Raw genomic sequence first — 45,497 nt, forward strand, 5'->3', positions numbered from 1 at the left:
GGTGGGCGCGGCGGAGGTTTCGAGCCAGGGCAGATCGTGCCCCATCCGGTCGCGCTTGGTCCGCAGGTAGCGGAGGTTGTGCTCGCCCGCGTGGACGGGCATCGTTTCCCGGCCGTGCACGATCAGACCGTGCCCGATCAGGGCGGCGATCTTGTCGGGGTTGTTGGTCATCAGCCGGAGGCTGTGGACGCCGAGGTCGACCAGGATCTGGGCGCCTGCGGCGTAGTCGCGGGCGTCGGCGGGGAGCCCGAGTTCCAGGTTGGCGTCGAGGGTGTCGCGTCCGCGCTCCTGGAGTTCGTACGCCTGGAGCTTGGACATCAGGCCGATGCCGCGGCCCTCATGGCCACGGAGATAGACGACGACCCCGCGGCCGGCGCGGGTGATGTGCTCCATGGATGCCTGGAGCTGGGGGCCGCAGTCGCAGCGCAGCGAGTGGAAGACATCGCCGGTCAGGCATTCGGAGTGGACCCGCACCAGCAGGTCCTCACCGTCGCCGACCTCGCCGTGGACGAGGGCGACGTGTTCGACACCGTCGGCGAGGGAGCGATAGCCGTAGGCGGTGAACCGGCCGAAGGCGGTGGGGAGGTCCACCTCGGCCTCGCGCCTGACGGCGGGTTCGGCGGCGCGGCGGTAGGCGATCAGATCCTCGATGGAGATGATCGTCAGACCGTGCTTACGGGCGAAGGGAACCAGTTCGGGCAGTCGGAGCATCGCCCCGTCCTCGCCGGCGATCTCCACGATGGCTCCGGCCGGGCGGAGTCCGGCGAGCCGGGCGAGATCGACGGCTGCTTCGGTGTGGCCGTTGCGGACCAGGACTCCCCCGGGCCGGGCGCGCAGCGGGAAGACATGGCCGGGGCGGACGAAGTCATCCGGCTCGGCGGTGCCGCTCGCCAGCAGTTGGAGGGTGGTGGCACGGTCGGCGGCGGAGATTCCGGTGCTGATGCCATAGGTGGGGGCGGCGTCGACGGAGACGGTGAAGGCGGTCTGGAGGGACTCGGTGTTCCGCTCGACCATCTGGGGAAGTTCGAGTCGGTCCAGTTCGTCGCTCTCCATGGGTGCGCAGATCAGCCCGCGGCACTCGCTCATCATAAAGGCGATGATCTCGGGGGTGGCCTTCTCCGCGGCGATGACGAGATCGCCTTCGTTCTCCCGGTCCTCGTCGTCGACGACGACGATGGGCCGGCCGGCCGCGATATCGCGGATGGCCTGTTCGACGGAGTCGAGGGCGAGGTCGTCCCCGGCGTCGAGGGGGTACCAGCTGGGGGTTGTCGGCAGCGGACCGGCGGCACCATCGGCCACCTCGGGCGCGTCCCGCGGGGTCCCTCGTGGAGTGGGTTGGGGAGATGGGACGGGGAGCGGATGGGAGGTCATGCCGGGGCTCCTTCCAGAACCGGGGTACGAGAGCGCAGCCACCACTCGCGCAGCCCCCACAGGACCAGCGCGAAGTAGACGACGTAGACCAGGCCGGAGAAGGCGAGGCCGCTGCTGAAGGCGAGCGGCACACCGACCAGGTCGACAAGCAGCCAGGCGAACCAGAACTCGATCAGACCGCGGGCTTGCGCGATCATCGCGATCAGGGTGCCGACGAAGATGTAGGCGTCGGCCCAGGGGCTCCAGGACAGTGCGGGGTAGAGGGTGAAGAGCCCGCCCACCGCGAGCGTCCCGACGACGGCGCCCCCGGCGAGGAAGCCGCGCTCCTTCCAGGTGGCGAAGCGAACGGCGATGGAGCCGTCCGGTGCGCCGTGTCGACCCCGGGTCCACTGCTGCCAGCCCCAGAGCGCGACCAGGATGACCAGGAACTGCTTTCCCACTCCCCCGGCCAGCTGGGCGGAGGCGTAGGCGGTGACCAGAATGGCACCGGACAGGAGTTGGGTGGGCCACGTCCAGATCGAGCGCCGCCAGCCGAGGGCGAGAGCGAGAAGACCCATGAGGTTGCCGATCATGTCGGACCAGATGATGGTCTGTCCGAAGGCGGTGAAGGCCTCGGCGTTCAACCAGGACAGTGCGTTCATCGGGCCGTGTCTCCGGTGTGCGCGCCCAGGAGCCGCTCGACGTACTTGGCGATGACGTCGACCTCGAGGTTGACCGGGTCACCGGGCTGTTTCACACCGAGTGTGGTCAGGGCGAGGGTGGTCGGAATCAGACTGACCGTGAAGTAGTCGGGGCCGGCGTCCACCACGGTGAGGCTGACACCGTCGACGGTGATGGAGCCCTTCTCCACGACATAGCGGGCCAAGCCCGCGGGGAGGGAGACCTTCACGACCTCCCAGTGCTCCGACGGGGTGCGTTCGACGACCGTGCCGACTCCGTCGACATGGCCCTGCACGATGTGCCCGCCGAGGCGTCCGCCGAGGGCCATGGGGCGCTCCAGGTTGATGCGGGAGCCCTCGGTCAGGGCGCCGAGGCTGGAGCGTTTGAGGGTTTCGGCCATGACGTCGGCGGTGAACTCGCCGTCCTGTGTCTCCACCACGGTGAGGCAGACGCCGTTGACGGCGATGGAGTCGCCGTGTCGTGCGCCGTCGGTGACCAGGGGTCCGCGCAGTCGGAAGCGGGAGGAGTCGCCGAGGTTCTCGACGGCGGTGACCTCACCCAGTTCTTCAACGATTCCGGTGAACACTTCAGCGCTCCTTGGGGGCGGTCGAGGGGATGGCGGTGATCCGGAGATCGGGTCCGATGCGTACGGTCTCGGTCATGTCGAGCCGCAACGCTTCGCCGATCGTGGAGATTCCTGCGTCGGCGAGGGCCGTGGGCCCCGCGCCGAGGAGTACGGGGGCGAGGTAGCCGATGACCTTGTCGATCGCGCCGAGCGCGGCGAAGGCTCCGGCCAGGGTGGGGCCGCCTTCGAGCAGTACGGAGCGGACCCCGCGCTGCTGGAGGGCGTCCAGGAGCGCCGGTAGGGATACGCCTCGTTCGCCCCTCGGGAGCCGGATGGCCTCGGGAAGGACCGGGTGGACATCGTCGGCGACCGCGATCAGGGTGGGGGCCGCATCGTCCAGGACCCGGGCGCCGGGCCGCACGGCGGTGCCTTCGGTGTCGATGACGACGCGCAGCGGCTGTACCGCGCCCGGAATCCCGCGCACGGCGAGATGGGGGTCGTCGGCGCGGGCCGTACCTGATCCGACGACCACCGCGTCGCACTCGGCGCGCAGCCGGTGGACATCAGCGCGGGACTCGGGCGAGGTGATCCAGCGGCTGCTGCGGTCCAGGGCCGCGATCCGGCCGTCGAGGGTGGCGGCGTACTTCCAGCTCACATGCGGGCGGCCGAGGCGTACGGAGGTGAGCCAGGCGGTGTTGCCGGCTTCGGCCTCGGCGCCGAGGAGGCCGTGCTCCACCCGCACGCCGGCGGCCCGCAGGGTGTCGGCGCCCCCGGTGGCCTGTGGGGTGGGGTCGCTGACCGCATGGACAACGCGCTGGACGCCGGCCTCGATCAACGCCTGGGCACAGGGGCCGGTGCGGCCGGTGTGGTTACAGGGTTCGAGTGTGACGTACGCGGTGGCACCGCGGGCCCGGCCAGCCGCCGCCCGTAGGGCGTTGACCTCGGCGTGCGGGCCGCCCGCTCGCTGGTGATGGCCTTCGCCAACGGTCCTGCCCGAGGCGTCCGTGATGACGCATCCGACGACCGGGTTGGGGCTGGTGGAGCCGAGCCCGCGGGCGGCGAGGGCGATCGCGCGCCGCATGGCGGTGATGTCGGCCGTGGTGGCCACCGGGTCCTCCTGCCTTTCGGGCATGGACTCCGGGGCCTGTCGATGACGACAGAGAACGGGACGCCGGGCTCTGGACCGCGCCGAACCGCCAGTTACACCGACCGCCCACGCGGGCGATCAGCTGATGACGGCCTGCGGACCGGAATGGGCCACCCGCCGCGCACTGCCTCCCATCCGGACTTTAACCGTCGGTCCAGGAATTTCACCTGGTCAACCGGCCACTGGCAGTGGACGGGTCGCGGACTATAACCGCCGGTTCGGAATTTCACCGACCCCGGAGTGCGCTTGCTGCTGATACAAGGCCAGTGTGCCATGAGGCCCCATGGGCCAGACAAGTGAGGGAATGTGGAGTGACTCACAGCGACCTCTTGACAACCCGATAGCGGTAGCCAATCCTCCGCTTAACCCGGGTTGCCACAGCTTGCCCCGGCCTATTGACCCCTCTGGTCTAGTCCATTTAATGTCTGCGGCATCTCCGCGCGCGCGGGGTGTGGACGCCCGGCGGCGGAGTCCCGGCCCTTGCCGCCGTCGGGCTTCCATGACTTCCGGCCTCCCACCCTCGCCCGGACGCGGGAAACCACCTCGACCGTCGGACCACGGGTACGGGCACGATCTTGGTGACGGGGGCAGGAGCACGGACACACAGGGCGGCTTCGGAGCGGCCATACAGCGGAGAACACGCCACGCGCCACCGGACGACAGCCCGCTGTTGACTCCGTCGCCCCCGGGGCCGGACCGCGCGGTTTCCGCGGTGGGCGCCGTCGAGCACGGTGACCCCAGCCCGCGCGGCCGGGAATGAGCGGGAACCGCGAAGCCCCTGGGAGCCACCACCCGGAGCCCCCGTCCGCACCACCCCTCCTGGACCGGGAGGCTCAACCACCGAGGTGTCGGCTACCGATGGCGAACCCATCGGCCAGCTGGCGAAGCCGGACGCCCAGCATCTCCACTTTGGCGAGTATTCGATGCCCCTACCGGGTGCGCCGAGATCGGCTTCGCGGTCGACCAGGCGTGACCGGGCCCCCTCGGCGGCAGTTCGCCCAGGCGGTCGGTGTGCGGTACAGCAACGCTGGGGGCCGGCCAACTGGGGCGGAGGCACCCTGCGGGGCGTGCGACGCGGAACAGCCGGCGTAGGAGCCGGAACGGCAGGCCGAACCGGTCAGGAATCGAGAAGCACGGTCCCGGAGCGGCCCCTAGCCTGGCTCCCGGAGACAGCGGACCGTTGCGGCGACCGGACCGACGAACCAGACGTATCGCGGGAACCAGACGTACTACTCAAAGCTGGTTAGATCGAACTGGGCGACGCCGACGGAGACCGCACAGGTGACCCCGCCTCACAGATGGAGACACGATCAGCATGGCCAAGAGGACGGAGCGGCAGTCGCCTGCGCCGCACATCGCCGACAACCACGACCTGATCCGCGTGCACGGCGCCCGGGTGAACAACCTCAAGGACGTCAGCATCGAGATCCCGAAGCGCCGGCTGACCGTCTTCACCGGTGTCTCCGGCTCGGGCAAGAGCTCGCTGGTGTTCAACACGATCGCCGCCGAGTCACAGCGGCTGATCAACGAGACCTACAGCAGCTTCGTACAGGGCTTCATGCCGACGCTGGCGCGGCCGGAGGTCGATGTACTCGACGGGCTGACCACCGCGATCATCGTCGACCAGCAGCGGATGGGCGCCGACCCCCGCTCCACGGTCGGCACCGCCACCGACGCCAACGCGATGCTGCGCATCCTCTTCAGCCGACTCGGTAAGCCGCACATCGGCTCGCCCAGCGCCTACGCCTTCAATGTCGCCTCGGTGCGGGCGAGCGGTGCGATCACCGTCGAGCGAGGCGCCAAGAGGACGGTGAAGGCCACTTTCAACCGCACCGGCGGCATGTGTCCGCGGTGCGAGGGCCGGGGCGCGGTCTCCGATATCGACCTCACCCAGCTCTACGACGATTCCAAGTCGATCGCCGAGGGCGCGTTCACCATCCCCGGCTGGAAGTCGGACAGCTGGTGGACCGTGCGGACCTATGCCGAGTCCGGCTTCCTCGACCCGAACAAGCCGATCGCCCAGTTCACCAGGAAGGAGATGCGGGACTTCCTCCACCACGAGCCGATCAAGGTGAAGGTCGAGGGCGTGAACCTCACCTATGAGGGGCTGATCCCCAAGATCCAGAAGTCGTTCCTCTCCAAGGACCGGGAGGCGATGCAGCCGCACATCAGGGAGTTCGTGGACCGGGCGGTCACCTTCACCACCTGCCCCGACTGCGCAGGAACCCGACTCAGCGAGGCCGCCCGATCGTCGAAGATCAAGAGGAAGTCCATCGCCGACGCCTGCGCCATGGAGATCAGGGACCTGGCCGAATGGGTCCGTGGCCTGCGCGAACCCCCGGTGGCACCGCTGCTCACCGCGCTCCAGGACACCCTCGACTCCTTTGTGGAGATCGGCCTCGGCTACCTCTCGCTCGACCGGTCATCGGGCACCCTGTCGGGCGGCGAGGCGCAGCGCGTCAAGATGATCCGCCATCTCGGCTCCTCGCTCACCGATGTCACCTATGTCTTCGACGAACCCACCGTCGGTCTGCACCCCCATGACATCCAGCGGATGAACGACCTGCTGCTGCGGCTGCGGAACAAGGGCAACACCGTGCTCGTCGTGGAGCACAAACCGGAGACGATCGCCATCGCCGACCATGTCGTCGACCTCGGTCCCGGCGCCGGTACGGCGGGCGGCACCGTCTGCTTCGAGGGCACCGTGGAGGGACTGCGGGTGGCCGGCACCATCACCGGCCGGCATTTCGATGACCGGGCCACCCTCAAGGAGACGGTGCGCAAACCCACCGGCGCCCTGGAGATCCGCGGTGCGACCACGCACAACCTGCGCGATGTCGACGTCGATGTCCCCCTCGGGGTGCTCACCGTGGTCACCGGTGTCGCGGGCTCCGGCAAGAGCTCGCTCGTACACGGGTCCATCCCCGCCGGCGAGGATGTGGTGTCGATCGACCAGGGCGCGATCCGCGGCTCCAGGCGGAGCAACCCGGCGACCTACACCGGGCTGCTCGATCCGATCCGCAAGGCATTCGCCAAGGCCAACGGTGTGAAGCCGGCGTTGTTCAGCGCCAACTCGGAGGGTGCCTGCCCCAACTGCAACGGCGCCGGCGTCATTTACACCGACCTGGCGATGATGGCCGGCGTCGCCACCGTCTGCGAGGAGTGCGAGGGGAAACGGTTCCAGGCGTCGGTACTGGAGTACCACCTCGGTGGCCGCGACATCAGCGAGGTGCTCGCGATGTCGGTGACGGAGGCGGAGGAGTTCTTCGGTGCCGGTGAGGCCCACACACCCGCCGCGCACCGCGTTCTCGACCGACTCGCCGACGTCGGACTCGGCTACCTCAGCCTCGGCCAGCCGCTCACCACGCTGTCCGGAGGCGAGCGCCAGCGCCTCAAACTGGCCACCCATATGGCCGGCAAGGGCGGTGTCTACGTCCTCGACGAGCCGACCACCGGCCTCCATCTCGCTGATGTGGAGCAGTTGCTCGGTCTGCTCGACCGGCTTGTTGACTCCGGCAAATCGGTCATCGTCGTCGAACACCACCAGGCGGTCATGGCGCACGCGGACTGGATCATCGATCTCGGCCCCGGCGCCGGTCATGACGGTGGTCAGATCGTCTTCGAGGGCACACCCGCCGACCTCGTCGCCGCCCGCTCCACCCTCACCGGTGAGCATCTCGCGGAGTACGTCGGCACCTGACCGATGCGCTCTCGTCTCTCGTCAGACCTTCCCACCCGCTGTTCTCACTCATCCCACTCGGCTGGTAGCGGTACCTGTTCGAGGAGGGCGGGCAGGCAGCGCTCTCCCCCCTGGGGAAAGTGCCCATGCGTTGCGGCCGTGATCGCGGCGCATACGCACCTCGCGGTCGTTCGTCGTTGCCCGGGGCGCCGCTCAAAGCTGCGAGCAGTGCGTCTTGGCTCGTCCTCGGTCGGCTCCGGTTCCGGGGTGCCGCCGACGGTCCCGTCGCCGGCATCGGACGCGGCGGGAACGCTGTGGGAAACTGACCCGGTGAAACGGCAGGATCTCGATGACCTCGTCCGGCTGCGGCGAGCCCGCGACCGGATGGACCGCGACTACGCCGAGCCGCTCGACGTCCCGGCGCTGGCGCGGGACGCCCTGATGTCGTCCGGCCATTTCTCCCGGAGCTTCCGCGCCGCCTACGGCGAGAGTCCGTACAGCTATCTGATGACCCGCCGCATCGAGCGCGCCAAGGCCCTACTGCGTCGCGGGGACCTGACGGTCACCGAGGTCTGCTTCGCGGTCGGCTGTATGTCGCTGGGGTCGTTCAGTTCGCGCTTCACCCAGTTGGTAGGCGAGACCCCGAGCGCCTACCGGGCCCGCAGCCATGAGGATGGCGCCGCCATCCCGGCCTGCATCGCCAAGATCCACACCCGGCCGGTCAGAAACGCAGAACAGCCGGTCAGAAACGGAGAAGCGCAGCACACGGCTCACCAGTAGCGTGAACGGCATGAATATCAAGCTTTCCCAATGCTTCATCGCCGTCGACGATCACGACAAGGCGATTGCCTTCTACCGCGATGTGCTCGGCCTCGAAGTACGCAATGACGTCGGCTTCGAGGGGATGCGCTGGGTGACCGTCGGCGCGCCGTCGCAGCCCGATGTGAACATCGTCCTGGAACCGCCCCTCGCCGATCCGAACGCCTCACCGGCGGACAAGCAGGCCATGGCGGAACTGATGGCCAAGGGCCTGTTGCGGGGCGTGATCTTCGCGACGGACGACTGTGACGCGACCTTCGAGCGCATCAGCGCCGCGGGCGGCGAGGTGCTCCAGGAGCCGACAGACCAGCCCTACGGTGTCCGCGACTGCGGGTTCCGCGACCCCGCTGGCAATTTTCTGCGTTTCACCCAGCCCCTGGGGAAGTAAGTCATCGGCGGGCCTCGTCCTCGCCCTGCTGGCTGGTTGGTTGGCGTATGTGGGCCACACCCCAGGTCCGCGGTGTCCATGCCCCCTCGGCGGATGGCGGTCGGTCGGTGCCTCGGAAGGGTACGGGGCTGGGGCCCGGGTCCGGCCGCCCCGGAAGGCGTACGAGGCTCAGGGCCAGGTCCGGCTGGATCGGCTCCGAAGAGGCATGGCAGCGGAGCTCAGCCGCCCGGGCCGAAGAGATCCTCCTGAGCCACATCGCGGGCCGTGAGCAGCGCGCCCCGCAGGACCGCTGTCCCACCGAGTTCCCCGGGGCGCACCTGCGTGGGTAGCGGGATCAGTCCGGCGAGCTGGGACTCCACGCGCAGGGCGAGTTCCATGCCCCCGGCCAGCCCCATCTCCCCACCGAGCACCAGCTGCCCCGGGTCCACGATGGACACGACCGCCGCCGCGGCCAGTGCCAGCCGCAGGGCAAGGGCGTCGAGGAACCCGTCCCGCCCTGCGGCGATGGCCTCGGTGACCAGGGCGGCGGCGGCCGCGCCCCGGGCCTCGGACGCCGTGATCCCCAGGATGCCGCGGGCATCGATCCCCTGCTCCTCGGCGAGGGCGAAGACCGCTGTGGCGCCGCCCAGGGAGTGGAATCCGCCGCCGCAGTCCGTCGCCGACGGTAGCCCGCCCGTACCGGGCACGGGCAGAAAGCCGATCTCGCCGGCCCCGCCTGAGAGCCCCCTGCGCAGCCTGCCGTCGAGGAAGAGCGCGGCGCCCACTCCATCGCCGAGCCAGAGGAAGACAAAGGTGTCGTGCCCACGCCCGGCGCCGGCGCGCTGTTCGGCGACTCCGGCCAGGTTGGTCTCGTTCTCCAGGACGATCCGGGCCGGAAGCCGCTCCTGGAGGGCGGCCACCAACTGCCGGTGCCAGCGAGGCAGCCCCGTGGTGTTGCGCAGTTCGCCGGTGCTGGGATCGATCAGTCCCGGCATTCCCACGCAGACGCTGTGCAGCCGGTGGGCGCCCCCCTCCCGCACCGTGCGTTCGAGCAGTGCGGCGACCCGCTCGACGGTGGGCTCGGTGCCGACGTCGCCGTCGATGGGCATGGATGCCTCAGCGAGTGTGGTGCCCAGGAGATCGGCGACGATGAGGGAGACGCTCTGGGTTCGGATATCAAGCGCTGCGAGATGGGCGCGGTCGGCGACGATCCCGTAGAGGCGGGCATTGGGGCCCCGGCGCTCCGCGCCGGACTCGCCCACGATCTGGATCAGCCCCGATCGCTGGAGGCGTTCGACGAGGTCGGCGACGGAGGGGCGGGAGAGCCCGGTCCTGGTCTTGAGCTGACCTGCCGTCAACGGGCCTTCTTGCTGGAGCAGTTGAAGCGCCACCCGGTCGTTGATGGCCCGGGCGGTGCTCGGAGATGCGGGCATGGGCCCAATCTTTTCAGATTGACGAGCCCACTATTTAACAGGCAGGCTTCCTGATAGTTTCTTTTCACGCCACCAACGGGGAGGGGTATCGCCATGACCTTGGCAGCAGCCCGGGAACGACAGCGGCTGAAGCGGGCGCGGTTGGCCATCGCCGTCGTCTTCTGCGCACACGGCGCCGTGACCGGCAGCTTTGCTACACGTATCCCATGGATTCAGGACCACACAGCCATCAGCGCCGGCCAACTCGGCCTCGCCCTGGCCTTTCCCGCCCTCGGTGCGTCGCTGACGATGCCGCTCGCGGGGCGAATCATGCACCGCTTCGGCGCCCGCAGCGCACTCAGCGGACTGCTCAGTCTGTGGACACTGGCACTGATCCTGCCGTCCCTGGCCTCCAACATGCTGACCCTCTGCGGAGCGCTCTTCCTGATGGGCAACGCGGCCGGCATGTCCGATGTGGCGATGAACGCGCTCGGGGTGGAAACCGAGAACAAGTGGGGCCGCTCCATCATGTCCAGCCTGCACGGCATGTGGAGCACGGGTGCGTTGATCGGCTCAGCGGGCGGCACGCTCGCCGCTCATCTGGACGTCAGCGCACCACTCCATCACACCATCGCCGCCCTGCTCCTCACCGCTGTCGGACTGGCCGCCTGCAAACGCGTACTCGACATCCACAGCGCACCCGAAGAGGACCCACCGCCACGGTTTGCCCTACCGCCGAAATCAGCGCTGGTCTACGGCTTGATCGGGTTCTGCGCGGTGTTCGCCGAGGGGGCGAGCCTTGACTGGTCGGCCGTCTACCTCCGGGACGAGTACGACTCTTCGGCGGGGCTCGCCGCGGCCTCCACCACGGCCTTCGCCCTGACGATGGCCGTGGCACGGCTCGCCGGCGATCGGATCGTCGACCGGTTCGGACCGGTACGCACGGTTCGCGGGGGCGGAGTGTTCGCGACGCTGGGCGGACTGCTGGTGGTCGCGGCCCCACATCCCCTGCTGGCGCTGGTGGGCTTTGGGCTCATCGGACTCGGCATCGCCGTGGTCGTACCGCTGGCGTTCGCGGCGGCGGGACGCAGCGGCCCCAACCCCAGCCAGGCCATCGCGGGTGTTGCCACCATCACCTACACCTCGGGACTGATCGCCCCCTCGGCCATCGGAGCGGTGGCCGACGCGACCAGCCTGGTGTTCTCCTTCACCCTGGTGACGGCGCTCGCGCTGGGGCTGGTGCTGGGCGCGGGGGTACTGAAATCGGCTCGGGAGAACCCGCCCGGAGAACTGGCCCCTCCAGCCGAGGGCGCGGAGGGCACTCGCCAGCGGGCGCACTCACAGCACGGCCCCTGACCCGCGCCGATCGGTGGGCGGCGGAGCGGCCGAGAGCCGGTGCTCGTGGGCCCGACTCCCGATGGCGGCTGCCCCTTCCCCCACCGCCCATCGGAACCCGCGACCGACTCCACCGCGTCCGCCATGCCCCCGTATCGCGTGATCAGGCCCTTGCCACCGGGGACCCACCAGGGGCGTTCAGACATCCGTCGCCCGCCCGAGCCTCCACGGTGTGAACTCAATCCATGAGTCGGACCGATCGCCGCCGAATCAGCGGCCGCCCCAGAAGAGATCCATAACAGAGTTACCGGAGGGGACTCCGCCCCAAAAGTCCTACTACGATTGCGCCGGTCACCAGAGCACCGGACACATGCGCCAGTTGCTCACGATCATCGATCGTGCGCCGGTCTGGAACGACCTTCGCCATCGACTGCGGAAGTGGAGCGGACCGTGAATCTCGGCGTGCGCTGGACCCTGCACGGCGACGGGCGGACCCCCGCTCCGGGCGCCGTCGTACGCCCCGAGGAACGGCTCACCTGGCCCCGCACGATGGGACTCGGTGCCCAGCACGTGGTGGCGATGTTCGGCGCGTCCTTCGTCGCCCCGGTTCTGATGGGCCTCGACCCCAACCTCGCGATCATGATGTCCGGGGTGGCGACGGTGATCTTCCTCCTCGCCACCCGCGGTCGCGTCCCCAGCTATCTGGGGTGCTCGCTCTCCTTCGTCGGTGTCGCCGCCGCCATCCGGGCGGGCGGCGGCGACAGCGCCACCGTCACGGGCGCGGTCTTCGTCGTGGGTGTCGCGCTCTTCCTCGCGGGGCTCGCGGTGCAGCGCTTCGGGGCACGGATCATCCACGCGGCGATGCCGCCGATCGTGACCGGCGCGGTGGTGATGCTGATCGGCTTCAACCTGGCCCCCGTGACCGCCAGCACCTACTGGCCACAGGACCAGTGGACGGCCCTGCTGGTGATGCTGTTCACCGGGCTCGCCGTGGTCTGCCTCCGCGGCTTCCTCTCCCGTATCGCGATCTTCCTCGGCCTGGTCTTCGGCTATGTGCTCTCCTGGGTACTGGACCGCGTCTTCGGTAAGATCCACTCCCCCGCCGGCGGGGCCGAGGCCGTCGACCACTGGCGACTGGACCTCTCCGGGGTGGGCAGCGCCGACTGGATCGGGCTGCCGTCGTTCCACGCCCCCAGCTTCGAGTGGTCGGCGATCTTGGTGGCGCTCCCCGTGGTGATCGCCCTCATCGCGGAGAACGCCGGGCACGTCAAAGCCGTGGGTGAGATGACCGGCGACTCGCTCGATGACAAACTCGGCACCGCGATCGCGGCCGACGGAGCGGCATCCATGCTCTCCACCGCCGTGGGCGGCCCCCCGAACACCACCTACTCCGAGAACATCGGGGTGATGGCGGCGACCCGGGTCTACTCCACCGCGGCCTACTGGGCGGCGGCCGGCTTCGCCCTGCTCTTCGGCCTCTGCCCCAAGTTCGGTGCGGTGGTGGCCGCGATCCCCGGTGGAGTGCTCGGGGGAATCACCGTGATCCTCTACGGCATGATCGGACTGCTCGGCGCACAGATCTGGATCAACGCCAAGGTCGATCTGAGCAATCCCCTGAATCTGGTGCCGGCCGCCGCGGGCATCATCATCGGGGTCGGCGGGGTCAGTCTGAAGATCAGCGACACCTTTGAACTGGGTGGGATCGCGCTGGGAACGCTCGTGGTCATCACCGGCTACCACGTGCTGCGGGCCTTCGCCCCGGCCCATATGAAGCAGCAGAGGCCCTTGCTCGACTCGGGCACATCGGCCTACGACTCCACCACGCCCAACCCGGCGGCTGACCCCGGCTCCCCCACGGACGGACCCCCACCAGCCACTGGCCCTGGCAAGCCGTAGCGCCGTATCCCTCTTTGTGGGGAAGTCCCCGCCGCCAACCGCAACCTCGCCCCCACTGCTGGGACCCTGCCTCCATGGCGCAGAGGGAACAGTTCGCGGCGACCGAAGTCACGCCCCGCCACCCGCGGGAGGAAACCGCCCCATCGGGCCCGGACTGCTCCGCCCTGGCAGAGGTGGTCCAGCGCATGCGAGCGCTGAGCTCACAGTGGCCGGCCCGGGACGGGGTGGCGGTCTTCAACCGCGTCTACCTCCAGGTGACCGAGGAGATCGCGCGGCATATCGCGGCGGGCGGGTTCCCCGATCGGCGGACGGCCATCACCCTCGATGTGCTCTTCGCCCGGCGCTATCTCCAGGCCGTGGACGCGACGGGAGCGAGCGCCCGGCCGCCTGCCTGCTGGCGCCCGCTGCTCCAGTACCGGGGCCATCCGGGCGTACGCCCGATCCAGTTCGCCTTAGCCGGTATCAACGCCCATATCGGGCACGATCTAGCACTCGCGGTCATCGACACCTGCCGACTGCTTGAGTGCGAACCGGATGACGTGGAGGACGAGTTCGATCGCGTCGGCGACCTCCTCACCCTGATGGAGGAGCGCATCCGCGAGGATCTGATGCCGGGGCCCGATCTGCTGGAGATCGCCGACCCGCTCACCCATCTGGTGGGTGCCTGGAGCCTTGACCGGGCCCGGGACGGGGCGTGGTCGGCAGCCCGGCTGCTCTGGGGGGTCCGGGAGCTGCCGGGACTGTCCAGGGAGTTCAGCGGGCGACTGGACTCCAGCGTAGGACTCGTCGGGCGCTGTCTGCTCACCCCCTGGTCCTGATCCTTCGTCCAACCCTCGCCGAGCGAGGGTGCGCATCACCACGGCCCCGGCATCGGTCGAGCAGGTTCCTGACCGACGCCGACGCCACCCCTAAGGGCGATCACCAGGACGCCGGCAGCGGGCCGTCAGCGCCCCGGGAGCAGGCCGGGCATCAGTCCTCCGGCAGTTCGACGGGAGCGAGTCCGTCATAGAGATCGCCCGGTCCCGGGTTGCTCGGGTCCGTCGTCCCGCCAAGGTGGTGCATCACGCCCCAGACCGCGTTCAGCGCGGTCTGCACCGCGCCTTCGGCCCAGCCCGCGGTCCAGGAGATATCGTCACCCGCCAGGAAGATGCCCCGCTTGTCCTCGGGCAGCGAATCCTGCATGAAGTGGGTGAAGAGCCGTCGCTGATAGCGGTAGTGGCCGGGCAGGTTCGCCTTGAAGGCGCCCATGAAGTAGGGCTCGTTCTCCCAGGACACCGTCACCGGGTTGCCGATGATGTGACGTCGGATGTCGACCCTCGGGTAGATCTCACCCAGCGAGGTGAGCATGACCTCCATCCGCTCCTTCGCCGAGAGCGGCAGCCACTTGAGGCTGTCATCACACCAGGTGTACGAGAGACAGATGACGGCTGGCTTGTCGGGGCCGTTGTCCAGTAGATACGTGCCACGTGTCATACGGTCCGTCAGCGTCATCGACATGGTGTCCCGGCCGGTGGTCTCGTCCTTGTCCAGCCAGAACGGCCGGTCCACCGGAACGAAGAGCTTGGACGACTCCATGTAGTGGGTGCGCTCGATCGCGGTCCAGTGGTCGATGGGGAAGAGCGAGTCATCGCAAGCGATCTTGGAGAGCAGCATCCAGGACTGCGCGGTGAAGACGGCGGCCTGGTAGGTACGAATGTCACCGGACGCGTCCGTCACGGTGATCCGATTGCCCGCCGTGCGGTGGAGACGGGTGACGGCGGGCTTCGGCGCACCCTCGTGGAGCGAGGAGAGCGAAGTGCCCGGCGCCCAGTAGGTGATCTTGGCAGGCGCGCGCTCCCACAGCCGCAACGGCAGTTGCTGACTGCCTTCGGCAATCCCGCGGTGGTGGTCGTCGGCCTCCGAGTAGACCACGCGGAGGATCTCCAGAATGGAGTTGGGGAAGTCCGTGTCCCAACCGCCCGTACCGAAGCCCACCTGGCCGAAGATCTCCCGGTGCCGGAAGGACTTGAAGGAATCGGAGTCGCACAGAAAGCCGTAGAAGGTCTGGTTGTCGAGCCTCTCCACCAACCGGGCCCAGATCTCCCGGATGCGCGGCACATCCCGCTCGCGCATGGCGCGATTCATCTCGGAGAAGTCGGCCCCCTCCTCCAGACAGGCGTTCCAGGCGTCCATCACATCGCGGTAGACCTGGGGGAGGTCGTCGATGGTCTCGGCGTAGTGGGATTCGCCCTTGAGGTCGACGACCGTCGAGGGGGTGCTGGGGGCCAGTGGATTGGGGAAGGGCGTGGTGGTCAGCCCCACCAGATCGATGTAGTGCTGAAGCGCGGTCGAGGACGGCGGGAATCGCATCGCCCCCATCTCGGCACTCAACTCGGGGTCGCAACCCTCAAAACCGACCGTCCGCAGCCGGCCGCCGATCTGGTCCGCCTCGTAGACGACGGGTCGCAGCCCCATCTTCATCAGTTCGTACGCGGCGACCAGGCCGGAGAGACCACCGCCGATCACCGCCACCTCGGTGCCGTGCTCCGTGGCGGGAATCTGCCCAAGACCGGCGGGGTGGGCGAGGAAATCGTCGTACGCATAGGGAAAGTCCGGCCCGAACATGGTGATCGGCGGCTGCGCGTCGGTGTGCTGGACAGCGGTGGGCACCGTGGACGTCATGGGGTACGGACTCCTTGCACATGCGGTACGGGCGGGGCCTGGGCAGCGGGGTCGAACGGCTGCCCGGTGTCATGGGGTGAGGCGTCGGTTCGGGGACGGTCCCCCGAGGTACGGGACGGTCTCCGGCCAGGGGTCGGGCAGTGGTCCGGCAGTGGTCCGTCAGTGATCAGGAAGCGGTCCGGCAGTGGTCAGGCAGTGGTCAGGAAGCGGTCCGGCAATGGTTCGTCAGTGGTTCGTCAGCCGGCTGACTGACTGCCTTGCGGGGCGCCGCTTGGGGCAGCCGGGTTTCCCCGGCCAGCGGACCGGTTCAGCCCTCCGGTCGTCCGTCCGGTCGTACGCGTCCCAGGCGACAGCACCGGTGGTCCAGCGGCCGCGCCACCCGGGCTGAGGCTGTGTCGCGCGGGTGCCGGTTCCGGGCCCGGGGAACCGACCGGCCGAAGCCGTGCGGCCGGTAGGTACGCGATGTGGACATGGCTGACCTCGGACGAAGTGGGTGAGCGGTGGTGCAGCGGACGGACCGGTTCAGGATGAGAAGGACGTTTATGACGGTACGGTCCGACTCATACGGGGACAAGGCGCGACCGTTGCGCGCCAATGAGCGATCCATTGCGTAGATCGCTCCCCATCCGACGATTCATTGCGCCATACAGCGGATCCCCGTTCCGATGGAGCGGGAACCCGCTCTCCAGCGCGGCCCCGGCCGGGCCCGCCGACGGGTGGATGGCAGGCGGCAGGCCCCGCGATGGCCCCCGATGCGGCTGGAGTAGCGGCCCTTCGACCGGGCTCGGCTGTTTTCGGGGAAGCCAAGAACAGCGACCCCGCGTCAGAGCAACCCCGGCTCCCCGTCAGCCGGGCGCTTCTCCTCAGGCCGGGGAGCCTGAGGAGAAGCGCCGAAGCAGTGGCGAGAGCACCAGCACCGACTTGGTCCGCTCGACGAAGGGCTCGCCGGCGATCCGTTCGAGGACCCGCTCGAAGTGGCGCATGTCCGAGGCGAAGACCTGGACGATCGCGTCCGCCTCCCCGGTCACCGTCGAGGCGGAGGCGACTTCCGGGTAGCGCTCAAGACCTCGTTCAATGGCCTCGGGCGAAGTGTTGCTGCGGCAGTACAGCTCGATGTATCCCTCGGTCTCCCAGCCGAGCGCCGCGGGATCGACCCGTACGGTGAACCCGGTGATGGCCCCCACGGCACGCAGCCGGTCCACCCGTCGTTTCACCGCGGGAGCCGACAGTCCCACCATCGAACCGATATCGGCGTAGGAGCGACGGGCGTCCTCCGCGAGGGCGTGGACGATGCGTTCGTCAAGGTCGTTGAGTCGCACTGCGGGTGGGTCACTTCTTCGCTGGAGTCGGGCAGGAGTGCGGGCGGAGCGGCGATTGCCGTCATCGCAGTAGAACACGGCCATGGACATGATCCAGCACGACGGCGAAGGGGTGTCGCGGGTCGATCGCACCGGGCCCGCCGTCCGCGGTCCGCAACGGCCGGAGCGCTGAGCCGTCATCCCACCGAGCGATCTCCAGGGGCCTTGTGGCCGGACCCGTAGCGGCAGGGCGTACGGGCCCGCTCCCGCGGGGTGTGCCAGGCGAGAAGCGGCCCGAGCGGCGACAGACCGAGCGGCGACAGTCCGATGCGAACCGGCTCCGAGCGGCAACCGCCCGGACCGTACCGGCCCGAGCGCCACCGCCCGGAGCGGGCTCGCCCCACCGGCGCGGCATCCGGCCCGCCACTCACGGCCCGGTCAGAGGCAGAGCCATCGCGTCGCCCGGGACCTCGGCACCCATGACAGTCTTGATCCAGCCGACGTGACCCGTCATCAGGTCCCGTGCGAACGTCCCGCGGCACCGCACGACCTCTCCACACCGCCCCTCCGGAGGCCCCATGACCTGGCTGGACCCAAACCCGTTCCTCCGTGGGGTGGCCTGGCTCGACCAGGGGCGTCCGGTGCGCGCGGACCCCGTTGACATGGGTCGGCTGCCCTGGCACACCGGTGTCAGGGCGGCGCTGCCGATCGGGGTGCGGCTGGAGTTCACCGCGAAGGGTGCCGACGCGGTCGATATCCACTACCGCACACCGCTGCACGACACACCGGACGGACCGTCGGGACTGCCGGATTGCTTCGCCCTCTGGCAGAACGACGAACTGGTCTCCGAGACGCTCGTCGAACCAACCGCCGAAGGTGTGGCGACCCTCGTCCTCCCCCGTACTCGGGCAGCCAGCTCCGAACGCTTCATCGTGCATCCACCGGAATCCCGCTCACCGGTGGTGTTGGGCCTGCGGGCGGTCGGTGGTTCCGTCACCCCCGCCGCCAACCAACCGCGCTGGCTGGTCCATGGGGACTCGATCACCGAGGGATGGTGGTCCACTCGCCCCGCTCATTCCTGGCCGGCGCGGGCGGGACGGCTACTGGGCCTGGACACCGTCAATCTGGGGTACGCGGGTTCGGCCCACGGAGAGCCCGCGATCGCGGAGCAGCTGTCGACCTTGCCAGCGGACGCCCTCACGCTTGCCTTCGGGACCAACTGCTGGTCGGAGGTGCCGTACTCGCCGGCACAGATGTACGAGACGGTCCGCACATTTCTGGCGGTGGTGAGGCAGGGGCATCCGCGCACTCCGCTGCTGGTGGTCTCCCCTGTGCTGCGCCCGGCGGCCGAGGACGCACCGAACCGGCTGGGGGCCACCCTCGCCGAGTTGCGTACCGCACTCGAACGGGCGGTCCTGGACCGGATCGACGGCGGGCCCGTGCGCAGAACGGGCAGCGATGGCTCCGTCGCGGGCCCCATGGTGGCCCGGCAGGTTCACGGCGCGGGGCAACCGGCTGGGCAGGGCGACGCATGGCTTGCTCTGCTACCCGGGCGCGATGTGCTGGTGCCCCAGCAGCTGACCGATGGTGTTCATCCCGATGACGAGGGGCATGCGGCGATCGCCGCCGCAGTCGTCGATGCCCTGCGGTCCTTGGGACCGCAGGGCATCGGAGCACGGTGACCACGGATGTTCATCCGCATCGGGGCACGGTCCGGGCGGTGGATGACAGCGCCCGGCCGGGCCCCGGCGGTGGTTCTCAGCGACTGGTTCGCCGAGTCGGCTGGCTCACTCGACGACGAGCAGTCCTTCCCTCAGCTTGGTGGTGATCCGGGTCAGCAGACGCGATACGTGCATTTGCGAGACGCCCAGCACCTCACCGATCTCCGACTGGGTCATCTCGTCGCCGAACCGCATCTGGAGGATCTTCCGATCCCGCTCGTCCAGCTCCTCGATCAGCGGCTTGAGCGCCTGGACGTTCTCCGCGATCTCCAGATCGGCGTCCGGGGCTCCCAATCGGTCGGAGAGCGGTGTCGCGGCGTTGTCGGACGAGTCGTCCATCGGGATGTCGATCGAACCGGCCGTGTAGCCGTTGCTGGCGACGACGCCCTCGATGACCTCGTGCTCCTCGATTCCGAGGTACTCGGCCAGCTCTGCCATGGTCGGCGAGCGGTCGAGCCGCTGCGAGAGGTCATCGGTGGCCTTCGCCAGATCGATGCGCAGCTCCTGGAGCCTGCGGGGCACATGAACCGCCCAGCTGGTGTCCCGGAAGAACCGCTTGATCTCACCGACGATGTACGGGACGGCGAAGGTGGCGAACTCAACCTCACGGCTCAGCTCAAACCGGTCAATCGCCTTGATCAGGCCGATGGTGCCGACCTGGATGATGTCTTCCATCTGTTCGGCTCGGTTGCGAAAACGCCCGGCCGCGTACTTCACGAGCGCGAGATTCAGCTCGATCAGCGTATTGCGGACGTACTGGTGGTCCCGGGTGCCCTCTTCGAGCGAGGCGAGCCGCACAAAGAAGATCCTGGAGATCTCTCGCGCGTCCTTCGGGGCGACTGCCCCGGGGTTGGTCACCTCCGGAAGGTCCAGCTCAGTGCTCAGGCACCGGGTGCCAGGCTGTGAGAGTGCGGTCGTGACCGTGCTCGCCGTAGACACTTAGTCCTCCCCTGCTCCGTGGTCAGTGCAGGGCGCGTATACCCCGGCCCATCCACCCCATGCCAAGAAAATCCAAAGAAGTTCGGCACTCGGGTGGGAAGACGCCGCCGGCCCCGGATTTCCCGGGGCCAGCGGCGATCTTCAGGGTCGGTGCCGGAGTGGGTCAGACCCAACTGGCGTGCAGCGGCTTGCCTTCGGCGTAACCGGCCGCGCTCTGGACTCCCACGATCGCCCGCTCGGCGAACTCCTCCAGCGATCCCGCACCCGCGTAGGTGCAGGAGGAGCGAACGCCCGCGATGATCGAGTCGACCAGATCCTCCACCCCGGGCCGGGAGGGGTCGAGGAACATCCGCGAGGTGGAGATGCCCTCCTCGAAGAGGGCCTTGCGGGCCCGGTCGTACGAAGACTCCTCACTCGTACGGTTGCGGACGGCGCGCGCGGACGCCATGCCGAAGGACTCCTTGTAGTACCGCCCGTCCGGGGACTGCTGAAGATCCCCCGGGGACTCGTAGGTACCGGCGAACCAGGAGCCGACCATCACGTTGGAGGCGCCGGCGGCGAGTGCCATGGCGACATCGCGCGGATGACGCACCCCTCCATCGGCCCATACGTGCTTGCCGTACTTCTTGGCCTCGGCGGCGCACTCCAGTACGGCCGAGAACTGCGGCCGGCCGACGCCGGTCATCATGCGGGTGGTGCACATGGCACCGGGGCCCACGCCGACCTTGATGATGTCGGCGCCCGCCTCGATCAGATCCCGCACCCCTTCGGCGGCCACGATGTTGCCGGCGACGATCGGCACCTGCGGGTCCAGCCCACGGACCGCCTTGATCGCGGCGATCATGGATTCCTGGTGGCCGTGGGCGGTGTCGACGACCAGGGTGTCCACGCCCGCGTCAAGGAGCTGCTTGGCCTTGCCCGCCACATTGCCGTTGATTCCGACGGCGGCGGCGATACGCAGCCTGCCCCGGGAGTCGACGGCGGGGGTGTAGAGCGTGGCGCGGAGCGCGCCCTTGCGGGTGAGGATGCCGGCCAGCCTGCCGTCCGGGTCGACGGCGGGAGCGTACCGGCGGTTGGCGTGATCCAGCCGGTTGAAGGCATCACGGGGATCGATGTCCGCGTCGAGGAGGAGCAGATCCTTGGACATGACCTCGGAGAGCTGGGTGAAACGATCCACTCCGGTCAGATCCGCGTCGGTGACGACACCGATCGGCCGCTGGTCCTCGTCGACGACGACACCGGCGTCATGTGCCCTCTTCGGCAGCAGCGCCAGCGCGTCGGCGACGGTCTGGTGGGGAGCGAGCACGATCGGGGTGTCAAGGACGAGATGACGGGTCTTGACCCAGGAGACGACCTCGGTGACGACCTCGATCGGAATGTCCTGCGGGATGACGACGAGCCCACCGCGGCGAGCCAGCGTCTCCGCCATCCGACGGCCCGCGATGGCGGTCATATTGGCGACGACCAGCGGGATCGTGGTGCCGGTGCCATCGGGGGACGCGAGGTCCACCGACTGGCGGGAGCGGACGGCCGATCGACTCGGCACCATGAATACGTCGTCATACGTCAGGTCGTACGGCGGCTTCAGATCATTGAGGAAACGCACGTGCTGGACATCCCAGTCGATTGGAGTTGACCCCCGGGCACATCAGCCGGGGAGACGCACGTACTTCATTCTCCCATGGGGAGAAGATTTCCCGCTCTGGGAGAAACCTCCAGCTCACCGGGGTCGCGACAAGCACATCCTCCAAGGGTCCCGGCGGTGTTCCCAGCCGGGTGGGCTCGCGCTCACATGGGGTGATCAAGCTCCTTGGTGCTGTGCCAACGGTCGGTGCCGACCTGCCATGCCCCGGGGCGGGCGCTGACCCGCCCGGAGGGCTCCCGACCCGCCAGCACCTCCCTCGGTGCGTCGTCCGGCGGGTCAGAAGCGGCTGGGTACGGTCAGCTGTCCGGGTCCACCCGCTCCAGGGCGGCCCGTGGTCCGGCCGCCACCGTCAGCAGATGGTCGGCCGCCGCGGTGTCGGTGACCAGACTGGTGACCAGGCCCGAGCGGAGTACCGCCGCGATCGCGTCGGCCTTGCGCGCTCCGCCGGCGATCGCCACCACTTCGGGAATGCGGCGCAGCCGGTCCGCCTCGACCGTGATGCACCGCTCCCCCAGGTCCCGCCCGACCCTGCGGCCATCGCGGTCGAAGAGGTGCGCGGACATCTCGGCGGCGACCCCGTACGAGGCGTACCGGGCACGCTCCTCCGGGCTGAGCATGTCGTGGACGGTCGAGATGCCCGGTTCCCAGGAGCCGATGGAGACGGCCGCGACGGTCACCTTGTCGAAGTACTCGAAGGCACGAGCGATCCCGGTCTGGCTGCGCAGCGCGGCAGCGGTCGCCGCGTCGGGCAGCAGCATCGGGGCGTAGATCGGATGGGCATCGCCACCAGACACCTGTGCGGCACGTCTGACGGCCTCCACCGAACCCCGCTCGGCTGTTCCCGCGTCATACACACCCGTGAGCTGGACGACCGTACAGGGGGGCAGTCGGTCAAGGGCGGCGGCCATATGGATGGTGGACCGGCCCCAGGCCAGCCCCAGCACATCGCCCTCGTTCACCAGTTCGCCCAGCAGATCGGCCGCCACCTCACCCAGGTTCTCGGGGTCGGGTGACTCCTCGGCCTCGGCGGGGGACTCCACGACGACCGCGTGCCGCAGCCCGAAGTGGGCGCGGATCGCGTCGGAGCGCTCGGCGTCCAGTTCCGCTGGAACCCGGATCTCGATGCGTACGAGATCGCGTTCCAGCGCGGTTTCCAGGACCCGCGCGACCTTGAAGCGGCTGACGCCGAATTCCTCGGCGATCTGGATCTTGGACTTGCCCTCCAGATAGAAGCGACGGGCCATGGCCGCCGCCTGAACCAGCTCCGCGGGTCCCATCCGCAGGGCAGACCGTCCCGCCGACCTAGCAGACACCGCGATCTCCTCACTGCTGTTCACACTTCGGACCCGTAATCCTGTCAGATCCGACGGTTGTTGATCAGCCCTGATGGGCTGAGTTCATTTGCTTCTGGCTCAATGGCCGTAACTGTGCGGTTTCCCGATGCGCGGCCGGAACGATTCGCTTCACGGCCGTCGGGGTGCTCAGTGCCGGCAGGCCCAGCCCGCCGTGGCGATGGTCCCCTCGGCCTTGGCGCGCAGGGCGCGCACCGCCTCGGCGGGGTCGCTCGCGCCGTAGACCGCCGAACCGGCGACGAAGACATCCGCGCCTGCTTCCGCGCACCGCTCGATGGTGGCGTCCGAGACCCCGCCGTCCACCTGGAGCCACAGCTCAAGGCCGTGCTTGGAGATCAACTCACGGGTTCGCCGGATCTTCGGCAACATGATGTCGAGGAAGGCCTGACCGCCGAATCCGGGCTCCACGGTCATGATCAGCAACATATCGAGTTCGGGGAGGAGGTCCTCGTACGGCTCGATCGCGGTCCCGGGCTTCAGCGCCATCGAAGCTCGCGCGCCCTTGGCGCGGATCTCTCGTGCCAGCCGTACGGGAGCTGCCGCCGCCTCCACATGGAAGGTGACGGAACCCGCCCCCGCCTCGACGTACTGCGGTGCCCATCGATCGGGGTCGTCGATCATCAGATGGCAGTCCAGCGGCGTCTCCGTCGCCCGGCTGAGGGATTCCACGATCGGCACACCCAAGGTCAGATTGGGCACGAAGTGATTGTCCATCACATCGACGTGGAGCCAGTCGGCGCCTTCGACTGCCTTGGCCTCATCTGCCAGGCGGGCGAAGTCTGCGGAGAGGATGCTGGGATTGATCTGTACGGCCATGGCCCAAGCCTGCCATGCCCGGACGCGCTTCCCCGCCCTGGTTGAGGTTCCGGTATGGACCAATGCGGTCCGAGGTCAATTGAGTACGCACATTCCAGCCTTTTTCGCCCCTGCCGATGGGCTCTGCGACCGCACGGGCCTCGCCAAGACGTCATCTCACGCGGTGATGGCGCTTCCCGCGGCTCATCACCGTGTGGTGCGAGTGAGCCGACCCCTGCCATGACCGCGCCAAACGACTACCCGCGCCGCGTCGACCGGTGTGGGTGGACGTTGGGCGCAGGCCCTCAGGCAGTGCGTCTGAGCAGCGCCAGATACATCGCGTCCGTGCCGTGGAGATGCGGCCAGAGCTGTACGTCCGGACCATCCCCCAGGGCGGGGACACCCTCCATCAACCCTCTGGCGTCCACCCACTCGGCCTCGACCGGTGCGCCTCCGCGTCCGCGCAGCACATCGGTGACGACCACCCGGGTCTCAGCCAGATGCGGCGAGCAGGTCGCGTAGCCGACGACTCCACCGACGCGTACCGCCCGCAGCGCCTCCCGCAACAGCGACCGCTGGAGCGGGGCGAAGCCGTCCAGATCCTCCGGGCGCCGGCGCCAGCGCGCCTCGGGGCGGCGCCGAAGCGCCCCCAGCCCCGAGCAGGGGACATCGACGAGCACCCGGTCGAAACTGCCCGGTGCCCACGGCGGACGGGTCCCGTCCGCGGCGATGACCTGGTAGGGCCCCGGATTGCCGGCCAGTGCCTGCGCCACCAGTCGGGCCCGGTGGGGCTGCTTCTCGGACGCGAGGAGTGACGCACCGCGCTGGGCAGCCAGCGCCGCGAGCAGGGCGGCCTTGCCGCCGGGGCCGGCACAGCCGTCGAGCCAGCGGGTGTCGGGGCCGTCCACGGGTGCGTTGGCCAGGGCGATGGCGACGAGCTGACTGCCCTCGTCCTGGACCCCGGCCCGACTCTCCCGTACCGCGGCGATGCTGCCCGGCTCCCCCCCTTCGACCATCCGTACGGCATAGGGGGACCAGCGGCCCGGCAGGGTGGTGTCATCCCCCAGCGCGTCGAGCAGTTCTTCGCTGGTCGCTCGGCCGGGGCGGGCCACCAGGGTCACATCGGGCCGTTCGTTGTCGGCCTCCAGCAGGTCCTCGATCCCGGCGCGAGGGCCCCCGAGCGCGTCCCAGAGCGCGGAGACGATCCAGCGCGGATGGGAGTGCACCACCGCCAGATGCTCTTCGGCGTCCTCGTCATAGGGCGGCGCGACCTGCTCAAGCCAGCTGTCGAGATCGGCGCGGGAGATCTTGCGCAGTACGGCGTTGACGAACTTGGCCCGCCCGTCGCCCAGCACCACCCTGGCCAACTCCACGCTCGCCGAGACGGCGGCATGGGTGGGGATACGCGTCCCGAGGAGCTGGTGCGCACCGAGCGAGAGCACATCGAGCACCGGGGGGTCCACCTCACGCAGCGGCCGGTCGATGCAGGCCGCGATGATCGCGTCGTAGGTTCCCTGCCGGCGTAGCGTGCCATAGACCAGCTCGGTGGCGAGAGCCGCGTCACGGCTGTCGAAGTCGCCCTTCTCACGGGCCTTCCGCAGCAGTGGGGGAAGGACGAGGTTGGCGTACGCATCGCGCTCGTCGACGGCCCGTAGCGCCTCGAAGGCAAGAATCCGCACGGGGTCTCGCTGGGGGCGGCGATAGGGCTTGTGGGGGCGGCCAGGCCCCTTGGGGCGTGCCTGCTGGTTCAAAGGTGCTCCGGCTGTCGAAAAGGGTCTAACCCCGCCAGGGTAGTCCTTGGCCGGCCCAGTGCCCGGTGGGCGACCGTTCGGGGCGGCTTCCGGCGAGGAACAGGCGCCGCGAGGGCCGCCCTCGTCATCGGGGTCTCGCGGGCGACCGAGTCCTGCCGGGGCGTCGGGGAGCGCAGCCCCCGCGCTCATCGCGTTCGGCCCTGTCGGCTCAGCCGCCGTGGACGGTTCCCATCGGGGTGGACGGATTGCGCGCGCTGACGCGCGACCCGACCGTCCCCGTTGTCCCGAACCCGTTTCCGGCGGTCCCGCTCGACCGATCAGGGCTTTGCGCTGTCCGCGTCCTGCACGCCCACCCGCTCGCCGGCGGCGATCCGCACCCCGCGCGCCCAGTCGGCGGCGCGCATCGGCTTCTTCCCCTGGGGTTGCACCCAACCCAACTCGACGGCGTGCGATCCGGTACCGACGTGCACATGGTTCTTGCCGGCGGACAGTTCGCCGGGGCTCAGCTCGGTGCGCTCCGGATCGAGTTGTACGGAGACCAGCTTGAGCCGTTCGCCCCGGAACTCGGTCCACGCACCCGGCGCGGGCGTACAACCCCGGACCACGCGGTCGACACGCAGCGCGGGCGCGGTCCAATCCACCCGGGCGTCCTCGACCGCGATCTTCGGCGCGAGGGAGACGCCTTCGGCGGGCTGCGGCACGGGGTGCAGGGTGCCGTCCTCGATGCCGTCCATGGTCGCGGCGAGCAGACCGGCGCCCGCGAAGGCGAGCCTGGTGAGCAGGTCGCCGCTGGTGTCCGTGGGCCTGATCGTCTCGGTGATCACTCCGAAGACCGGTCCCGAGTCCAGGCCCTCCTCGATCTGGAAGGTGGCGGCGCCGGTCATCTCATCCCCGGCGAGCACCGCGTGCTGGACGGGCGCGGCACCGCGCCAGGCGGGGAGCAGCGAGAAGTGGAGGTTCACCCAGCCGCGTGCGGGGACGTCGAGGGCGACCTTGGGCAGCAGCGCACCATAGGCGACGACCGGGCAGCAGTCCGGCGCGATCTGCCGCAGCCGGGCGAGAAAGTCCTCGTCCCTCGGCTTGACCGGCTTGAGCACCTCGATCCCGGCCTCTTCGGCGCGCTGGGCGACGGGGCTCGCCACCAGCCGCCTTCCCCGCCCGGCCGGGGCGTCGGGGCGGGTGATGACCGCCGCCACCTCGTGCCGGCCGGAGGCCAGCAGGGCGTCCAGAGCGGGTACGGCGACCTCGGGGGTGCCTGCGAAGACGAGCTTCATCGGTGCTGACTGCCTCTCAGGCTGATATGTACGGTGAGCCGATCATGAGCGGCGCACCAGTCTATGGCGGATGACGGTAGGGGGCGTACGGGAGCCCGCGCGCCCTCAGTAGATGCATATACGCCCCCGCAGCGTGACCACATCGACGGGTAGCGCGTTGGTCAAGAGAGATTGACCGAAGCGGGCCGCCGGGACGCGGCCCGGCCCCTTTCAACGCCGGTTCGAGAGGCTTCCCAATGGCCGACCACGCAACCCACGATGCCCAAGCCCGGGCGAGTCTGCATCTGTTGGTGCGGGACATCGAGCGGGTCCGCCGGCAGGTGGACGCATTGCGCACGCTGACCGCGCAGCTGGGCAATGTCTACCGCCCGCGGCGCTCCGGTCCTTCCACCGGTTTCGTCGTCTACGGCAGAGCTCCCGCGCCGACGGTCCGTCTCGCACAGGAGTTGCGCGACAGCGTCGAGACGCTGGTAACGGCTGCCGTGGACTTCGACCGCTCGCTGGGCTTCTCATGGGATGCGGTCGGCTCGGCGCTCGGTGTGACCAAACAGGCGGTGCACCGCCGCTATGGCGCACGCCGGGCGGTGCAGCAGCCCGGAACCACCGATGACCTCCCCATCGATTCGACCACGACCCGTACGCTGCCGAGCTCGCCGCTGCCCGCCGCGGCGGTGCCCGCGGCCCGAGCGATGCCGCCGCAGCCGTCGGTGGCCGGCCAGTCCCTGCGCGAGGAGATCCGTCCGAGTGCCTTCCCCGGTCCGCGCAACGGTTGACCTCCCGCGCCTGCTGCCTCCTGCCCGGCCGGGTAGGGGGCAGTGGTGTGTGCCGGGCGGGGTGGGCCGTGGCGGCCCGCCGAACCCATCGGTCGGACCGGGGCGTTCGGCGGCACGGCGGGTGACGTGCCCGGAGGCGGGGACAGCGTGCGGAGTCGCGTCACGAGGGCGGGTGCTGACCTGGGTGGACTTCGACAGGCCGCACCGAACCGCAACGGCTCCGGCTTCGGGCCCGACGAGGAACGGACCCACCAGCGGTAGAAGTCGGGCAGCGACTGCGAATCGACCAGCCGGCGCAGGACACTAGCCGAGGTCCAGCGGGTCGATGCGGATCCGCACCTGCTCGGTGCCACCGCGGGCCAGCCGGCTGGCCTGGGCCGACTTCAGTGCGGTCGCCAGCGCGGCGCCGCTGCCCGGTGGGACCCGGAGCAGGGCCCGCACCCAGGTCTCCCCGATCGGGGGATCGCCGGGTCTGCGCGGTCTCCCCGCTGGGGGGTCCGGTAGCGGTACCGGGCCGAGAACCTCCACATCGCCGGGAAGCTCAGCGGCGGCGACGAAGGCACCCACCACATCCGTCCGGCCTATGACCGCTGCCATCCGGGATACCGGTGGGAAGCCCAACTCCGCTCGCTCGGCCAGTTCGCGCTGAGCATGGCCGATCGGGTCCCAGCGGACCAGCGCCTGAACAGGACGGAGAGTGGGCTCCGCGACGACCACCACCGTGCCGCCCTCGCTCTGCCCACGCACCAGCGCGGCCGCGTCGATCCATCGCCTCAGAGCGTCCTCACCGGCCCTGAGGTCGGGCCGTCCCAGCATCGCCCAGCCATCGAGCAGCAGCGCCGCCGTGTATCCCCCTTCAGCGATCGGCTCGGCCCCCGGGGTACTCACCACCAGCGCCGGCCGGCCGGGAACGGCGTCCAGCACATGGTCCCGACCCGAGGTGCGCACCGGGACAGCGGGAAAAGCGCGGCCCAACTCCTCAGCGGTGCGTCGCGCCCCGACGACCCGCGCCCTCAGTCTCGTACCGCCGCATTCGGGGCAGTGCCAGTCACCCGCGTCGCGACCGCACCAGCGACAGGAGACATCGCGCTGATCGGGCGCTTGCAGCGGCCCCGCGCAGTGGGCGCAGCGGGCGGTGGCCCGGCAGCGCTCGCACGCCAGCGCGGGCACATAGCCTCGCCGGGGCACCTGAACCAGCACCGGCCCGGTCTTCAGGCCGTCGCGCACGACCTGCCAGGCGAGACTGGGCAGCCGGGCCGCGCGGGCGGCCTCATCACGCGCCAACTCCGCATCGCCGACGGTACGGACCAAAGGGGCGGCCTGTCGCACCGTCTCGCGTGCGGCGGTCAGCGGCAGGGCCCAACCGCTCTCCACCAACTGGGCGGCTTCCACCGTGCAGCTGGTGCTGCCCAGCAGGAAGGCGCATTTGTCATGGGTGGCGCGCAGCTCCAGGACCTCACGGACATGGGGGAAGGGCGCGTTGTCGTCGCTCAGGCTGGAGTCGCCGTCATCCCATACGGCGACCAGGCCGAGGTCCCGCACCGGGGCGAACATCGCGGCTCGGGTCCCCACGACGGCCCGTACCGAGCCGCGACGGACGGCGAGCCACTGGCGGTAGCGCTTCTCCGGTCCTGACTCGGCGGTCAGCAGGGCATGGCGGCCCTCGCCCAGCAGGGCCGTGAGCGCGGAGTCAAGCCGCGCGGCCCGCCGCCCGTCAGGCACCACCACCAGCGCACCGCGTCCGGAGGCGAGGGTGGCAGCGACGGCACGGGCCAACTCATCCGGCCAATGGGGGCCGGGCAGTGCGGTCCAGACGGCCCTGGGCACGCCACCACCCGCGAGTGCCGACAAGAACGCCGGGCCGCGGCCGTATCTCTGCCAGGTCCCGGCATCCGGCGCGTCGGGAAGGGGCAGCGGCTCGGGGGACGGCTTGGACTCCGCCCGTCCGTTCCGTGGCGGGACGGCGAGCTGGAGGACATCGGCCAAGGACCCCGCATAGCGATCGGCGACGGCCCGCGCGAGGGTGAGCATCTCGGGGCTGAGGACAGGCTCGGGTGAGACCACATAGGCCAGCGCGGCCAACGCCCCCCCGTAGTCGGTGTCGGCCCGGCGCTCGACGATAAAGCCGTCGATCAGCCCGCCCCCCTCCCGCCGCCCCTCCCGCACCCGATGCCCCCCGGCGCCGAACCGCACCCGCACCCGCACCCCGGGGCGGGCGTCGGCGTCGAGCTCCTCCGGCACGGCGTAGTCGAAGAACTGATCGAGATGAAGCACACCCTTGTTGACCAGCACCCGCGCCACCGGCAGCTCCTTGGCGAGCACCGCCCCACGCCAGGTGCGCGGTTTCGCCTTGGGCACCTTGGCCTTGCGGACGGTCTCCCGAATGAGCGCAAGCTGCTCGGGCCCACTGGCCGCGGGCTCTTCCGGCTGCTCGTTGTCGCTGCTCACAGCCAAATTCCTACCAGACCTCACTGACACCGCCACTGGCCCGCACAGCTCCCGCGAGCTCGGCGGGCGGCAGGAGAGGGCTTCGCGACCGGTGACCCGCTGCCGAGGTGGTGCGATGCCCCCATCGGGGCGAGCGACGGCCCGAGCTGCGCCACCCCGGCCCGGCGGGAACACCGCACATCGCGGTGAGCCGGTGGCCCCGGCATGGCCGAGGCCCCGACCGCCCCATCCGGGCGGCCGAGGCCTCAGTGGTGCCTTGGAGCGGCGTGCCTAGAGGCCAGCCGCCGTCCGGAGGGCGTCCACGCGGTCGGTGCGCTCCCAGGTGAAGTCCGGCAGCTCACGACCGAAGTGGCCGTACGCGGCCGTCTGCGCGTAGATCGGCCGGAGCAGGTCGAGGTCGCGGATGATCGCGGCCGGGCGGAGGTCGAAGACCTCGGTGATGGCCTGTTCGATACGGTCCACCTCTACCGTGGCCGTGCCGAAGGTCTCCACGAAGAGGCCCACCGGCTCTGCCTTGCCGATCGCGTACGCGACCTGGACCTCGCAGCGCGCGGCGAGGCCGGCGGCCACGACGTTCTTGGCGACCCAGCGGGTGGCGTAGGCGGCGGAACGGTCGACCTTGGAGGGATCCTTGCCGGAGAAGGCGCCGCCGCCGTGGCGGGCCATGCCGCCGTAGGTGTCGATGATGATCTTGCGGCCGGTGAGCCCGGCGTCGCCCATCGGCCCGCCGATCTCGAAGCGTCCGGTCGGATTGACCAGCAGACGGTATCCGTCGGTGTCCAGCTTGATGCCGTCCTCGACCAGCTGCTTCAGAACGTGCTCGACCACGAACTCACGGATGTCGGGCGCGAGCAGGGAGTCCAGGTCGATGTCCGACGCGTGCTGCGAGGAGACCACGACGGTGTCCAGGCGGATGGCCTTGTCACCGTCGTACTCGATGGTGACCTGGGTCTTTCCGTCCGGTCGCAGATACGGGATGGTGCCGTTCTTACGGACCTCGGAGAGACGGCGGGAGAGCCGGTGCGCCAGGTGGATCGGCAGCGGCATCAGCTCGGGCGTCTCATCGCAGGCGTAGCCGAACATCAGGCCCTGGTCGCCCGCGCCCTGCTTGTCCAGGTCATCCCCCTCCGCACTGGCGGCAGAGCCCTGGACCCTCTTCTCATAGGCGGTGTCAACGCCCTGGGCGATGTCGGGCGACTGCGCGCCGATGGAGACTGAGACACCGCAGGACGCGCCGTCGAAGCCCTTCTTGGACGAGTCGTAGCCGATGTCGAGGATCTTGTTTCGCACGAGCGTCGGGATGTCGGCGTACGCCTTGGTGGTCACCTCGCCGGCGACATGCACCAGGCCGGTGGTGATCAGGGTTTCGACGGCGACGCGGGAGGTCGGGTCCTCCGACAGCAGGGCGTCGAGAATGGTGTCGCTGATCTGGTCGGCGATCTTGTCGGGGTGACCCTCGGTCACAGACTCCGAAGTGAAGAGACGGCGGGACACATCGCTCCCTGGGGTTGCAGCGGCTGCTGGCTGATCATTGGCGGACCGGCAGGGGGCTGCGCCCCGCGACGTTCCACGACCAGTTTATCCGTGACCCCTCGAACGCGGACCACCCGTCTCGATCCGTGGGAGTCTGGCGGGAAGTCTCCCACCTGCGGCTGGAAGGCATCGGGCAGGAGAATAGGCCGAAATCCACCGCCGGGATGCCGCTTTTCGGGTGATTTCATCCACTCGCCCGAGGAAGTGCGCCATCACTCGAAACGTGGCACAACCAGATCCCAGACGACATCCGCCAGAGCCTCCTTGGGCCCGTACGGCACCGGCGTGTCCACCCCGTCGGCCGCGAGCACCACGGCCTCGTTCTCCTCCGAGCCAAAGGTCTTCCGCTCCCCCACCTCATTGACGACCAGCAGATCACAACCCTTACGGCGCAGTTTCTCGCGGCCGTTGGCAAGGACGTCGTCAGTCTCCGCGGCAAAGCCCACAATCACCTGACCGGCTCGGGGCCGTTCGGCTGAGATCTCGGCGAGGATGTCGGGATTGCGCACCAGCGCGACGGCTGCGGGCTCGACCCCGTCCTTCTTCTTGATCTTGCCGGTCACATACTCCGCAGGGCGAAAATCGGCTACGGCGGCAGCCATCACCACCGCATCCGCGTCGGCGGCGGCCTTCAGCACGGCCTCGCGCAACTGAACGGCCGTGCCCACATGAACCACATCCGCACCAGCCGGATCGCTCATGGTGGTGTTGGCTGCGATGAGGGTCACCCGTGCGCCACGGGCCACCGCGGTACGGGCCAGGGCGTACCCCTGCTTGCCGGAGGAGCGGTTGCCCAGGAACCGAACCGGGTCGAGCGGCTCCCGGGTACCGCCGGCGCTGATCACCAGATGGCGACCGAGCAGATCCGGCTCGGCCACCCCGCGGGCCAGTACCCGCCGGCACACCTCAAACAGCTCCCCCGGCTCCGGCAGTCGCCCCTTGCCGGTGTCCACCCCGGTCAGCCGACCCACGGCCGGCTCGACCACCACGGCTCCGCGACGGCGCAGGGTCGCCACGTTCTCCTGAGTAGCCGGGTTCTCCCACATCTCGGTGTGCATCGCAGGGGCGAAGACAATCGGGCAGCGCGCGGTCAGCAGCGTGTTGGTGAGCAGATCACCCGCGAGCCCGTGGGCCGCCTTCGCCAGCAGATCGGCGGTGGCCGGGGCCACCACCACGAGATCGGCGCCCTGGCCGATCCGCACATGCGGCACCTCGTGCACATCGGACCAGACCTCGGTCGAGACCGGATGCCCGGAGAGCGCGGACCAGGTGGGGGCGCCCACGAACTCCAACGCGGCGGCGGTCGGCACGACCCTGACGTCATGACCCGACTCGGTGAGCCTGCGCAGCAGCTCACACGCCTTGTAGGCGGCGATGCCCCCGCTGACCCCCAGGACGACCTTCGGCTTGTCCACTACGTCTCCCCACGCTTCGTCCGTACTCACCCGCACTCCCCTATGACACACCACAGGCCCGACGGACGCGCCGCCGGGCCTGGGAGGGAATGCTGTGACGCTGTTCCGATACGGCCTCAGGTGGCCGGGCCGTCAATGGCCTCGGAGGTCAGCAGGCCCGCGTTGATCTCACGCAGGGCGATCGAGAGGGGCTTCTCGTGGACATGGGTGTCGACGAGCGGACCGACGTACTCCAGCAGGCCCTCGCCCAGCTGGGAGTAGTACGCATTGATCTGACGCGCACGCTTCGCCGCGTAGATCACGAGACTGTACTTCGAGTCCGTGGCCTCAAGCAGCTCGTCGATCGGCGGGTTGATGATGCCCTCGGGCGCAGTGATGGAAGAGGACACGCTCTACCTTCCGAAGTGGGAGAAAACCGGGTGGTGTGCTCGGGAATCACTCCCCGTAGCTGAAGGACTCGCCGTAACTGGAAGAACTCACCCCGGTCGGGGGATTCCAGATAGCCGAAGGTCACTCTCCAGCGGACACCATGAGCAAGGCTAGCAGCTCACGGGCTACGTCCTCGACGGAGGTATTGACGAGGGTGGTGTCAAACTCCGATTCGGCGGCCAGTTCGATACGAGCGGCGGCCAGTCGACGGTCGATCACCTCGGCCGATTCGGTGCCTCGGCCGGTGAGCCGGCGAACCAGCTCCTCCCAGCTCGGTGGAGCCAGGAACACCAGCTGCGAGTCCGGCATGGATTCCTTCACCTGTCGGGCGCCCTGGAGATCGATCTCCAGCAGTACGGGCTCGCCCGACTCCAACCGCTGGAGAACAGCCTGGCGGGGTGTGCCATAGCGGTTACCGGCGAACTCGGCCCACTCCAGCAGTTCGCCATTGGCGATCAGCTTGTCGAACTCATCGTCGGTGACGAAGAAATACTGCACGCCGTGGCGCTCGCCCGGGCGCGGCCTTCTGGTGGTGGCCGACACCGAGAGCCAGACCTCGGGATGAACCTTGCGCATATGCGCGACGACCGTGCTCTTACCGACCCCGGAGGGGCCGGAGAGCACGGTCAGCCGCGGACGTACCTCTGCTGCCATGCAGCGATTATCCAGGTTCCCAGGGGTGCCCGGGAACGTCAGGCGGGCTTGGCGCCGAACTCGCGCTCCAAGGAGGCGATCTGGTTGGAGCCAAGACCGCGAACCCGGCGGCTTTCGGAGATGCCAAGCCGCTCCATGATCTGCTTGGCGCGGACCTTGCCCACGCCCGGCAGGGACTCAAGAAGGGCGGAGACCTTCATCTTGCCGATGACGTCGTTCTCCTGACCCTGCTTGATGACGTCTTGGAGCGAGGCACCGGAGTGCTTGAGTCGATTCTTGACCTCGGCCCGCTCCCGGCGAGCCGCGGCGGCCTTTTCGAGCGCGGCTGCGCGCTGTTCAGGGGTAAGGGGCGGAAGAGCCACGCCTACGTCACCTCGGATGTCGAACTGTCGGATACGGACCAGCGCGGAGCCTTGTGGCCCCACACCAGGCGAGGAACGAGCAACAGAGTGCTCGTTCGCTCTTCGACGGAGACTAGCGGCCAACACCGCTCTAGTCAGCGAGAACAAGCGAAAAGTCCTGGTCAGCATCGACCGACCAGGACATTTCCGACATAACGAGCAGGATTTGCGCCAAGATTCCGTCAAGCGAGCCTCGGGTGTTTCCCCTGGAGATCCAGGTGAGCGCCTACCCGCGGTGCGCAAACATGTACGAAGAGGGCTTCAGGCCCCGACCGCCACCCTGGTTTCGTCGACGAAACGCCGCGCCGCCGACCGCAGGCCCGCAATGTCGGGTCCGTACCGAAGTACTCCCCGGCTCACGCTCGGTAGGACATCGCCCACGGCGTCCCCGAAGACCCGCGGCAGATCGGCGGGGGTCGCGCCCTGTGCGCCGATGCCGGGAGCCAGCAGGGGGCCGTTGATCGAGAGGTTCACCCCGGCGTCGGACAGGGTGGCGCCGACGACCGCGCCGACCGAGCCCAGCGGCTGGGCACCGGCGTTCTCGTCGGCCATGTGGTCCAGCATCACCTGGGCGAGGGAACGTCCGTCCGCCACGGTGGAGCGCTGCACCTCCGCCCCCTCCGGGTTGGAGGTGAGGGCGAGTACGAAGACCCCCGCGCCCGCGGCGGCCGCCGCGTCCAGCGCGGGCCGGAGTGAGCCGAAGCCCAGATACGGGGAGAGCGTCAGCGCGTCCGAGAACAGCGGGGAGTCCGGATCCAGGAAGGTCGCCGCGTACGCCGCCATCGTGGAGCCGATGTCGCCGCGCTTGGCGTCCATCAGCACCAGCGCGCCCGCCGCCCTGGCCTCCACGACCGCCTTCTCCAGCACGGCGATACCGCGGGAGCCGAAGCGCTCGAAGAAGGCGGACTGCGGCTTGAGAACGGCGACCCGGTCCGCGAGCGCCTCCACCGTGGTGCGGGTGAAGCGCTCCAGGCCCGCGACATCGTCGTTGAGGCCCCAGTCCTTCAGGAGGGAGCCATGCGGGTCGATGCCCACACAGAGCGGGCCGCGGGTCTCCATCGCGGCCCGCAGCCGGGTACCGAAGGGGGTCATGCGGCGGCCTGCTTCCTGGCGGTCTCACGGGTGTCAGCGCCGATCGCGTCGGCGAGGGTGGCATGGGGGCTGGCGGCCAGCCGGGCGGCGAGGCCCTTGTGGATGGAGCGGCTCCAGAAGGGGCCCTGGTAGACGAAGGCGCTGTATCCCTGGACCAGGGTCGCTCCGGCGAGGATGCGCTGCCAGGCGTCCTCGGCGTTCTCGATGCCTCCGACGCCGACCAGGGTGACGCGGTCGCCCACTCGGGCGTACAGCCGTCGCAGGACGTCCAGGGAGCGTTCCTTGAGGGGTGCCCCCGAGAGCCCACCGGTCTCCGCGGTCACGGCGGCATCGGAGCGCAGCCCCTCGCGGGAGATGGTGGTGTTGGTGGCGATGATCCCGTCGAGGCCGAGCTCGATCGCGAGATCGGCTACGGCGTCGATGTCGTCGTCGGCGAGATCGGGTGCGATCTTGACCAGAAGCGGTACGCGTCGATCGGTGACCGTACGGTCGGCGGCCGCACGGACGGCCGTGAGCAGCGGCCGGAGCGACTCGGTCGCCTGGAGGTCGCGCAGTCCTGGGGTGTTGGGCGATGAGACATTCACCACGAGGTAGTCGGCGTGTCGGGCGAGCCGCTCGGTGGAGGTGACGTAGTCGTCGACCGCTTCGGTCTCGGGGACCACCTTGGTCTTGCCGATGTTGACTCCGACGGTGGTCTTCAGGACCGGACGACGCTCCGCGAGCCGCTGGGCGACGGCGGCCGAACCCTCGTTGTTGAAGCCCATGCGGTTGATGAGCGCACGGTCGACAACCAGCCGGAAGAGTCGCTTCTTGGGGTTGCCCGGCTGGGCGAGTCCGGTGACCGTGCCGATCTCGACATGGTCGAAGCCGAGCATGGCCAGACCGTCGATGGCGACGGCGTTCTTGTCGAAGCCGGCCGCGAGTCCGAAGGGGCCGTGCATCCGCAAGCCCAGCGCCTCGGTCCGCAGCTCCTTGTAGCGCGGTGCGAGCACCGCGGCGATGTAGGTGCGCAGGACCGGGACGGACGCGGCCAGTCGGATCCAGCGAACGGCCTGGTGGTGGGCCGCCTCGGGGTCCATCCGCTGGAAGACGAGGTGGAAGAACAGCTTGTACATAGGAGATGTCCTCATCGGAGGCCTCATGAGAAGGGGGACACCGTGGTCCGGTGTCCCCCGCTCTCGTGACTAGGCTCGGGCGGCGGTCAGATGCTGTGCGTGCTCCTGGAGGGAGCGGACGCCCACCTCGCCGCGGCCCAGCGCGTCGATGCCCTGGACGGCGGCGGCAAGCGCCTGGACCGTGGTGAGGCAGGGGACCGAACGCGCCACCGCGGCCGTACGGATGTCATAACCGTCGAGCCGGCCGCCGGTTCCGTAGGGGGTGTTGACGATGAGGTCCACCTCGCCGTCGTGGATCAGCTGGACGATGGTCCGCTCGCCGTTCGGGCCCTCGCCCTCGCTCTGCTTGCGCACGACGGTGGCGTTGATCCCGTTGCGCTTGAGGACCTCGGCGGTACCGGAGGTGGCCAGCAGCTCGAAGCCGTGGGCGACCAGTTCGCGCGCCGGGAAGATCATCGATCGCTTGTCGCGGTTGGCGACGGAGATGAACGCCCGGCCCTTGGTGGGCAGCGGGCCGTACGCCCCGGCCTGCGATTTGGCGTAGGCGGTACCGAAGACGGTGTCGATGCCCATGACCTCGCCGGTGGAGCGCATCTCCGGGCCGAGGATGGTGTCCACGCCCCGGCCGTGGATGTCGCGGAAGCGCGACCACGGCATCACGGCTTCCTTGACCGAGATGGGAGCGTCCATCGGCAGGGTGCCGCCGTCGCCCTCGGCCGGGAGGAGGCCCTCGGTGCGCAGTTCGGCGATGGTCGCGCCGAGCGAGATGCGGGCGGCGGCCTTGGCCAGCGGTACCGCGGTCGCCTTCGAGGTGAAGGGGACGGTACGGGAGGCCCGGGGGTTGGCTTCGAGGACGTAGAGGATGTCCCCGGCCATGGCGAACTGGATGTTGATCAGTCCGCGGACGCCGACCCCGCGGGCGATGGCCTCGGTGGAGGCGCGCAGGCGCTTGATGTCGTAGCCGCCGAGGGTGATCGGGGGCAGTGCGCAGGCCGAGTCACCGGAGTGGATGCCGGCTTCCTCGATGTGTTCCATCACACCGCCGAGGTAGAGGTCCTCGCCGTCGTAGAGCGCGTCCACGTCGATCTCGATGGCGTCGTCGAGGAAGCGGTCGACCAGGACCGGCCGGGTGGGGCTGATCTCGGTGGACTCGGCGATGTAGGACTCCAGCCGGGCCTCCTCGTACACGATCTCCATGCCGCGTCCGCCCAGGACGTAGGAGGGGCGTACGAGGACGGGGTAGCCGATCTCGTCGGCGATGGCCTTGGCCTCGTCGAAGGTGGTGGCGGTGCCGTGCTTGGGGGCGGGCAGGCCGGCCTCCTTGAGGACGCGGCCGAAGGCCCCGCGGTCCTCGGCGGCGTGGATGGCCTCCGGTGGGGTGCCGACGACCGGTACTCCGTTGTCCTTGAGTGCCTGGGCGAGACCGAGCGGGGTCTGGCCGCCGAGCTGGACGATGACGCCCGCGATGGGTCCGGCGAGGGACTCGGCGTGCACGATCTCCAGGACGTCCTCCAGGGTGAGCGGCTCGAAGTAGAGCCGATCGGAGGTGTCGTAGTCGGTGGAGACGGTCTCGGGGTTGCAGTTGACCATCACGGTCTCATAGCCCGCGTCGCTGAGTGCGAAGGAGGCGTGGACGCAGGAGTAGTCGAACTCGATGCCCTGTCCGATGCGGTTGGGGCCCGAGCCGAGGATGATGACCGCGGGCTTCTCCCGGGGTGCGACCTCGCTCTCCTCGTCGTAGGAGGAGTAGAAGTACGGGGTCTTCGCGGCGAACTCGGCGGCGCAGGTGTCGACCGTCTTGTAGACCGGGCGGATACCGAGGGCGTGGCGGACCTCGCGGACGACGTCCTCACGCAGTCCGCGGATGTCCGCGATCTGTACGTCGGAGAAGCCGTGGCGCTTGGCCTCGGCGAGGAGTCGGGGCTCCAGCTTCTCGACGGCGGCCAGCTCGTCGGCGTACTCCTTGATCAGGAACAGCTGGTCGACGAACCAGGGGTCGATCTTCGTGGCGTCGAAGACCTCTTCGGGGGTGGCGCCGGCGCGGATGGCCCGCATCACGGTGTTGATCCGGCCGTCGGTGGGGCGGGCGGACTCGCGTAGCAGTTCGTCCTTGTCGCCCGGCTCTCCGGTGAAGTCGAACTGGCTGCCCTTCTTCTCCAGGGAGCGCAGGGCCTTCTGGAGGGCCTCGGTGAAGTTGCGGCCGATGGCCATGGCCTCGCCGACCGACTTCATGGTGGTGGTGAGGGTGGAGTCGGCGGAGGGGAACTTCTCGAAGGCGAAGCGGGGGGCCTTGACGACGACGTAGTCGAGGGTGGGCTCGAAGGAGGCCGGGGTCTTCTCGGTGATGTCGTTGGGGATCTCGTCCAGCGTGTAGCCGACGGCGAGCCTGGCGGCGATCTTGGCGATCGGGAAGCCGGTGGCCTTGGAGGCGAGCGCGGAGGACCGGGAGACCCGGGGGTTCATCTCGATGACGATGATCCGGCCGTCGACGGGGTCGATGGCGAACTGGATGTTGCAGCCGCCGGTGTCCACGCCGACCTCGCGGATGATGGCGATACCGATGTCGCGGAGCCGCTGGTACTCGCGGTCGGTCAGGGTCATCGCGGGCGCGACGGTGATGGAGTCACCGGTGTGGACGCCCATGGGGTCGAAGTTCTCGATGGAGCAGACGACCACGACGTTGTCGTGCTTGTCGCGCATCAGCTCCAGCTCGTACTCCTTCCAGCCGAGGATGGACTCCTCCAGGAGCACCTCGGTGGTCGGGGAGAGGGTGAGGCCCTGGCCGGCGATCCGGCGCAGTTCGTCCTCGTCGTGGGCGAAGCCGGAGCCGGCGCCGCCCATGGTGAAGGAGGGGCGGACGACGACGGGGTAGCCGCCGAGGGTGTCGACGCCCTTGATCACGTCGTCCATGGAGTGGCAGATGACCGAGCGGGCGGACTCGCCGTGGCCGATCTTCTGCCGTACCGCGTCGACGACTCCCTTGAAGAGGTCGCGGTCCTCGCCCTTGTTGATGGCCTCGACATTGGCGCCGATCAGCTCGACGCCGTACTTCTCCAGTACGCCCTGCTCATGCATGGAGATGGCGGTGTTGAGCGCGGTCTGGCCGCCGAGGGTGGGCAGGAGTGCGTCGGGGCGCTCCTTGGCGATGATCTTCTCAACGAACTCGGGGGTGATCGGCTCGACATAGGTGGCGTCGGCGATCTCCGGGTCGGTCATGATCGTGGCCGGGTTGGAGTTGACCAGGATGACCCGGATGCCCTCGGACTTCAGGACCCGGCAGGCCTGGGTGCCGGAGTAGTCGAACTCGGCGGCCTGCCCGATGACGATCGGGCCAGAGCCGATGACCAGGACGGACTGGATGTCGGTGCGCTTAGGCACGCTGGCCCTCCATCAGGGATACGAAGCGGTCGAACAGGTACGCGGCGTCGTGCGGGCCAGCGGCTGCTTCGGGGTGGTACTGGACGCTGAAGGCCGGCTGGTCGAGCAGCTGGAGGCCCTCCACCACGTTGTCATTGAGGCATACGTGGGAGACCTCGGCGCGGCCGAAGGGAGTGTCGGAGACCTCGTCGAGCGGGGCGTCGACGGCGAATCCGTGGTTGTGGGCGGTGACCTCGACCTTGCCGGTGGAGCGGTCCTGGACGGGCTGGTTGATCCCGCGGTGTCCGTACTTCAGCTTGTAGGTGCCGAATCCGAGCGCCCGGCCGAGGAGCTGGTTGCCGAAGCAGATGCCGAAGAGGGGGGTCTTGCGCGCGAGGACGGCCTTGATGACGGTGAGGTCGGCGGTGGCGGGGTCGCCGGGGCCGTTGGAGAGGAAGACTCCGTCGGGCTCGATGGCGTACACCTCATCGGCGGTGGCGGTCGCGGGCAGTACGTGCACCTCGATGCCGCGCTCGGCCATCCGGTGCGGGGTCATGCCCTTGATGCCGAGGTCGAGCGCGGCGACGGTGAAGCGCTTGGTGCCGATCGCGGGGACGACATAGGTCTCGGCGGTGGCGACCTCGGCGGAGAGGTTGGCACCGGTCATCTGGGGCGCGTCCTGGACCCGGGCGAGCAGGGTCGGCTCATCGGCGATGCGGTCGCCGGAGAAGATGCCGACGCGCATCGCACCGCGCTCGCGCAGATGGCGGGTGAGGGCCCGGGTGTCGATGCCGCTGATGCCGACGATGCCCTGGGTGGTGAGTTCGTCGTCGAGGGTGCGGCGGGATCGCCAGCTGGACGGGACGCGGGCGGGGTCGCGTACGACGTATCCGGCGACCCAGATGCGCTTCGACTCGTCGTCCTCGTCGTTGATCCCGGTGTTGCCGACGTGCGGCGCGGTCATCACGACGACCTGGCGGTGGTACGAGGGGTCGGTCAGCGTCTCCTGGTAGCCGGTCATTCCGGTGTTGAAGACCGCCTCGCCGAAGGTCTCCCCCACGGCGCCGTAGGCACGGCCGCGAAAGGTGCGGCCGTCCTCCAAGACGAGTACGGCGGGAGCTTGGGCGGCTCTCCGGGTGGAGGTGGTCATCGTGCGCCTTCCGTCGTGTTGATCAGGTGGTTCAGGGTGGTGACCCACTCGTTGTGTTCGGCCGCCCGGTCGGAGCGGAAGCCGGAGTCGATCAGGGTGTCGCCGTGTTCCCAGGTGATGACGAGCAGCCCGCCATCGGCCAGGACCTTGCCGGCGATGCCCTTGTCGAGCCGGACCTCGCGCAGGGCCTGCTGGGGGACGAAGAAGTCGGTGGCCCCGGTGCGTACGACACTCAGACCGGCGTCGGTGAGGGTCAGCTCGACCCGGCTGCGGACGCCCAGTCCATGGGCGACGATCCGATCGAGCCACTGTCCCGCGGTGGTGGAGCCGTGGTAGCGGCCGGTCAGCGCGAGGCGGGTCCCGCCCGGCTCCGCGGGGGCCGCGGGCAGCTGCGGCAGGCCGGATTGCAGGCTGCCGCGCCACTTCCAGCCCTGCCGCATCAGCCAGTAGACCAGGGCGATGAAGAGGAGCAGCCCGACGACCCAGCCCAGGCGGGCCGTCCAGTCGGTGACCTCCGCGGACTTCTTTTCCGCGGCGATGCCGATTCCGGCTGCGATGGTGGTGAGAGATGTCACGCGAGTTTCCCGTCGACGACCGTTGCCCGGCCCCGCAGGAAGGTGTGGGTGACGCGTCCCGGCAGCTCACGGCCCTGGTAGGGGGTGTTGCGGCTGCGGGATGCGAAGCCCGCGGGGTCCACCGTCCCACGGTAAGCCGGATCGACGAGGGTCAGGTTCGCGGGCTCACCAGCCGAGATGGGCCGGCCGTGGCCATCGAGGCGGCCGATCACCGCGGGGCGGAAGGACATCCGGTCCGCGACGGCCGCCCAGTCGAGCAGTCCGGTCTCCACCATCGTCTCCTGGACCACCGAGAGCGCGGTCTCCAGGCCCACCATGCCCATGGCCGCGGCGGCCCACTCGCAGTCCTTGTCCTCGTGGGGGTGGGGGGCGTGGTCGGTGGCGACGCAGTCGATGGTGCCGTCGGCGAGCGCCTCGCGCAGGGCGAGCACATCGGTCTCGGTGCGCAGCGGCGGGTTCACCTTGTAGACGGGGTTGTAGCTGCGCACGAGTTCATCGGTGAGCAGCAGGTGGTGGGGGGTGACCTCGGCGGTGACGTCCCAGCCCTTGGACTTGGCCCAGCGGACGATCTCGACCGAGCCGGCGGTGGAGAGGTGGCAGATGTGGACGCGCGAGCCGACGTGGGCGGCGAGGAGCACATCGCGGGCGATGATCGATTCCTCGGCGACGGCGGGCCAGCCGCCCAGGCCGAGCTCGGCGGAGACGACGCCCTCGTTCATCTGGGCGCCCTCGGTGAGCCGGGGCTCTTGGGCGTGCTGGGCGATCACGCCGTCGAACGCCTTCACGTACTCCAGCGCCCGTCGCATGATCACGGCGTCGTCGACGCACTTGCCGTCGTCGGAGAAGACCTTCACTCCGGCGGCGGAGTCGTGCATCGCCCCGAGTTCGGCGAGCTGCTTGCCCTCCAGGCCCACGGTGACCGCGCCGACCGGCTGGACGTCGCAGTAGCCGGACTCCTTGCCGAGCCGGTAGACCTGCTCGACCACCCCGGCGGTGTCGGCGACGGGGAAGGTGTTGGCCATGGCGTGGACGGCGGTGAAGCCGCCGATGGCCGCCGCCCGGGTGCCGGTGAGGACGGTCTCGGAGTCCTCGCGGCCGGGCTCGCGCAGATGGGTGTGCAGATCGACCAGCCCGGGCAGCAGGATCTGGCCGTCGGCTTCGATGACGGTCGCGTCGCCGGCCTCGATGGAGCTCGCCACCTCGGCGATGGTCCCACCGTCGATCAGTACGTCCTGCGGCTCGCCGCCGAGCACCTTCGCACCGCGAATAAGGATCTTGCTCATCTTTACTTGGTCTCCTCGATACGCGAGTGGGTGACGGCTGGTTCAGCGCCGCCGAGCAGCAGATAAAGGACGGCCATCCGGATGGAGACACCGTTGGCGACCTGCTCGACCGCCGTGCAGCGGTCGGAGTCGGCGACATCGGCGGTGATCTCCATACCGCGGTTCATCGGGCCGGGGTGCATCACGATGGCGTGCTCGGGCATCCGGGCCATGCGCTCGCCGTTGAGGCCGTAGCGGCGCGAGTACTCGCGCTCGGTGGGGAAGAAGGCGGCGTTCATCCGCTCGCGCTGCACCCTCAGCATCATCACGCCATCGGACTTGGGCAGCACCCGGTCGAGGTCGTAGCTGACCTCGCAGGGCCAGCTCTCGACGCCCACGGGCACCAGGGTCGGCGGAGCGACCAGGGTGACCTCGGCGCCCAGGGTGTGCAGCAGCAGCACATTGGAGCGGGCGACCCGGCTGTGCAGCACGTCCCCGACGATGGTGATGCGGCGGCCGGCGAGGTCCTGGCCGAGTCCGGTATCACGGCCGACGAGGCGCCGGCGCATGGTGAAGGCGTCCAGCAGGGCCTGAGTGGGGTGCTCGTGGGTGCCGTCGCCCGCGTTCACGACGGCGCCGTCGATCCAACCGGAGTTGGCCAGCCGGTAGGGGGCGCCGGAGGCGGGGTGGCGGATGACGACGGCGTCCGCGCCCATCGCTTCCAAGGTCAGCGCGGTGTCCTTGAGGGATTCGCCCTTGGAGACGGACGAGCCCTTGGCGGAGAAGTTGATGACGTCGGCGGAGAGCCGCTTGGCGGCGGCTTCGAAGGAGATCCGGGTTCGGGTCGAGTCCTCGAAGAAGAGATTGACGACGGTACGGCCGCGGAGGGTCGGTAGCTTCTTGATCGGCCGGTCGGCGACCCGGGCCATCTCCTCGGCGGTGTCGAGGACGAGGACGGCGTCATCGCGGGTGAGATCGGCGGCGGAGACGAGGTGATGCTTCATCTGTGCTCCGGTGTGTCGGCGTCGGGGGCGGGGGCTCACGGGGGTCACCCGCTGGTGTCGCGTCCCCGCAGGCCCTGGGGCGCTGCTGGACATGCGGGCGCGCGGAACCCGCCGGTCGACGGGCCGCGTGGGGGTCTGGGACGGGCTACGGTCCGGTGACCGGGGCGGTCTCACGCACGCCGAGCAGCACGGTGTCGCGACCGTCCTCCTCGGCGAGTTGGACCTTGACGGTCTCGCGCAGCGAGGTGGGGATGTTCTTGCCCACGTAGTCGGCGCGAATCGGTAGCTCGCGGTGGCCTCGGTCGACGAGGACGGCGAGCTGTACGGCGCGCGGCCGGCCGATGTCGCCGAGCGCGTCGAGAGCGGCGCGGATGGTGCGGCCGGAGAACAGCACGTCGTCGACGAGTACCACCAGCCGGCCGTCGACGCCTTCCGCGGGGATCTCGGTGCGGGCGAGCGCGCGGGCCGGACGCAGCCGTAGGTCGTCGCGGTACATGGTGATGTCGAGGGAGCCGACCGGGATCGAGCGACCGGTGATCTCCTGGAGCTTGTCGGCCAGTCTGCGGGCGAGGAAGACACCACGGGTGGGGATGCCGAGCAGCACGACATCGTCGGCGCCCTTGGCGCGTTCGACGATCTCATGGGCGATACGGGTCAGTACCCGTGCGATGTCGGGCGCCTCAAGCACGGGGCGTGCCGCATCGGAGCTGTGCGTGTCCATACGAAACGGACCTCCTTCTCCGCCTCACGGGACGGACCTTAAAGGACGTCGAAAATTGCGTTACCCACCGTATCAGGGTCGCCCCGCCGTCCCGCCAGGCCCCCTCTCACCCCCGGAAGGCAGCCCCGGAGGCGCGGCGGAAGCCTGGATAGGGGACCCTGGGACCAGGACGGTCCCGATCATGACAACAGACCGCTCCAGACCATTCGGCTTGACGCATCCAAGTAACGCTGCGTAACCTCACAGTGAGTTACCAGACTTCGTCCGGGGAGCTATATGTCCAGCGAATACGCAAAGCAGCTCGGGGCCAAGCTCCGTGCCATCCGCACCCAGCAGGGGCTGTCCCTCCACGGTGTGGAAGAGAAGTCCCAGGGCCGCTGGAAGGCCGTGGTCGTCGGTTCGTACGAGCGCGGCGACCGTGCCGTGACCGTACAGCGTCTGGCCGAGCTGGCTGACTTCTACGGCGTCCCGGTGCAGGAGCTGCTTCCCGGGACCACGCCTGGCGGGGCGGCCGAGCCGCCGCCGAAGCTCGTGCTGGACCTGGAGCGGCTCGCCCATGTGCCGCAGGAGAAGGCGGGTCCGCTCCAGCGGTACGCGGCCACGATCCAGTCCCAGCGAGGGGACTACAACGGCAAGGTCCTCTCCATCCGCCAGGACGACCTGCGGACGCTGGCCGTCATCTACGACCAGTCCCCCTCGGTCCTGACGGAGCAGTTGATCAGCTGGGGCGTGTTGGACGCAGACGCACGCCGTGCGGTCAGTCACGAGGACAGCTGAGTCGGCTCCCCTGGGCTCCAGGCTCCACCCAAGGAGTCAGGGCCCTAGTGGAGAAACGTCACGTCTCAGGGCGTATCCGCAGTGCGCGGATACGCCCTGAGACG

Annotated in this window: 36 protein-coding genes and 1 riboswitch (1 of these 37 only partly in view); of the genes, 9 read left to right on the top strand and 27 right to left on the bottom strand. The window is 69.3% G+C overall.

The window, feature by feature from the left end; all coding sequences use genetic code 11:
• The 4 genes in view from NBG84_RS35225 to ribD are tightly spaced (at most 1 nt apart) and all read right to left on the bottom strand, a layout consistent with a single transcriptional unit that may run on beyond the window.
• On the bottom strand, positions 1-1,371 hold the 5' portion of the coding sequence (locus NBG84_RS35225; RefSeq protein WP_250923768.1) for a bifunctional 3,4-dihydroxy-2-butanone-4-phosphate synthase/GTP cyclohydrolase II. It extends 15 nt beyond the left edge of the window; only the first 1,371 of its 1,386 coding nucleotides appear in the window; its start codon is at positions 1,369-1,371; the stop codon falls past the left edge of the window.
• Positions 1,368-2,012 carry a nicotinamide mononucleotide transporter family protein gene (locus NBG84_RS35230; RefSeq protein WP_250923769.1) on the bottom strand — a complete coding sequence of 215 codons (645 nt, stop codon included), beginning with the start codon at positions 2,010-2,012 and terminating at the stop codon, positions 1,368-1,370. Before NBG84_RS35230 ends, NBG84_RS35225 begins: the two co-directional genes overlap by 4 nt.
• Positions 2,009-2,617 carry a riboflavin synthase gene (locus NBG84_RS35235; RefSeq protein ID WP_250923770.1) on the bottom strand — a complete coding sequence of 203 codons (609 nt, stop codon included), beginning with the start codon at positions 2,615-2,617 and terminating at the stop codon, positions 2,009-2,011. The genes NBG84_RS35230 and NBG84_RS35235 overlap by 4 nt, the downstream gene beginning before the upstream one ends.
• A gap of 1 nt (position 2,618) precedes the next feature.
• Entirely contained in the window at positions 2,619-3,704 is a 1,086-nt protein-coding gene (ribD, locus tag NBG84_RS35240; protein ID WP_250923801.1) for a bifunctional diaminohydroxyphosphoribosylaminopyrimidine deaminase/5-amino-6-(5-phosphoribosylamino)uracil reductase RibD, read from the bottom strand.
• 156 nt (positions 3,705-3,860) lie between these two features.
• A riboswitch (FMN riboswitch) is annotated at positions 3,861-3,991 on the bottom strand.
• Between the two features lie 1,067 nt (positions 3,992-5,058).
• Here ribD and NBG84_RS35245 point away from each other — a divergent pair.
• The 3 genes from NBG84_RS35245 to NBG84_RS35255 all read left to right on the top strand — a co-directional run bounded on the left by NBG84_RS35245 (position 5,059) and on the right by NBG84_RS35255 (position 8,629).
• Positions 5,059-7,443, top strand: a complete 2,385-nt coding sequence (locus NBG84_RS35245; RefSeq protein WP_250923771.1) for an ATP-binding cassette domain-containing protein — start codon at positions 5,059-5,061, stop codon at positions 7,441-7,443.
• 309 nt (positions 7,444-7,752) lie between these two features.
• Positions 7,753-8,202 carry a helix-turn-helix transcriptional regulator gene (locus NBG84_RS35250; protein ID WP_250923772.1) on the top strand — a complete coding sequence of 150 codons (450 nt, stop codon included), beginning with the start codon at positions 7,753-7,755 and terminating at the stop codon, positions 8,200-8,202.
• 10 nt (positions 8,203-8,212) lie between these two features.
• Positions 8,213-8,629, top strand: a complete 417-nt coding sequence (locus NBG84_RS35255) for a VOC family protein (protein WP_250923773.1) — start codon at positions 8,213-8,215, stop codon at positions 8,627-8,629.
• Between the two features lie 218 nt (positions 8,630-8,847).
• Here the strand turns inward: NBG84_RS35255 and NBG84_RS35260 are convergent, their stop codons facing one another.
• Positions 8,848-10,041, bottom strand: coding sequence for an ROK family transcriptional regulator (locus NBG84_RS35260; RefSeq protein WP_250923774.1), 1,194 nt, complete (start codon positions 10,039-10,041; stop codon positions 8,848-8,850).
• 93 nt (positions 10,042-10,134) lie between these two features.
• On the opposite strand from NBG84_RS35260, the gene NBG84_RS35265 reads away from it, so the two are divergent.
• The 3 genes from NBG84_RS35265 (at position 10,135) to NBG84_RS35275 (ending at position 14,069) form a co-directional block, all read left to right on the top strand.
• Positions 10,135-11,376 (top strand): MFS transporter, encoded by a 1,242-nt coding sequence (locus NBG84_RS35265; protein ID WP_250923775.1) that lies wholly within the window; start codon positions 10,135-10,137, stop codon positions 11,374-11,376.
• A 429-nt stretch (positions 11,377-11,805) separates the two neighbouring features.
• Positions 11,806-13,251 carry a uracil-xanthine permease family protein gene (locus NBG84_RS35270; protein WP_250923776.1) on the top strand — a complete coding sequence of 482 codons (1,446 nt, stop codon included), beginning with the start codon at positions 11,806-11,808 and terminating at the stop codon, positions 13,249-13,251.
• 74 nt (positions 13,252-13,325) lie between these two features.
• Complete coding sequence (locus tag NBG84_RS35275; protein ID WP_285368631.1) at positions 13,326-14,069, top strand: DUF5995 family protein; 744 nt, start codon at positions 13,326-13,328, stop codon at positions 14,067-14,069.
• A 151-nt stretch (positions 14,070-14,220) separates the two neighbouring features.
• On the opposite strand, the gene NBG84_RS35280 is transcribed toward NBG84_RS35275, so the two are convergent.
• A complete protein-coding gene (locus NBG84_RS35280) occupies positions 14,221-15,912 on the bottom strand; it encodes a flavin monoamine oxidase family protein (RefSeq protein WP_250923777.1) in 1,692 nt (563 codons plus the stop codon).
• An 863-nt stretch (positions 15,913-16,775) separates the two neighbouring features.
• On the bottom strand, positions 16,776-17,231 hold the full coding sequence (locus NBG84_RS35285) for an Lrp/AsnC family transcriptional regulator (RefSeq protein ID WP_250923803.1): 456 nt from the start codon (positions 17,229-17,231) through the stop codon (positions 16,776-16,778).
• Between the two features lie 557 nt (positions 17,232-17,788).
• On the opposite strand from NBG84_RS35285, the gene NBG84_RS35290 reads away from it, so the two are divergent.
• Positions 17,789-18,892, top strand: coding sequence for a GDSL-type esterase/lipase family protein (locus tag NBG84_RS35290; protein ID WP_250923778.1), 1,104 nt, complete (start codon positions 17,789-17,791; stop codon positions 18,890-18,892).
• A gap of 105 nt (positions 18,893-18,997) precedes the next feature.
• Here the strand turns inward: NBG84_RS35290 and NBG84_RS35295 are convergent, their stop codons facing one another.
• The 6 genes from NBG84_RS35295 to fmt all read right to left on the bottom strand — a co-directional run bounded on the left by NBG84_RS35295 (position 18,998) and on the right by fmt (position 26,687).
• A complete protein-coding gene (locus NBG84_RS35295) occupies positions 18,998-19,870 on the bottom strand; it encodes an RNA polymerase sigma factor SigF (RefSeq protein ID WP_250923779.1) in 873 nt (290 codons plus the stop codon).
• Positions 19,871-20,033: 163 nt separating this feature from the next.
• Positions 20,034-21,476 (bottom strand): GuaB1 family IMP dehydrogenase-related protein, encoded by a 1,443-nt coding sequence (locus NBG84_RS35300; RefSeq protein ID WP_250923780.1) that lies wholly within the window; start codon positions 21,474-21,476, stop codon positions 20,034-20,036.
• Between the two features lie 335 nt (positions 21,477-21,811).
• Entirely contained in the window at positions 21,812-22,852 is a 1,041-nt protein-coding gene (locus NBG84_RS35305) for a sugar-binding transcriptional regulator (RefSeq protein ID WP_250923781.1), read from the bottom strand.
• Between the two features lie 144 nt (positions 22,853-22,996).
• Complete coding sequence (gene rpe / locus NBG84_RS35310; RefSeq protein WP_250923782.1) at positions 22,997-23,683, bottom strand: ribulose-phosphate 3-epimerase; 687 nt, start codon at positions 23,681-23,683, stop codon at positions 22,997-22,999.
• 284 nt (positions 23,684-23,967) lie between these two features.
• Complete coding sequence (locus tag NBG84_RS35315; protein WP_250923783.1) at positions 23,968-25,413, bottom strand: RsmB/NOP family class I SAM-dependent RNA methyltransferase; 1,446 nt, start codon at positions 25,411-25,413, stop codon at positions 23,968-23,970.
• A gap of 317 nt (positions 25,414-25,730) precedes the next feature.
• Entirely contained in the window at positions 25,731-26,687 is a 957-nt protein-coding gene (fmt, locus tag NBG84_RS35320) for a methionyl-tRNA formyltransferase (protein WP_250923784.1), read from the bottom strand.
• Positions 26,688-26,923: 236 nt separating this feature from the next.
• Here fmt and NBG84_RS35325 point away from each other — a divergent pair, with 236 nt between their 5' ends.
• The gene (locus NBG84_RS35325) at positions 26,924-27,460 is read left to right on the top strand and encodes a hypothetical protein (RefSeq protein WP_250923785.1); all 537 of its coding nucleotides are present in this window, start codon (positions 26,924-26,926) and stop codon (positions 27,458-27,460) included.
• Positions 27,461-27,763: 303 nt separating this feature from the next.
• Here the strand turns inward: NBG84_RS35325 and NBG84_RS35330 are convergent, their stop codons facing one another.
• The 14 genes from NBG84_RS35330 to pyrR form a co-directional block, all read right to left on the bottom strand.
• The gene (locus tag NBG84_RS35330; RefSeq protein WP_250923786.1) at positions 27,764-29,908 is read right to left on the bottom strand and encodes a primosomal protein N'; all 2,145 of its coding nucleotides are present in this window, start codon (positions 29,906-29,908) and stop codon (positions 27,764-27,766) included.
• Positions 29,909-30,178: 270 nt separating this feature from the next.
• A complete protein-coding gene (gene metK, locus NBG84_RS35335; RefSeq protein WP_250923787.1) occupies positions 30,179-31,402 on the bottom strand; it encodes a methionine adenosyltransferase in 1,224 nt (407 codons plus the stop codon).
• A 251-nt stretch (positions 31,403-31,653) separates the two neighbouring features.
• Positions 31,654-32,856, bottom strand: a complete 1,203-nt coding sequence (coaBC, locus tag NBG84_RS35340; RefSeq protein WP_250923804.1) for a bifunctional phosphopantothenoylcysteine decarboxylase/phosphopantothenate--cysteine ligase CoaBC — start codon at positions 32,854-32,856, stop codon at positions 31,654-31,656.
• Between the two features lie 116 nt (positions 32,857-32,972).
• Positions 32,973-33,245, bottom strand: coding sequence for a DNA-directed RNA polymerase subunit omega (gene rpoZ / locus NBG84_RS35345; protein ID WP_250923788.1), 273 nt, complete (start codon positions 33,243-33,245; stop codon positions 32,973-32,975).
• A 121-nt stretch (positions 33,246-33,366) separates the two neighbouring features.
• Positions 33,367-33,939: a guanylate kinase gene (gene gmk / locus NBG84_RS35350; protein WP_250923789.1), complete on the bottom strand. Its 573-nt coding sequence runs from the start codon at positions 33,937-33,939 to the stop codon at positions 33,367-33,369.
• A 38-nt stretch (positions 33,940-33,977) separates the two neighbouring features.
• The gene (locus NBG84_RS35355) at positions 33,978-34,301 is read right to left on the bottom strand and encodes an integration host factor (protein ID WP_250923790.1); all 324 of its coding nucleotides are present in this window, start codon (positions 34,299-34,301) and stop codon (positions 33,978-33,980) included.
• A gap of 300 nt (positions 34,302-34,601) precedes the next feature.
• Entirely contained in the window at positions 34,602-35,432 is an 831-nt protein-coding gene (gene pyrF / locus NBG84_RS35360) for an orotidine-5'-phosphate decarboxylase (RefSeq protein WP_250923791.1), read from the bottom strand.
• Positions 35,429-36,547: a quinone-dependent dihydroorotate dehydrogenase gene (locus NBG84_RS35365; protein ID WP_250923792.1), complete on the bottom strand. Its 1,119-nt coding sequence runs from the start codon at positions 36,545-36,547 to the stop codon at positions 35,429-35,431. The genes pyrF and NBG84_RS35365 overlap by 4 nt, the downstream gene beginning before the upstream one ends.
• A gap of 69 nt (positions 36,548-36,616) precedes the next feature.
• Positions 36,617-39,925, bottom strand: coding sequence for a carbamoyl-phosphate synthase large subunit (carB, locus tag NBG84_RS35370; RefSeq protein WP_250923793.1), 3,309 nt, complete (start codon positions 39,923-39,925; stop codon positions 36,617-36,619).
• Entirely contained in the window at positions 39,918-41,054 is a 1,137-nt protein-coding gene (gene carA / locus NBG84_RS35375; RefSeq protein WP_250923794.1) for a glutamine-hydrolyzing carbamoyl-phosphate synthase small subunit, read from the bottom strand. The genes carB and carA overlap by 8 nt, the downstream gene beginning before the upstream one ends.
• The gene (locus NBG84_RS35380; RefSeq protein ID WP_250923795.1) at positions 41,051-41,629 is read right to left on the bottom strand and encodes a PH-like domain-containing protein; all 579 of its coding nucleotides are present in this window, start codon (positions 41,627-41,629) and stop codon (positions 41,051-41,053) included. Before NBG84_RS35380 ends, carA begins: the two co-directional genes overlap by 4 nt.
• Positions 41,626-42,912 (bottom strand): dihydroorotase, encoded by a 1,287-nt coding sequence (locus NBG84_RS35385; protein ID WP_250923796.1) that lies wholly within the window; start codon positions 42,910-42,912, stop codon positions 41,626-41,628. Before NBG84_RS35385 ends, NBG84_RS35380 begins: the two co-directional genes overlap by 4 nt.
• 2 nt (positions 42,913-42,914) lie before the next feature.
• Positions 42,915-43,895 (bottom strand): aspartate carbamoyltransferase catalytic subunit, encoded by a 981-nt coding sequence (locus tag NBG84_RS35390; RefSeq protein ID WP_250923797.1) that lies wholly within the window; start codon positions 43,893-43,895, stop codon positions 42,915-42,917.
• Positions 43,896-44,040: 145 nt separating this feature from the next.
• Entirely contained in the window at positions 44,041-44,616 is a 576-nt protein-coding gene (gene pyrR, locus NBG84_RS35395; protein ID WP_250923798.1) for a bifunctional pyr operon transcriptional regulator/uracil phosphoribosyltransferase PyrR, read from the bottom strand.
• Positions 44,617-44,892: 276 nt separating this feature from the next.
• Between pyrR and bldD the strand changes: the two genes are divergently transcribed.
• A complete protein-coding gene (bldD, locus tag NBG84_RS35400; RefSeq protein ID WP_250923799.1) occupies positions 44,893-45,393 on the top strand; it encodes a transcriptional regulator BldD in 501 nt (166 codons plus the stop codon).
• The last annotated feature ends 104 nt before the right edge of the window (positions 45,394-45,497 follow it).

The sequence above is a fragment of the Streptomyces albipurpureus genome (assembly GCF_023701525.1).
Classification (GTDB): Bacteria; Actinomycetota; Actinomycetes; order Streptomycetales; family Streptomycetaceae; genus Streptomyces; species Streptomyces albipurpureus.

Bases quoted from the DNA above. Each gene is read 5' to 3' on its own strand.
- NBG84_RS35390 (WP_250923797.1), bottom strand. From the start codon at position 43,895: ATGAAGCATCACCTCGTCTCCGCCGCCGATCTCACCCGCGATGACGCC.
- pyrF (WP_250923791.1), bottom strand. From the start codon at position 35,432: ATGACCCCCTTCGGTACCCGGCTGCGGGCCGCGATGGAGACCCGCGGC.
- NBG84_RS35275 (WP_285368631.1), top strand. From the start codon at position 13,326: ATGGCGCAGAGGGAACAGTTCGCGGCGACCGAAGTCACGCCCCGCCAC.
- NBG84_RS35365 (WP_250923792.1), bottom strand. From the start codon at position 36,547: ATGTACAAGCTGTTCTTCCACCTCGTCTTCCAGCGGATGGACCCCGAG.
- NBG84_RS35245 (WP_250923771.1), top strand. From the start codon at position 5,059: ATGGCCAAGAGGACGGAGCGGCAGTCGCCTGCGCCGCACATCGCCGAC.
- bldD (WP_250923799.1), top strand. From the start codon at position 44,893: ATGTCCAGCGAATACGCAAAGCAGCTCGGGGCCAAGCTCCGTGCCATC.
- rpe (WP_250923782.1), bottom strand. From the start codon at position 23,683: ATGGCCGTACAGATCAATCCCAGCATCCTCTCCGCAGACTTCGCCCGC.
- NBG84_RS35260 (WP_250923774.1), bottom strand. From the start codon at position 10,041: ATGCCCGCATCTCCGAGCACCGCCCGGGCCATCAACGACCGGGTGGCG.
- NBG84_RS35255 (WP_250923773.1), top strand. From the start codon at position 8,213: ATGAATATCAAGCTTTCCCAATGCTTCATCGCCGTCGACGATCACGAC.
- NBG84_RS35385 (WP_250923796.1), bottom strand. From the start codon at position 42,912: ATGAGCAAGATCCTTATTCGCGGTGCGAAGGTGCTCGGCGGCGAGCCG.
- NBG84_RS35230 (WP_250923769.1), bottom strand. From the start codon at position 2,012: ATGAACGCACTGTCCTGGTTGAACGCCGAGGCCTTCACCGCCTTCGGA.
- NBG84_RS35280 (WP_250923777.1), bottom strand. From the start codon at position 15,912: ATGACGTCCACGGTGCCCACCGCTGTCCAGCACACCGACGCGCAGCCG.
- NBG84_RS35290 (WP_250923778.1), top strand. From the start codon at position 17,789: ATGACCTGGCTGGACCCAAACCCGTTCCTCCGTGGGGTGGCCTGGCTC.
- carA (WP_250923794.1), bottom strand. From the start codon at position 41,054: ATGACCACCTCCACCCGGAGAGCCGCCCAAGCTCCCGCCGTACTCGTC.
- fmt (WP_250923784.1), bottom strand. From the start codon at position 26,687: ATGAAGCTCGTCTTCGCAGGCACCCCCGAGGTCGCCGTACCCGCTCTG.
- pyrR (WP_250923798.1), bottom strand. From the start codon at position 44,616: ATGGACACGCACAGCTCCGATGCGGCACGCCCCGTGCTTGAGGCGCCC.
- NBG84_RS35265 (WP_250923775.1), top strand. From the start codon at position 10,135: ATGACCTTGGCAGCAGCCCGGGAACGACAGCGGCTGAAGCGGGCGCGG.
- NBG84_RS35325 (WP_250923785.1), top strand. From the start codon at position 26,924: ATGGCCGACCACGCAACCCACGATGCCCAAGCCCGGGCGAGTCTGCAT.
- gmk (WP_250923789.1), bottom strand. From the start codon at position 33,939: ATGGCAGCAGAGGTACGTCCGCGGCTGACCGTGCTCTCCGGCCCCTCC.